Here is a 57,671-nt window from a genome sequence, read left to right on the forward strand (position 1 = left end):
TAACGCGCAACCCGGCGATGGCCGGATCGCATTCCAAACGGCCGTGACGGTAACGCGCCAGTTCGGCAAGCACCTGATCCAGCCGCCATTGGCTGACGCTCAGCACGCCGCGGGTCCAGCTGCCGCCGTTGCCGGCTGCCTGTCGTTGGCCGAATGCCACGTCGCTGAAGCTGATTTGTTCTCCGGCGTTAATCCGCCGTTTTTCCTGAGGGAACTGAGCCAGTTGGGCTTCCACGGCATGTTCAAGCACCGTCAGTTGCGTTTGACCGTCGTTTTCTCGCACCAGAAAATGGGTGCCGAGCGCGCGCATGGCACCTTGTCGGCTTTCGACCCAAAATGGCCGGGCGTCGCGACCGGTAATCAAACTGATTTCTCCGCTGTGCAGCAGGATCAGCCGTTTTTCGGCGCTGTAGCGAACATCGACTGCGCTGGCGGTATTGAGGACCAACTGGCTGCCGTCGCTGAGGACGATGGGTTTTATTTCACCGGTGGCGGTGCGGTAGTCGGCGCGCAGCTCGCGGCCCAACGGGGACTGATAGCCCAACCAACTGCCGCCGACGCCCAGCAACAGCAACAGACTTTTCAGCAGGGTGCGGCGATCCAGCGTCGACTGACGGCCGGCCTGATCGAGCGTGCGGTAGCTGAATTTGCCCGGTACGCCCTGCAGCTGGCTTTGCAGCGCTTCAACGCGTTGCCAGGCCCAGCGGTGATCATCGTTTTGTTGATGCCAGGCCTGCCACTGTTGTTGCTGGCGCTCGGTGACGTTTTCATCGCACAGCAGGGCAAACCATTGGGCGGCCATTTTCAGCGCCTGGCGCTGTTCGGGGGTAAGGGTGTGACTCATTACGGGTATTCGGTTTCCAGACTGAACAACAGGCAGTGCTCGGCGGCTTTGGCCATGTATTTTTTTACCGAGCTGATCGAGACGCCGAGGCGCAGTGCGATCTCGGCATAACCCAGCCCTTCGAGCTGCGACAGCAAAAAGGCCTGTTTGATCTTCGGCCCCAGCCCGTCGAGCATGCTGTCGATGTGTTGCAGACTTTCAAGCAGGCTGTGACGCTGTTCGGGTGAGGGGGCCAGCGCCTCTGGCATCAGCGCCAGCATATCCAGATAAGCGCGTTCCAGCGTTTTACGGCGGAAGAAATCGACCATCACCCGTTTGGCGAGGGTGACCAGAAAATCTTTGGGTTCGCGGATAGTGGCGGCGGAGTCGTTCTTCATGACACGCATGAACGTGTCCTGCGCCAGATCGTCGGCATCAAAAGCGCAACCGAGTCGACGTTGCAGCCAGCCCCGCAGCCAACCGTGGTGGGTTGCGTAGAGGCGTGTAAGCGCATCGGAGGAAGTAGGGGCTGTGGCTGACATGGGTTCCGCGCTGCCGGTCAAAAAAGATGCGCGGATGATAATTGAGAATGGTTATCGTTTCAAGTTTGGCGCCGTCCCTGGCCAGACGATCTTTCAACTTTCACTCAAGCGCCGTCCCGTCGCGGCGTCGAACAGGTGGATCGCCTCGCGGTTGGGAGCCAGCCACAGCGGCTGGCCGTTCTGTGCGTTGACCCGTCCGCTGAACTGCACGTGCAGCCGATAACCGCCCCAGGTGAGATGCAGCAGGCTGACGTCGCCGGTGATCTCCATCAGCCGCAGTTGGGCGGCAGGTTGCTCGCTGTGATCGACCAGATGAAAATCGTGCGGACGAAGCCCAAGGATCACTTTGTTGCCTGTCGCCACATGTCGCCATTTTGTGGGCAATGGTAACCAGAGTTCACCGCAGGCGACGCCAGGCCGATCGTCGCGTAGCGTGACGACGCCCTCCAACAGGTTCATCGGCGGGGAACCGATAAAACGCGCCACAAAGGTATCGGCGGGGGCGTCGTAGATCTCCAGCGGTTTGCCTTGCTGCACGATATTGCCGTCTTTCATCACCACGATTTGATCGGCCAGCGTCATGGCTTCAATCTGATCGTGGGTGACATACACCGTGGTGGTTTTGAACTGCTGATGCAGGGCTTTGATCTCGGCACGCAGCTCCATGCGCAGTTGGGCGTCGAGATTGGACAGCGGTTCGTCGAATAAAAACACCTTGGGGTTACGCACCATGGCACGGCCCATCGCCACCCGCTGGCGCTGGCCGCCGGAAAGTTCTTTGGGGTAGCGCTGCAGCAGCGGGTCGATCCCCAGAATGCGCGCCGCTTGTTGTACCTTGGTTTGCTGCTCGCTTTTGCTTACCTTCATTACCTGCATGTGAAAAGCCATGTTTTCCGCCACCGTCAGGTGCGGATAGAGCGCATAGCTCTGGAACACCATGGCGATGTCGCGGTCGGCAGGATCCAAATCGTTGATCTTCTTTTTATCCAGCAGGATTGTGCCTTCCGTCAGGCTGTCCAGCCCGGCCAGCAGGCGCAACAGCGTGGACTTACCGCAGCCTGAAGGGCCGACCAACACGGTAAAGCTGCCGTCGGGGATCTTCAGATCCAGCGGGTTCAACACCCGCTGTTTGCCGTAGTATTTAGCCACTTTTACCAGTTCTACACTTGCCATCAGACCATTTCTCCGGCGCAGGTTTTCAGGGTATTCCAGTCCAGATACTGGCGCGGCGAGCTGCTGATGGCGTGGCTGGCGGCGCGAATGCCCCAGCGCAGCGCCACTGCTGACGAGTGGCCATGCAGGCAGGCGGTCAGGAAACCGGCGTTAAAGCTGTCCCCGGCGCCAATGGTGTCGACCACCTTGATCGGATGTGCCGCCGCCTGCAATAACCGTTCGCCGCACCACATGCGCGCACCGTCCGGGCCACATTTCACCACGCAGGCGGCGTCGGCAGGCTGTTGGCGATTCAGGGTGCGAGCGGCGGTGTACAGATCTTCGCTGCCCGCCATGCCGCAGGTTTCTACTTCATTGAGCAGCAAAATATCGCAGAACGGCAGCCAGTCGGCGATTTGCGTGCGTAACGAATCGCTCCAGCCCTGTGGGGGCCAGCCGGTATCAACCGCAATGCGATAGCCGCGCTGGCGCAGGGTCTTCAGCAACGCCGGGTAATCGGCTAACAAGGTGGTGCACAGGAAGGTGCCGCACATCAAAACGGTGTCACCGCTGCCGGCCAACACCGGGATCTGATGCAGCACATCGTCCTGGCTGAGGCGGGTAATATGCCCCTGATTGCTAAAAAACGTGCGTTCATTGTCGGGGTGGGTGACGCCGAAAGTCAGCGAAGTTTCGCAGCTGTAGGTCGGCCAATACGGCGAACTGTCCGGAAACAGCTGCGCCAGCCAGGGGCTGAAATAGTCATTGCCCAGGTTGGCCACCAGCCGGTAAGGGGTTTCCAGCGCCGCCAGCGCCAGTGCGCAGTTGCCTGCTGAGCCGCCGGGGCGCAGCTCGCTGTGATCGAGCATTGCTTCGGTCCCTTGCTGTGGCCATTGCTGCAAGGTGCTCATGATCACGTCGACGTTGATATTGCCCACCACGTAAAGCGTGGGTTTGGTGTTGTTCTTCATAATGTCTCTTTTCCCTGAATAAATTAGCCCTTGCTGCCGCCGCTGGTTAAGCCGCTAACCAGGGTTTTTTGCAGCCAGAGGGCAATGAACAGCGGTGGAATGGCGGCCAGAATGCCGACGGCGGCAATCAGCCCGTCATCGGTGGCCCGCCCGGCGGTGAAACCGGCAATGGTCACCGGTAACGTCTGCGCCTGAATATTGCTGGTAAACAGCAGCGCGTAGAAAAATTCGTCCCAGGCCAGCAACCAGCCGAACAGCGCCGAGGCCCCCAATGCCGGTTTGGCCAGCGGCAGGGTAATGCGCACCAGCACTTGCCACTGGCGCAGCCCGTCCAGCCGGGCCGCCTGCTCGATGTCGATCGGCAGGGCATCAAAGTGGTTTTTCAGCATCCAGGTGAGAAACGGCAGGATCAGCGAGCAGTAGACCAGCACCAGACCGATATGGGTGTTCAACAGCGCCAACTGCTGCAGGATAAAGTACAGCGGCAGCACGAAAGCCACCGGCGGCACCATGTAGATCGCCAGGCTGGCGAACAGCCAACCGTCGCGGCCGGGATAGCGGGAAAAGCTGAACGCCGCGGGAATGGCCAGCAGTAACGAAATCAGCGTCGCGCCACAGGCTACCAGCAGGCTGTTGAACAACGCGTGCAGAAACAACGCACCGGGTTGGCCGGGTTGCAACGACAGCAGGCTGGCGTAACGCGAAAAATCCCAGTGACGCGGCAGCCATTCCAGCGGCACGCGGGTCAGATCGGCCGAAGAGCTGACGCTCATCAGAAACAGCCATAGCATGGGTGCGAGAATCGACACCGCCAGCAGCAGCGCGGCGCCGTAGCGCAAGAGCAGGCGGATCTTAGGCTTCATCGGCGAGGCTCCTTCTGCGCTGGCGGAACAGCATCAGCATGTACAGCGCAATCAGCACGCCGCACAGCAAGGTCATCAGCACGGCGTAGGCGGCACCGCTACCGGCGCGCAGATAGCTGAACGATTCCTGGTAGACAAAGAAACTCAGGGTTTTGGTACTGTCCATCGGCCCGCCGCGCGTCATCACGTAAATGATGTCGAACACTTTGAACGCGTCAATGGTACGCAGCACCAACGCCACGGCCAGCGGCGCCAGAATGGCTGGCAGGGTGATGGCGCGGAACCGTCGCCAGGCAGAAGCACCGTCCAGCCGCGCCGCCTCGTACAAATCATCCGGGATGGTTTGTAACGCCGCCAGCGTCAGCAGGGTGATCAGCGGATAGTTCTTCCAAATGTCCGCCAGCATTACCGCGTTGAGTGCCGAAGCCGGGTCTCCCAGCCAACTGCGATAGTGGTCGATCACGCCGAGCTGAGTCAGCAGCGCGTTGATACTGCCGTAATCCGGGTTGAAATTCAGTCGCCACATCGTGGCGTTGACGATGGTCGGCAACGCCCACGGCAAAATCACCAACACCCGCAGCAGATTGCGACCGTGGAATTTTTGATTCAGCAACAGCGCCACCAGCACGCCAATCACCCCTTCGAAGGCAACCGAAACCAGGGTGAAATACAGCGTACGCCCTAGCGCGGCCTGAAAGTCCGGGTCGGACAGGGCATAAAAAAAGTTATCCGCACCGACCCAGGCCGGGGCAACGCCGTCGCCGACCAGCGCCGCATCGGTAAAACTCAGCCACAGGGTGCGGCACAGCGGCCAGGCGGTGAGCAGCAGCATCATCAGCAGCATGGGTGCCAGCAGCACCCATGCCTGACGACGCTCACGTTGGGGCAAAGTGAGCATCGTCATCGCTTAACGTAACCGTGCAGCGCTTTGGGTCGCGGCATCCAGCCCGGCCTGCGGCGTGACTTTGCCCTGCAGGATTTGCTGCAGGTCCTGCTGCAATCCGTTGGACAGCCGTGAGTAATCCGCGGTTTCGGGGCGTGAAAGCATCACGTTCAACGACTGTTTGGCGGCAGCGATCAGCGGTTCCTGGCCTTTCTGCACCGCGGGATCCTCATAGGAGGATTTCCAGATCGGCAGGCTAAGCTTGGCGTACTTGTCCTGCACCGGCTGCGAGGTCATGTAACTGATGTACTGCCAGGCCTGATCGGGGTGGGCGCTGGCCTTGGCAATGCCGAGGCCCATGGAGCCATTCACCGCAGAAACCTGACCGGCCTCGGAGCCCGGCGCTGGCACGATACCGACGTCGCCGGCCACCTTGCTTTGCTTGGGATCGTTGGCCATGTTGTACATATAGGTCCAGTTCAGTGCGAAGGCTGCATCCCCGTTGGAGAAGGCTTTGCGCACGTCCTCCTCCAGATATTCGCGAGAATTCGGGTTGGTCAGCCCCTTGTCCAGTGACGCTTTCATGTAGCTGGCGGCCTGCAGCGAACCTGGGCTGGAGAAGGTAATTTTACCCTGCTGGATGAACTGGCCTTTAAAGGCCGACACCAGCGTGGTGTAGTCGCAAATCAACGCTTCGGCCTGTGACCAGCTCCACACCAGCGGGTATTTGACCACGTTTTTCTGCTTCAGAATTTCCGCCTGCTGAGCCAGTTCCTGCCAGGTTTTCGGCGGGGCGGCAATCCCGGCCTTGGCCAGCATGGCCTTGTTGTAATACAGGTATTTGGTGTCGAGGATCCACGGCATGCCCCAGCGCTTGTCTTTGTAGGTGACGGTGGTCATGGCGCCGGCAAAGATTTTGGCGCTGTCGTCGGCGCTGATGCGCGCGGTGACGTCTTGCAGCAGGCCGAACTTGGTGAACTCCGCCGGCCAGATGGCGTCGAACAGCACCACATCGTAGCCGTTGCTGCCTGCACCGCGCGCCGCGACGATTTTATCGTGCAGCGCCTCGTAAGGGACAAATTCCAGATTAACGGTGATATCCGGGTGTTGTTTGCTGAAGTCCGCGGTCATGGCGCGGATATCGTTTTCACTGTAGGCCGCCTGGGTCATAAACAACGCGCTAATTTGCGTGGGAGCGGCATAGGCGGATGAGAGACTGAGCGCCAGGGCAGACAAAGTACAGGCTGCCGTAGCGGCAAGGGTATGGCTTTTCATTGTGCGTTCTCCGGTGTTAAAAAGATTTTTAAATCAATTTGATTGCTTTATTGGAGGGCACCATACTGCAAAGACGATTTCCCTTTCTGCATAGGCAGTTATGACGACGTCCGGCACTAACCTTGAACATGCTCGCGCACACAACCGGCGCGTAGTGATAGAGGCTATCCGTCTGCACGGAGAACTGACCCGTGCCGAAATTGCCCGGCTGACCTCACTGACGCCGCAAACCGTTTCAAACATCGCAACCGAGCTGGAACAAGCCGGCATTCTCTCCTCGCACCTGCCGCGTCGTGCCGGCGGGCGAGGTCAGCCGGCCACGCCGTTGACCCTTAACCCAGACAGTGCGTATTCCATCGGCATTCATCTGGATCACCAGTCCCTGCTGATGATCGTGGTTGATCTGTCAGGCAGCGTACGTTTCCACCGGCTGATTATGGTGCAAAAGCCGCAACCTGCTGCGACCTTGAAACTGATTTGTGATGTACTGCAAGAAATGCGCCAGCAGCCGGATCTGGCCTGGGGAAAAATGCTGGGGATCGGCGTGGTGATGCCGGGGCCGTTTGGCGTGGAAGGGATTTCGTCGGTGGGGCCAACCACGCTCAACGGTTGGGAAAATATCGATGTGGTGGCTGAACTTAACGCGCAAAGCGGCCTGCCGGTGACGCTGGAGAACGATGCCACCGTCGCCGCCATCGGCGAGCGTCTGCACGGCGTAGCCAGACAGCTGAATTCGTTTATTTATTTGTATCTCGGTACCGGGCTTGGCGCGGGGATTTTCACCGATGGCCGAATTTATACCGGCCATGCGCACAATGCTGGTGAAGTTGGCCACATGATTGTGCAACCGGGCGGGCGCACCTGCTACTGCGGTAACCAGGGCTGCCTGGAGCGTTATGTCTCGCTGCAGGCGGCCTACGAGAGCTGTGGGCTGGATCCGATGAGTGCCAGGCCGCAAGACTTGCTGGCGTTGCCGCAGGCGCAGATTGACGCCTGGCTGGATTCGGCGGTGCCTGCGTTACGGCAGGCGATCAACATCGTTGAATGCATGTTCGACGCTGAAGCCGTGATTATCGGCGGCCTGATGCCGGAAAGCCTCGTGGCGCAACTGATTAAACGGTTGGCGCCGCTGCATCGCTCGGTGCGCAGCAAATACCTCGATGGCCTGCGGGTGCGGTTGGGCACCACCGGTGCGGATACCGCCGCATTGGGGGCGGCGGCACTGCCGTTGTTTGATGAATTCAACCCCCGTTATGAAGTGTTATTGAAGTCATAAAATCCCTCCTTCGATTTATATTCTTGCCCAATAATGGTGCAGGCTAATCATTAATCCAATATAAGCAAACGGTTGCTATTTTCAGGGCAACCGTTTGCTTATATTCTGCTTATTTTTTTTGGCTCGGAATATTGTTCGATGAATTTTATCTTTCTGTTTTTAAAGATAAATGCCCAATAAAAAACCGACTGGCACGCGGCTTGCTATTCTTAAATCAACATCTGCGATCGATAAAAAGACCTCCAGCGCTCTCCAGGCTGAATTGACTCAGCCGGATGCTGTGCGCTGGTCGGTAGAGAAGGAAAGCAAAATGAACGTGCCATTCACCACGGCGATCCGTGGCAATTTTTTCGACATCGCGGCCTGCGTGGATCATCCGCAGCAATTAGGTCAACAACTGCGACATATTGCTGACGGGTTAATGCTGCTCAATGAAGGCGCGATTGTCTGGTTCGGCAGCTGGCAGCAGGGCGAGTCGCTGTTGCCGCCGGGGTTTGAGGTAGACCACTACCCGGACAAGCTGATCGTGCCGGGCTTTATCGACACCCATATTCACTACCCGCAAACCGAAATGATCGGCGCCTATGGCGAGCAACTGCTGACGTGGCTGAAAAACTATACCTTCCCGACTGAAAGCCAATTCTGCTGCGAACAGCACTCAGACAAAATGTCGGCATTCTTTCTGCAGCAGCTGTTAAGCAACGGCACCACTACGGCGCTGGTGTTTGGCACCGTGCATCCTCAGTCGGTCGAAGCGCTGTTCCGCCAGGCGGCGGCGCTGAATATGCGCTTGATTGCCGGTAAGGTGATGATGGATCGCCATGCGCCGGAAGCCTTGCTGGAAAGCCCGGAACAGAGCTACCGGCAAACGCGTGCGCTGATTGAACGCTGGCACGGCAAACGGCGGCTGAGTTACGCCATTACGCCGCGCTTTGCGCCCACCAGCACCCCGGCGCTGCTTGAGCAGGTGCAGCGTCTGCGCCAGGAATTTCCGGACGCCTACCTGCACACCCATCTGAGCGAAAATCTTGATGAAGTGGCCTGGGTGAAAGAGTTATTCCCCGACAGCCGCAGCTACCTGGACGTCTACCACCAGTACGGGCTGACCGGAGAGAAAAGCGTGTTTGCCCACTGTTTGCATCTGGAAGAACAGGAGTGGGATTGCCTGTGCCAAACCCGCTCGGCGATCGCCTTTTGCCCAACCTCCAATCTGTTTCTGGGCAGCGGTTTGTTCAACCTGCAAAAGGCCTGGCAGAAGCAGGTCCGGCTGGGCATCGGTACCGACGTGGGGGCCGGAACCACCTTTAACATGCTGGAAACGCTGGGTGAGGCTTACAAGGTCGCTCAGCTGCAGCGCTATCAGCTTTCCGCCTGTGAAGCCTTCTACCACGCGACGCTGGGCGGAGCTCGAGCCCTGTCGCTCGACGACAAAATCGGCAACTTCGACGTGGGCAAAGAGGCGGATTTTGTGGTGCTGGATCCGGCCGTGTCACCGCTGCAAAAGTTGCGGCATGAAAACAGCCGCGAACTGGCGGAGCAGCTGTTTGTGCTGATGACGCTGGGTGACGATCGCAATGTTTATCGTACTTACGTCGACGGCAAAGTGGTGTACCGGCCGGCCAAGTGCCAGGAGGCGGCATGATCCAGTTTCTGCTTAATCAAACCCTGAAAAGTGAAACCGCGCTCGATCCCAACACCACGGTGCTGAACTACCTGCGGCGTGACCTTGGCCGCTGCGGCACCAAAGAGGGCTGTGCGTCCGGTGATTGCGGCGCTTGCACCGTGGTGTTGGCCGAGCCGGAAGGCGATCGGTTGCGTTATCGCAGCGTTAATGCCTGTCTGACCTTCGTCAGCGCGTTGCACGGCAAACAGTTGATCACCGTAGAGGATCTGAAACAGCAGGGGGAATTGCACGGCGTGCAGCAGGCTATGGTCGACTGCCACGGCTCACAGTGCGGTTTTTGTACACCGGGTTTCGTGATGTCGATGTTCTGCCTGCAGAAAAACACAACGTCCTATCAACGCGAACAGGCGCAGCAGGCACTGGCCGGCAACCTGTGCCGCTGTACCGGCTATCGCCCGATTTTGGCGGCGGCGCAGCAGGCGTGCGATAACCCTAAGCCAGACAGCTTCGACCACCACCAGCCACAAACGTTGCAACGGCTGCAGGCCATCCGTGCCGCAACGCCGCTAGAGGCTGAGGGCAAGCGCTGTTTGCTGCCGCAGAGCCTCGATGAGCTGGCGCAGCTCTATCAACAGCACCCGCAGGCCAAACTGCTGGCCGGCGGGACCGATCTGGCGCTCGAAATCACCCAGCGGCATCAGGATATCCCGCTGATCATCGCTATTGGCCAAATTGAGGCGCTCAGACAGGTAAGCTGGCAGGGCGATCGTCTGGTGATTGGCGCCGGCGCGGCGTTGAGCGATTTGTATCCCATATTGGCCAACTATCATCCGGCCTTTGGTGAACTGCTGGCGCGTTTTGCTTCCCAGCAGATCCGCAATCAGGGCACGCTGGGAGGCAATATTGCCAATGCCTCGCCGATTGGCGACGGTGCACCCTTGTTATTGGCGCTGGACGCGCTGCTGATCCTGCGCTGTGGTGCTACCCAGCGTGAACTGCCGTTGAACGACTTCTTCCTTGGCTACCGCCAAACCGCACTGCAACCGGGGGAATTTATTGAAAGTATCGTACTGCCTGCCAGCGCACCGGCGGACTTTCGTGCCTGGAAAGTTTCCAAACGTCTGGAAGACGATATTTCGGCGGTATGCTGCGCTTTCAATTTGACCTTTGAGCAGGGCGTTATCCGCAGTGCCCGCGTGGCGTTCGGCGGCATGGCCGCTACCCCGAAACGCGCCGTACTCTGCGAGCAGCAACTGGTGGGGCAGCCCTGGCGGCGAGAAACCCTTGAGCAAGCGGCACGGGCGTTGGCGCATGACTTTACGCCGTTGAGCGATTTCCGCGCCAGCAGCGCTTACCGTTTGCTGGTGGCGCAAAACCTGCTGCGACGCTACTTCATTGCGCTGACAGCGCCGCAACTGGCGATTGAGGTGACCGCTCATGAGTAATCGCAAAGGTACCGAACCCACTCAGGAACACCTGGCCGAACGTTTTCGCCAGTCGTTAACCAGCGGCGTAGGCCGCAGCCGTAAGCACGAGAGCGCCGACAAGCACGTCAGCGGGGAGGCGCAATACATAGACGACAGGCTTGAGTTTCCAAACCAATTGCATCTGGCGGCCAGGCTGAGCGAACGGGCGCATGCGCAGATCGAAAAGCTGGACCTGTCGGCCTGTTCCGACTTTCCCGGCGTGGTGCGGGTGATCACCTGGCAGGACGTACCGGGCGAACTGGATATTGCCCCTTTAACGCATGGCGATCCGCTGCTGGCTAAAGATAAGGTGGAATACGTCGGACAGGTCATTGCGGTCGTGGCGGCGGAAGATCCGGAGATTGCCTGGCGTGCCGCTCAGGCGATTAAAGTGACCTATCAGGATTTACCGGCACGGTTGGACGTCACTCAATCTTTACGGGAAGGTTTTTTGGTGCAGGAGGCGCATCGTCATCAACGGGGTGACGCCGACCGCGCGTTAGCGCAGGCGAAACACCGCATTCAGGGGGAACTGCATGTCGGCGGTCAGGAACACTTTTATCTGGAAACCCAGATTGCCTCGGTGATGCCGGCCGAAGACGGCGGCATGCTGGTGTATTCCTCGACCCAGAACCCGACCGAGATCCAAAAGTTGGTGGCCTCGGTGCTCAACCTGCCAATGCACAGAGTGACAATCGATACGCGGCGCATGGGCGGTGGCTTTGGCGGTAAGGAAACTCAGGCTGCCGGTCCTGCGTGTTTGTGCGCCGTGGTGGCGCATCTCACCGGAAGACCGGCCAAAATGCGCCTCAACCGCCGCGATGACATGTTGATCACCGGCAAGCGCCACCCGTTTTATATTCAATATGACGTAGGTTTCGACGACAGCGGGCTGCTGCACGGGGTGAAAATCAGCCTGGCGGGCAACTGCGGCTATTCGCTGGACCTTTCGGGCTCTATCGTCGATCGCGCCATGTTTCACGCCGATAACGCCTATTTTCTGGAAGATGTGCTGATTACCGGCCACCGCTGTAAAACGCACACCGCTTCCAATACCGCTTACCGGGGCTTTGGCGGGCCGCAGGGCATGATGGCGATTGAGCAGGTCATGGATCATATTGCACGCTACCTGGCGCTCGATCCGCTGGCGGTGCGAAAAACCAACTATTACGGCAAGGATCAACGCAACGTCACGCATTACCACCAGCCGGTGGAACAGAACCTGCTGCAGGAAATCACCGCAGAGCTGGAGCACAGTGCCGATTATCAGGCACGCCGTAAGGCTGTCCGTCAGTTCAACGCGCAAAATTCGATCCTGAAAAAAGGGCTGGCGCTGACGCCGGTGAAGTTTGGCATTTCCTTCACCGCCGGCTTCCTTAACCAGGCCGGTGCGTTGGTGCTGGTGTACACCGACGGCAGCATTCAACTTAACCACGGCGGCACCGAAATGGGCCAGGGGCTAAACACCAAAGTGGCGCAGATTGTCGCCGAAGTGTTCCAGGTGGACATCGAACGTATTCAAATCACCGCTACCGATACCGGCAAGGTGCCGAATACCTCGCCGACGGCGGCGTCATCCGGCACGGATCTCAACGGCAAGGCGGCGGAGAATGCCGCGCTGATCATTAAACAGCGGCTGATCGAGATGCTGAGCAAACAGCATCAGGTGAGTGCGGAGCAGATTATTTTCAAAAACGGTCAGGTCAAAGTGGCCGAGCGTTATTTCAGCTTTGAACAGGTGGTCGAACAGGCCTATTTCAATCAGGTTTCGCTCGCCAGCACCGGCTATTACCGCACGCCGAAAATTTTTTACGATCGCGACCAGGCTCGCGGTCATCCGTTCTATTACTTCGCCTACGGTGCGGCCTGCGCGGAGGTGGTGATCGACACCCTGACCGGCGAGTACAAACTGCTGCGCGCCGACATCCTGCACGACGTGGGCGACTCGTTGAACCCGGCAATCGACATCGGCCAGGTCGAGGGGGGCTTTGTGCAGGGCATGGGCTGGCTGACCAGCGAAGAGCTGGTGTGGGACGAACAAGGGAAGTTGCTGACTAACGGGCCTGCCAGCTACAAAATCCCGGCTATCGGCGATGTGCCTGCCGATCTGCGCGTCAGGCTGCTGGAAAACCGCAAAAATCCGGAGGATACGGTATTTCACTCCAAGGCGGTGGGCGAGCCGCCGTTTATGCTGGGCATTTCGGTCTGGTGCGCAATCAAAGACGCGGTCGCCAGCCTGGCGGATTATCAGCGGCAACCGGCCATCGACGCACCGGCCACGCCGGAACGGGTGCTGTGGGGCGTGCAGCAGATGTTACATGGTGACGTTGTCACAGATAGGGTGCAGGAGAACGGCGATGGACGAGTGGATTGAGGTACTGGCCGAGCTGCGGCGACGCGGTGAGCCTTGCGTACTGGTGACGCTGGTCGATGAACGGGGCTCTACGCCACGCAATCGCGGTAGCAAAATGCTGGTAACCGCCGAACGTGCGGTGAATACCATCGGCGGCGGCCATCTGGAGTTTCGGGCATTGGCGATTGCCCGTGAAATGCTGCAACAGGCCGCGCCGCAGTTACGGCTGGAACGTTTTCCGCTGGCGGCGCGACTGGGCCAGTGCTGCGGCGGTACCACCAGCGTGCTGTTCGAGCCGATGATCTCGCCGCGCCCGCAAATCGCTCTGTTTGGTGCCGGCCACGTTGGGCGCGCACTGGTGAATATCCTCGCCACGCTGCCGTGCCGGGTGCGTTGGGTGGACGGCCGTGCTGTGGAATTTCCGCTGGTTATTCCCGCCGGGGTACAGCAAGAAATCTGCGATGAGCCGCTGGAGATCGTCGACGCCATGCCGCCGGGCAGTTTCTTCATCGTCATGACCCACGATCATGCGCTGGACCTGGCGCTGGCGGAGCGAATTTTACGTCGCGGCGACGCAGGGTACTTTGGCCTGATCGGATCGCTGACCAAACGCAAACGCTTCGAATACAAGCTCGGCCAACGCGGTATTAGCGAAACGGCAATCGCCGCCATGCGCTGTCCCCTGGGCCTGCCAGACGTGAAGGGCAAACTGCCGGCGGAGATCGCTGTGGCGGTGGCCGGAGAGATTATTGCCTGCTATGGGCAAGGTTTACGCTGAAAAGGTTTTCATTAAACCGAAGGCCAAAAAGCCTGATGCTTAGGCCAACTCAACATTCTAATCACTTGTTTTTGCTCAAACTGCCAACTGCGCCTAAGCTAGGATGTGGCCTGGGAACTGGGGTTCCCGCGCAATTTATTCTGTGAACATGGAGGAGTTTCGATTTGATGCGTTTATCTACATTGGTGTTGGCGATCGGCATGGCGCTGAGCTCGCAGGCACAGGCAGCAGAAACTAACCCGCACGCCGACCATAGCGCGTTGCCGAGTGGTCAGGCGAAGGAGGCTAACGTGACCGGTGAAGCCAACCAGCACGACAATAAAAAGAACCAGAACCCGTTCTTCTACCAAAGTCGCCTGCCGTTCCAGGCGCCGCCGTTCAATTTGATTAAAGAAAGCGATTACGCTCCGGCGATTGATGCCGGCATCAAGCAAAAGCTGGAGGAAGTGGAGAAGATTGCCAACAACCCGGCCAAGCCTGATTTTAACAATACCTTCGTGGCGCTGGAACAGTCTGGGGCGTTGCTGTCACGTGTGATGAACGTGTTTGGTGCCATGACGTCGGCCAATACCAGCGACGCGTTGCAAAAGCTGGACGAGGAAAGTTCACCCAAGCTGGCGGCGCTGGACGACGCCATCATGCTCAACAGCAAACTGTTCGCGCGCATCAAGGCAATATATCAGCAGCGCGATGCGCTGAAGCTGGATGCGGAATCACGTCGCCTGGTGGAAGTGACTTACAAAAACTTCGAGCTGGCGGGGGCCAATCTGTCCGATGCCGATAAAACCAAGCTGAAGGCGCTGAACCAGGAAGCGGCGACGCTGAGCACCCAGTTCTCCAACAAGCTGTTGGCGGCGACCAAAGACGGTGCGCTGGCTATCGCCGACAAAGGCAAACTGGACGGGCTGTCTGAAAGCGAACTGGCCGCTGCCGCTCAGGCCGCCGGTGAGCGTAAACTCGACAAGCAATGGTTGCTGGTATTGCAAAACACCACCCAGCAGCCGGATTTGCAAAGCCTGAAAAATCGAGACACCCGCAAGGTGCTGTTTGACGCTTCGTGGAACCGGGCAGAAAAGGGTGACGGCAACGACACTCGCCAGACGATTGCCCGCCTGGCCAAAGTCCGTGCCGAACAGGCCAAACTCTTGGGCTTCCCGAACTATGCGGCCTGGAAGCTGCAAAACCAGATGGCCAAAACGCCGGATGCGGCGCTGAGCTTTATGCGTAATATCGTCCCGGCAGCCACTGCGCGTGCCGAACGCGAAGCCAAAGACATTCAGGCGGTGATCGACCAGCAGAAAGGCGATTTCAAGGTTGCCGCCTGGGATTGGCAGTTCTATGCCGAACAGGTGCGCAAGGCGAAGTACGATCTGGATGAATCGCAGATCAAACCTTACTTCGAATTGGATAACGTGCTGAACAACGGCGTGTTCTATGCCGCCAACCTGCTGTACGGCATCAACTTCAAAGAACGTAAGGATATCCCGGTTTACCAGTCGGATGTACGCGTGTATGAGGTGTTCGATAAAGACGGCAAATCGATGGCGCTGTTCTATACCGACTTCTTTAAACGCGACAACAAGGGCGGCGGCGCCTGGATGAGCAACTTCGTCGAACAGTCGAAGTTGAAAGGCACCAAACCGGTGATTTACAACGTCGCCAACTTCACCAAACCGGCAGCAGGCCAGCCGGCGCTGCTGTCTTACGACGACGTGATCACCATGTTCCACGAGTTTGGTCATGCGTTGCACGGTATGTTTGCCGATCAGGAATACCCAAGCCTTTCCGGTACCAATACCGCTCGTGATTTTGTCGAATTCCCATCGCAGTTCAACGAGCACTGGGCCAGCGATCCTAAAGTCTTTGCGCATTACGCCAAACACTACAAAACCGGTGAAGCCATGCCGCAGGAACTGGTCGATAAAATCAAAAAAGCCGACAAGTTCAACAAGGGCTACGACATGACCGAGCTGCTGTCTGCGGCACTGTTGGACATGCACTGGCATATGCTGAGCGCCGATCAGCCGCAGCAGGACGTGGATAAATTCGAAGCCGAATCGCTGATGAAGGACAAGATCGATCTCAGCTATGTGCCGCCCCGCTATCGCTCAAGCTACTTCAAACATATCTGGGGTAACGGCTATGCCGCCGGTTATTACGCCTATCTGTGGACTGAAATGCTGGCGGATGATGCCTTCCAGTGGTTCAGCGAGCACGGCGGCCTGACGGCAGAGAACGGCCAGCGTTTCCGCGACATGGTTCTTTCGCGTGGTAACAGTCAGGATCTGGAGAAGTTGTACGTCGAGTGGCGCGGTAAAGAACCGAGCATCGAGCCGATGTTGATCAACCGCGGTCTTAAAGACGAATAACAGTTCGCGGCATAACCCGAAACTCCCAGAAGGGCGCAAGTTTCTTGCGTCCTTTTTTTCGTGGGGACATAGCCGAAACGATGGTTTATCATGCGCCGGATATTTTTGGCCCGTGAGCAATGAAGATAAATATTCCTCTAAAACGGTTTGTCGCTCTCGCTACGCCTTTACTGCTCTGCGCCTGTGGCACGCTTTCGCGCATGCCGACGGATGCCTCGGCGCTGGACAGTCAGCGTCTGGCGTGCAGCGGAGATCTGAAGGCTGAAGTCGACAGCCTGGCGCAGCCCATGATCGAAGAACGTCAAACGCCCGGATTGGTGGTGGGGATCCTGACGGCAGATGGGCAAGCGAAGACCTTTGGCTATGGCGTAACGGATACGCGTTATCGCTACCCGGTGAACGGTAAGACTTTGTTTGCCGTAGGCTCGGTCAGCAAGGGCTTTATTGCAGAAGTGACGGTGGTGCTGGTCAACAAAGGGATACTGCATTGGAATGATACGCTGGCGACGCTGCTGCCTGCCGGAACACCGCTCAGTGCCGACGCGAAGAAGATCACTTTGCTGCAGCTGGTAACTCACACCTCGGGCTTGCCGCGCCAGATGATGACGCCGGACATGCTGGGCGCTTTTGTCCGCTATTTATTCACCGGTGATAATTTTTATCACTCGCTCGATACCCCCGAATTTCTCGATTATCTGGCGACGTTTAACGCGCCAGGTACCGAAGAACCTCGCTATTCCAACCTAGGCTACGCACTGTTGGATTACATCTTGCAACGGCGAACCGGCAAAACGGTCGACACTCTGACCACCGAAAATATCCTCCAGCCCTTGGGGCTGACCCACACCAGCTATGCTGCGCAGAATTTGCCTGGCTATGCTCAACGTGCCATTGGCCATGCCGGCGATCAGCCGAAATTTATTCGGCGTGGGCAGCCGGTGCCTGACTGGCAGTTTTCTTCCTATATGATGGGGGCGGCTGGGCTCTATACCGATGCCGACGATCTGCTGCGCTATGCGCGAGCGCATTTTGAACCTACGGGGTCGGCGGCGCTGGATCAGGCGCTGAAGGATTCATTGACGGTACATTTTGCTCGCAGTAAAGAGGCGGCAGCCATCGCCTGGGTTGCGGATGACATAGGCGCACAGCAGATTACCTATCAGGTAGGATTTATCGGCGGCTATTCCAGCTATATCGGCCTGGACTTGCGCCACAGGACGGCGGTGGTGGTACTGCAAAACAGCTTCAACTGGAGCAACAATATCGGTCATCGCTTGCTGCAACGCATGGGCGAGGCGGCGGACAGGCATTGCACCTTCCAATAAGTTGGACTCCGAGAACGGAGCAACGGTTAACTACCTTGGCCAGCCACCGCCATCGCGCCGGCAATAAGGGCACATGATATGACAGAGCAGCTATTGCGGTTGCAGGAAAGCAATAAGCCGCTGCGCCGGTAGCGGTAATTCGGCCAACTGACGCACCACAATCGACAGCTGGCGTGTTGCCCAGGCATCGTCAAGCGCGATAATCCTGACTGGCATGCCCGGCGATTGCCGGGCAATCTCCTCCGGTACCACGGCGATACCGGCTCCACGCGATACCATCCGACATACCACTTCAAAGCTTCCTGCCCGGGCGCGTAAACGCATTGGGCAGCCGCTGCGTACGGCGTGTTGCGCCAAATGTTTTTGCAGCGCGCTGTCGTCGCTCAAGCCAATAAAGTCATATGCCAGCGTTTCGCTAAAACTGACGCTGGCGCGGCCGGCTAACGGATGATCGACCGGTAGCGCCAGCACCAGGCGATCCTGGCGGAAGGGATAGTTTTCCAGCCCGCGCAGGTCGGCGTGGTTGGCGACAATGCCGATATCCGCCGTCTGATCGAGGATCGACTGGCAGATCGCCGTGCTGGGCAATTCTTCCAACGCAATGTCCGTCTGTGGGTTAAGCAGCAGATAGTCGGCCAGCAACTCCGGGAGAAAAGCGCTGGCAGCGACGGTATTGGCCAGAATACGCAAATGGCAGGCGTTGCCTGGGGAAAACTCTGCCATATCCCCCCGTAGCCGTTCGCTTTGCTGTAACAACAGACGAGCATGGCCCAGCAAGCGTTCACCGGCCTGGGTGGTTTGTACTCCCCGGGCACCCCGGGCCAAAAGCTGAACGCCGGCCTGTTGTTCCAGCCCGCGAATGCGGGCACTGGCCGATGCCAGCGACAGGCAGGCACGATCGGCCCCGGCGGTGATACTGCCCGCCTCTGTCACGGCGATAAACAGCCGCAGGTCGGTAAAATCGAAATGCATCGGCTTCTCCTACGTATTTGCCTCAGGCTGGCTCAGCGAATGCCGCATTGTGCGGCAGGCAAGGGCTGCGGACAATCCATGCACTAAGGGATAATGAGGAAGGATAGACCTATGACGTTGACGCTACCCGAAATTTTAGCCCTGTTGGGCATCTTTATGCTGGCGGGCACGGTAAAGGGAGTGATTGGACTGGGGCTGCCGACGGTTTCTATGGGGTTACTCAGCCTGCTGATGCCCCCGGCACAGGCCGCGGCGCTGTTGTTGGTGCCGTCGCTGGTGACCAACTTCTGGCAGCTGTTCACCGGGCCGGACGTCCGTGCACTTTGCCGCAGATTGTGGCCGATGATGGTCTGTGTCGCCGTGGGGACAATGCTGACCACGGGCACTTTGACCGCCGGTCATCATCGGTTGGCACCGATAGCGTTGGGAGCCTGTCTGGTCGTTTACGCGCTGTTGGGTTTTAGCCGTTTTCAGTGGCAGCTATCATCGACGGCTGAACGCCGGTTGGGCCCTCTGTGCGGTGTGCTTACCGGGCTGATTACCGGGGCTACCGGGGTATTCGTGATCCCGGCGGTTCCTTATTTAAACGCATTGGGATTGGCGCGTGACGATCTGGTGCAGGCGTTGGGACTGTCATTCACCGTTTCGACGTTGGCATTAGCCGCCGGACTGGCGTGGCAACAGGCATTGCCGGGGGCGTTGCTAGGCACCTCATTATTGGCATTGCTTCCTGCGCTGGTGGGGATGTGGTTGGGCGGCGTGCTGCGCGGGCATTGTCGCCCTGCGGTATTTCGTCGCTGTTTCTTTGTGGGGCTGTTGGCTTTGGGAATTGAAATATTGTGGAATGGCGTTAATTAAATCCGAATAAATAATATTTTATGCGATTGAAAAATGGTCGGTATATATTGGCGATGTAATTAAGTGTTTCGAGTAATTTATTCTTTTTAGTTCGCTTTTTTCTATCGGCGGAAATGGTTTTATATATTGACATGTCGGCGGTGTGTATTTATATCTATATCTCCTTTTTGCTCTTCAGAGAGGGAGTGTGAAAACATTTCTGGCAGCATTTATTATGGTCGCTCTTTCTGTCGGGCTATCTAGTAATTTGTTTTTTATTGTGGGGCTTAGCCAATATAGCGGTATATTTAGATTTGATATCCCTTGTGAAAGGGCTAAGTGGATGATTTATTTCCTTGTGCTGCTAGGGATAATGACTTTTATGAGGTTAATATATACTTCGGTGCGAAGATTCTTGCGTAAATGGAAGCGTCGTGGTCAGTAAGATAATTATCGACCCAAGATCCCGATAAAGGTGTAACCCCCATGTCAGAACGTTCTCCCCAGATTTATCGTGAGGGTTATTTTGCTGCGCAGGTCAACAAAGCTGAGGGTGAGGTGATTATTCCTGCCAGCCTTAGTCTGACCGCCTATGCCTGGGCCAGCATCTTGCTGGTGTTGGCTATCGGGCTATTTCTGATCCTGGGTGAATATACCCGTAAAGCGCGTTTGGACGGAGTGGTGATGCCATCCAGCGGCTTGATCAAGGTGGTTGCCCGCAGCGCCGGACAGGTTACAGAACGTTTGGTGAAGGAGGGGGCGACAGTCAAAGCCGGCCAGGCACTTTATCGGCTCAGCGGCGAATATTTCAATGGTCAGGGTATCGCGACGCTGGCGTCGGTTTCCGACTCGTTAAAACGTCAATATCACATGCTGGAGCGCCAACGCGCACAGGAACTGGCAACCCGGATTTTACAGCAGGCCGGTGTGCGCCAGCGCATGACGCAACTGAAGGATGAACTGGCCAGCGCAGAAGCGGCAATGGTGCAGGTGAAGCAACAGGCGGAATTATCGCATTCGCTGATGGCGCGCTACCGCAAGTTGATTGGCAAAGGTTACGTTTCCGAACTTGAGTTTCAGCAGCAGAAAATGACGTTATCGACGGCGCGGGAAAAAGTAGAAATACAGCGTCAGGTGCAGCTGCGGTTAAAGCGCGAGCTTGCCGCGGCGGCCTCGGAACTGCGGACGCTGGCACAACAGCAGCAAGGGCGTGACGCCGAACTTGAACGACAGTTGCAGGGCATCAGGCAACAGGAAATAGAACTGGTTGCCCAGCGTGACCACACGCTCACTGCGCCGGTGAATGGCCACATCGCCGTGGTGCTGGCCCGGGCGGGGCAGACGGTCAAGCAAAACGATCCTTTGCTGATGATGGTCGCTGACGGTGCCGAGCTGCAGGTTGAACTCTTCGCGCCCAGCAAAGCGGTGGGTTTTATCAAACCTCACCAACGGGTCGGGTTGCGCTTTGCCTCCTTCCCCTATGAAAAGTTTGGCGTGCAGTATGGCGCCACCCGTGCCATCACCGATGCCAGCCTGAGCGCCAATGACGTCATGCAGCAAAATCCGATGACCTGGAAGGAAAACGAAGGGCATTACCGCGTCATCGTGGCGCTGGAAAAAAACACCATCACTGCCTATGGCCGCCAGGAACCATTGCGCGTCGGGATGACCGTCTCCGCAGACGTGGAGTTGGATCGCCGCCGCCTTTACGAGTGGCTGCTGGAACCGTTATGGAGTCTGCAAGGAAGAATATAAACATGGACGTTACACAAGGGCTTAACTGGGGCTGGCGAAAGCGCCTGCCGCTGATACGCCAAACGGAGTCCGCGGAATGCGGCGTGGCGTGCCTGGCGATGATTGCCGGTTGGTATGGGCATCGCATAGATCTGCCTGCGCTGCGTGCGCAGTGTAAAGTTTCGCAGCTCGGCATGACCTTCTCGCAGCTGATTGCCTGCGCCGAACGGCTGCACCTGAGCGGCAGAGCGGTGCAGTTGGAGCTTGAAGAGCTGCACCTGCTTTCGCTGCCCTGCATTTTGTACTGGGACATGAATCATTTTACCGTGCTCAAGCGGGTGCGAGGGCAAACTCTGGAGTTGCATGATCCTGCTCGCGGCCTGGTGCAAATGAGTTTGCAGGAGGCCAATCGTCACTTTACCGGCGTGGCGATGGAACTGACGCCAACCCATCAGTTTGTGGTCGAAGATCGGCGAAAAAAGATCCGCCTGAGGGAGCTGATCGGCAAAACCCAGGGGCTGAAGGCGGCATTGGCCCGGATCTTCTGTTTCGCGCTGGCGCTGGAAGTGTTTGCGCTGCTCGGCCCATTAATCAACCAACTGGTGATTGATGAGGTGCTGGTGGCGTTGGACGCCAGCTTATTGACGTTGATCGTCATTGCCATGCTGCTGATGGCCGCCACCCAGACGCTGCTGGAGCTGGCCCGCCAGTGGGCGACGCTCACCATGGCGGTCAACTTCAATATGCAGTGGACGGCGAATGTTTTTCACCACCTGTTGCGGCTGCCTATCAACTGGTTCGAATCGCGCAACATGGGCGACATCAGCGCGAAATTTGATGCCGTCGACACCATTCAGGACACCCTGACCACCACATTGCTTGAAGCCTTTTTGGATGTGCTTTTGGTCCTTGGTACCTTGACCATGATGTTGTTCTACAGCGTGAAGTTGACCCTGGTCGCTTTGGCCGCCGCGATGGTTTATGGGCTGCTGCGCCTGTTCTGGTTCAGTACGTTGCGTAAAGCGGCGGATGATACCTGGGTTGCCGGCACCCAGGAATCCAGCCATTTTCTAGAAAGCCTGCGCGGCGTGCTGAGCCTGCGGGTCAACGGAGCGCTCACGCCGCGGGAGACGGTTTGGCGTAACCTCAATGTCGCGCGGCGCAATGCCCAACTGCGCGAAAGCAAGCTGATGATGGTTTACGGCATTATGCAAACCGTCATTGGCAGCCTGGTAGGGGCGGCGGTGCTGTGGCTGGGGGCCGGGGCGGTGTTGGCCGGGCAGTTTTCAGTCGGCATGCTGGTGGCCTACATGTCTTTTCAAGGCCGGTTTTCCGCCAGTATCAGCGGCCTGATCGACAAGGCCGTTGCCTACAAAATGCTGGATGTTTACAACCAACGGCTGGCGGATATCGTGCTGACGGCGCGTGAAGACGCAGCGGCGCAGGCGGAGGGCAACTCAACGCTGTTATTGTCCGCCAGCGCCTGGCCCCGAGATCGGCCCGCGCTGAGTTTGGAGCAGGTCAGTTTTCACTATGCCGGCACCGAATCTGAAATCCTGTCGCAGGTCTCGCTGGACATTATGCCCGGAGAGGTCGTGGCGCTGGTGGGGGCATCCGGCAGCGGTAAAACCACGCTGGCCAAACTGGTGTTGGGGCTGTATTCGCCCACGGCCGGCGTGATACGTACGCTGGGCATTGAGCATCGACAGGGGGATTATTCGCAGGTACGTCAGCATATCGGCGTAGTCTTGCAGGAAGATCAGCTGTTTCGCGGTTCTATCGCCGAGAACCTGACATTTTTCACGCCGCGGGTTGATCAGGAAAAGCTCGTTGAATGCGCGCGGCTGGCGCAGTTGGAGCAGGATATCGCCAACCTGCCGATGGGCTACCAGACGTTAATCGGTGAAATGGGAGGCACCCTGTCAGCCGGACAAAAACAGCGCTTGCTGTTGGCGCGGGCGCTTTACAAAAAACCACGGCTGTTGATCCTGGATGAGGCTACCAGCCATTTGGACGTGAATAATGAAATGTTGATTAGCCATACCCTGCGCCAGCTAGGCCTGCCTATTTTGCTGATTGCCCATCGCCCGGAAACCATTGCCTCGGCGGATCGGGTGGTCGAACTGGCAGCGGGTCGTCTTCACCGGCGCAAAGGGTGAATTGCCCCTCTTCGACTCGAAAAGGGGGGCGGATCAGGCCAGCGGCCCGCCCAGAATCGTTTCTTTCATGCCTGAAAGAATGCGTTCACCGGTTTCGGTTTTCAGCTCTTCGTACCAACTGCGGGTGACTTCCATCTCTTTACCGTGCGTAACATCGCAGCGTTTGCGCGCCTTCAGCACCAAATCCTTCACCCGATAGCTGCGTTTTTCCTGATAGCGCAGCAGCGCATCCTCAATGCCCAGCGAATTGGTCTGCAAGGCAATCGCCAACACCACCGCGTCTTCCATTGCTGCGCAACCGCCCTGGCCGATGTCCGGTGTGGTGCTGTGTCCGGCATCGCCCAGTAAGGCTACGCGTCCCCTTACCAGCCGCTCGAAAGGTTCGATATCGTGGATCTCAATGCGATTGACGCTGTCGGCATCGATTGCGGCAATCAGTTTTTGCACCGGGTCGGCCCAGCCGGCAAAGTAACGTTGCAGATCGGCTCGTGCGGTGCTGCGATCTTCCGCCAGTCCGGTCGGCAAGGGCACGTCGAAGAAAAAGTAGAAGCGGTTACCGGAGACCGGCATCAGCGACACGCGCTTACCTTCACCGACAAAGGTGGTCCATTGGTCGGCCGGCGCGATGGACTCATCAATGGTGACCAGCCCGTTCCAGTTGACGTATCCGGCATAGCGCCGATCCACCCCATGGCCCAGCACATAGGGCCGAATAGCGGAATGGGTGCCGTCGGCGGCGATCAGAAAATCTCCGCTGGCCTGGCTGCCGTCTTCAAACCAGGCGGTGACGCCCTGCGAGGTTTCTTCAATACCGCTGACGCGTTTACCGAAGCGCACCCGGTCGCGGCCGTAGGTTTCCAGCAACATGGCCTGCAGCTCGGCACGTGCCACCGGGTAAGGGCGTTCGCCGACGCTGGTGATTAACGGATCCAGACTAAAACGCGTCAGCGTTTGTCCATGCAGGTATTCCTGATAGGCCATGAAATGCATCGGACCCCCGAGCGCACGCAGTTGTTCTTTCATCCCCAGATAGTTGAGGCATTTGACGCCGTTAGGCCAGATGGAGATTGCCGCGCCAACCGGTTTGATCTCCTTGACCGCTTCAAAGACCTCGGTCTCGATCCCGCAACGCTGCAATGCGATGGCGGTACACAGCCCGCCAATACCACCGCCAATGATGATTGCTTTCATGTTTTTCTCCTCCATCGCCACGATGGGGAGAAGCAATTTCCGTACCAGTCCGCCGATCTGCTGCCGCCAATGCGGTCGTAGCACCATCAGGCGCGTTTCTGATGCAATTTGGTGCAATCCATGGGCCATGACGGAGCAGGGTTCCGAGGACTATTGAGATCTCGCAGAGCACGAATCAGCAACGGAAAACGGCGACTGAATGTTAAACAGACAGAATAATAGACTACGCTAACTATTAGCCCGTCGCGTCAGTGCAGGCAGACGGCGCAGATAAAAAGAACGATATCGCCGCATTGATTAAGGTTGATCGGCATTTTGGAGCGATGAGCAATGAAACTACCCCAAGTCCCGCTTACCCGGCGGCGGTTTATCGTCGGCGCCAGTGCACTGGTGATCGGCGCCTATCTGCCGTCCACTGGCGCACTGGCTCGTACAACGACCACCAAGGCGCCAGAAAACACCGCTTATGAAGCCAATGCTTTCGTGCAAATCGACGAAAATGGCATTGTCACCGTCCTCAGTAAACACACCGAAGTGGGTCAGGGGGTTTATACCGGTATGGCAACGCTGGTTGCCGAAGAGCTGGATGCCGACTGGTCGCAGGTGCGGGTGGTTGCCGCACCGGTGGATACCAACGTTTATAAGAATCTGGCATTCGGTTTTCAGGGCACCGGCGGCTCCAGCTCGGTGGCCAACGCCTACGAGCAGATGCGCCGGATGGGCGCGATGGCGCGCGCCATGCTGGTTCAGGCCGCCGCCCAAAGCTGGAAAACCTCAGCGGAAGAAATTACCGTGCAGGCGGGCAAGATCCGCCATGCCGCCAGTGGTCGCGAAGCGGGGTTTGGTGAGTTTGCCGCGTTGGCCAGCCAACTGCCGCCACCCGATCCTGCCAGCCTGACCCTGAAAGATCCGAGCCATTTCACCCTGATCGGTAAGGTCAGTGGCTTGCACCGCGTAGACTCGTTGGCGAAGACCAACGGCTCGGCGCAGTTCACTCAGGATATTCATGAGCCGGACATGCTGACCGTCACTATCAAAAAACCGCCGCGTTTTGGCGGCAAGGTGGCTTCGTTCGACGCCAGCCGGGCGCTGAAGGTGCCGGGCGTGGTGGATGTGAAACAGACCGACACCGGCGTGGCGGTATATGCCAAAAATACCTGGGCGGCGATCCAGGGCCGTGAAAAATTACAGGTGGAGTGGGACGACTCGCAGGCGGAGCGGCGCGACACCGAGCAGATTTTTGCCGAGTTCCGTCAGGTGGCGCAAAAGCCCGGCGTAGTGGCGAAAAGCCAGGGCAAGCCGGACGAGATTTTCGATAAGGCAGATAAGGTGGTCGAAGCGGAATACACCTTCCCTTATGTGGCCCATGCGCCGATGGAGCCGCTGGATGGCTATCTGTTTTGGGATGGCGAGAGCGTCAAGGCGCGCTATGGCTGCCAAATCCAAACCCTCGACCATAAACAGCTGTGCGATCTGTTCCAACTGCCGCCGGAAAAAGTGCAAATCGACACGATTTTGGCCGGCGGCAGCTTTGGCCGTCGCATCGATCTGGGCAACCCGAAACTCGGGCCCGACCTGGCAGCGGATATGGCCGCCGCGGCCAAAGCCATTGGTCCCGGTCACGGGGTAAAGGTGGTATGGACGCGTGAAGATGATATTCGCAACGGCTGGTATCGGCCGATGATCCTTCACCGGCTACGCGGGGCGATCCGCGACGGTAAAGTCGTGGGCTGGAGCGATACCGTCGTCGGTCACTCCTGGACGCTTAACAGCGCGATGACGGCGCTGGTGGTTAACGGTCTCGATCAGATGATGGTCGAAGGTGCCAGCGAAGTGCCGTACACCTTCGAAAACTTCCTCTGCGACGCGCACATCGTCGCGGGTAAAGTGCCTACCACCTCATTAAGATCGGTCGCCAGTACCCATACCGGTCACGCCGTCGAAAGTTTTATCGATCAACTGCTGCAGGAGACCGGGCAGGATCCGGTCGAGGGGCGTCTGGCATTGATGGGAGATGCGCCGCGTGAGGCCGGCGTGTTGCGGGCGGTGGCCAAAGCCGCCAACTGGCAGGGCGCCAAGGTGATTGATGGGCGAGCACGCGGTGTAGGCGTCGCCAAGGCGTTTAATACTCGGGTGGCGCAGATAGCCGAGGTGTCTATCGGCGAAGGCGGCATTCCGCGCGTGCACAAGGTGTGGTGCGCGGTGGATTGTGGTGTGGCGGTCAATCCGGATGTGATCCGCGCGCAGATTGAGGGCGGCATAGGTTATGGCCTGAGTATGGCGCTGTACGGCAACATAACGCTGAAAGACGGGGTGATTGAGCAGTCCAACTTCAATAATTTCCGCCCGCTGCGCATCGACGAAATGCCGGAGATAGAGGTGATTATCGTGCCTTCAACCGAAGCGCCTACCGGCGTTGGCGAGTTGGGGGTGCCGACCATCGCCCCGGCAGTCGGCAATGCCCTGGCACTGCTGGGGAGACCCCGCAGCTCACTTAGCCTGCCTTTACACCGTCCCAACCGTGACGCCAGCGTCTGAGCAAGGAGAACAGCATGATAACTTTAACCGTAAACGACCAACCGCTGACGTTTGATGGCGATCCCCATATGCCGCTGCTGTGGTTCTTGCGTGATGAGGCCGGATTGACCGGCACCAAATTCGGCTGCGGCATCGCGATGTGCGGTGCCTGTACCGTCCACCTGGATGGGGTGCCGGTGCGTTCTTGCATGACGCCGGTCTCCGCCGCCGAAGGCAAAAAAATCACCACCATCGAAGCGATCGGCGAAACGCCGGCGGGCAAAGCGGTGCAGGCGGCCTGGGTTAATCTGGACGTGGTGCAATGCGGCTACTGCCAGTCCGGTCAGATCATGAGTGCCAGTGCACTGCTGGCCCAGAGTAAAAATCCGAGCGATGCGGATATCGATGCGGCAATGAGCGGCAACGTCTGTCGCTGCGCCACCTATGTGCGCATTCGCGCTGCCATCCACCAGGCCGCCAAGGCGTTGGATTAAGGGAGAAACTCATGAGCAACGCCCTGAGATGGCTATTATGGTTGATCGTGGCAATCGTGGTGCTGGCCGGCGGTTATGCGATCTATACGCTGCTGCGGCCGGTCGGCCCGGAACCTGCGGCGCCGATCTCCGGCGCTCCCGCCGGGATCAGCGATAAATTGGCGCGTGGCGAATATCTGGCGCGGGCGGCCGACTGCGTGGCCTGCCACACTGCGCCCGGCGGTAAACCTTTCGCCGGCGGTTTTGCCTTTAAACTGCCTTTCGGCACCATTTACGGCACCAATATTACCGCCGATCCTGATACCGGCATCGGTAATTGGAGTGACGATCAGTTTGTGCGTGCGGTACGTGAAGGCGTTGGGCCGCAGGGTAATCTTTACCCGGCAATGCCGTACACCTCATACACGGCCATGAGTCGTGACGACGTGTTGGCGATCAAAGAGTATCTGTTCAGCCTGCCGCCGGTGAAGCAGGCCAATCCGGAAAATGGGCTGTCGTTCCCGTTTAACCAGCGCTGGGGCATGAAGTTTTGGAACCTGGCGTTCTTCAACGAAAAACGCTTCGAGCCGAACCTGAATCAGGATGAGCAATGGAACCGAGGCGCATATCTGGCTACCGCTCTGGGACACTGCAGCGAATGTCACACGCCGCGCAATTTGGGCTTTGGCATTAATCAGAGTAAAAACCTCAGCGGTGAGGTGATCCAGGGGTGGTTTGCGGCCAACATTACTCCCGACCCGCAGACCGGCATCGGTGCCTGGAGCGAACAGCAACTGTCGCAGTATCTGGCGACCGGCCATGCGGAAGGGCGCAGCAGTGCCGCCGGTCCGATGGCAGAGGCGGTGGAAAACAGCTTGCAGTACCTGACGCCAGAGGATAATCAGGCGCTGGTGAAATACCTGCGCAATATCGAGCCTATCGCTACGGACAGTGCCAGCGCGGTCAATCTGCAGCCGAAGGGGGCAACGTCATCCAGCGCGATATTGCCGGGCGGGCAGGAAGACTCATTGGGACGCCGACTGTTCGCCGGAGACTGCAGCGGTTGCCACCAGTGGAACGGGACAGGGCGCCAAAGCAAATATGCTTCCTTGGTCGGCAGCACGGCGGTTAACGATCCGCAGGGCCGTAGCGTAGTGCAGGCGATCCTCAAGGGTACGCGCATCAGCATCGGCGAACAGCATGAGTTCATGCCGGACTTCGGTGCTCAATACTCGGACGAGGAAGTGGCGGCGGTGGCGAACTATGTTGTCGGCCAATTTGGCGAAAAACAGGGCAAGGTAACGGCCAAACAGGTCGCTGAACAACGCAAACAGTAAGAGGCGGCGAGGGGGGCTGCCCCCTCGCTACCTGTCATTTTCTGCGCCGGGACATCACCAGCTTGTCTTTGGGGCGATCCAGCCAGTCGGCAACCTCGTTATTGAAGTTATCCGCCAACAGATAGGCCGGGGTTTTCGCCAACCAGTCAGACAGCGAAATGTCCTGATAGATGCCATTATCCAACACGATTAATACCTTAAGATCGTCATCTCCCCTATTTTCGATATAGTGACCAAAACCCTGTGGAACATAGCCAACGTCGGTAGGAGAATATTCTTCGGTCTGCACATGGCCGTGCGAACTGAACACCGTCATGCGCCCCTTGCCGGAAATATAGTATTGCCACTCATTGGCATTGGGGTGCCAGTGTAATTCCCGCACCGCCCCAGGCTTAACGATTTCTATAATTCCGGTCATGGTAGTGGAAATAGGGAATTCTTTTGAAGAGACCAAGTGCACGCTGCCGGCATCATTTTCGAAGAAAGGTTTTTGCTTCATTAATTCATAGCGATGAGCCAAAGGTGCATTATTTAAACCGCCGTCGTGGGCTGGTAAGGGCAGTCCGGGCGGGATGGCGCCGCCGACAATATAAGCCTCACCTTGTTTTGCCTTGGAAAATACCGCCGCCGGCATATTCACGCTTTTTTCCAACACTTCTTTGGGCATATGGGCTACCCAGTCGGTAATACTGAAGGTGCCGAACTCGGAAAAGTGACCATTATCAAAGGTCAGGATAAAATGCGCGCCCTCCGCCAGTGCCTGAATCGAGTGGCCGTAACCCTTGGGGAAATACCAGACGTCACCGGGGCCGAAATCCGCCACCTCACATTTTCCTTCAGGATCAATGATGGTGATGCGGGCGTGCCCCTCCAGCATAAATGCCCATTCGGCAGCGATGGCGTGCCAATGAAGTTCACGTACGCCACCGGGCTCCAGCGTCATATCCACCCCGGCAACGCCTTCGGAAATCGGAAACTGTTCGACGGTGGCTTCTCTGGCCCAGCCGTTGGGCAAGCTGCGTTTTTTACTGTGGCTAAAGATGTATTTATAAAGACTTTGCGCATCGGCAGCGGGTTGAAGGCTGCTGGGGGGAACAATATTTCGGTGTTCGTCGGCGCTGGCAGATTTAATCATAGCGCCCATAACTCCGGCCGCTGCCGCGCTGACCGCGGAAACTTTCAATATATCACGACGCGATAACATAGGACTTCCTCCAAATAAATATGACCCACAGCGCGAACGGCCGATTGGGTTTATTGTATTGTTTTATTGGGTGCAGGTGGTTTATTGCTGTAGTACAAGTGTTCGGCAACGGTTAAAGCATAGTGGGTTAAAAGTAGGAAGCTGCGAATAATATATTAATTTATGTTACTAATTGAGTGTGGCTGTAATTATTAAATCTGATTTAAAATAGTCATAGGCCGGTATCAAATTAATGCCATCAATTATTAAATAAAGGGTAAACGAAGCCGGTTTAGTTAAAGTGGATAAAGTGTTTCAGGTGTTATTTTATGCGGTTGAGTAAATAGGCATCAGCAAAAAAGCCTCTCAAGGCTCTGCGGGCAACGTTGAAGCGCGTTTTCGATAAAGGGTGATGTTAATCACAAAGCGCAACCAAGACGGTTGCCGAAAAATGGTAACTATGGCGATACTTTTGCCGCGATCTTAGCGATCGCCAGACATTTTTATTACGGCGTGTTACTGCTCAGGCAGGCAAGACCAAAATAGGAATGCACCTCTCCTTGTGATGAGGCGCATTTTGATTTTGGTCTTTTTTTTTGCTTTTTACCGGGGATATTCGATGGATTACAAACAGTTGGGTCTGGATATTTTGGTGCAGGTCGGGGGCAAGAGCAACGTCAGCAAACTGACGCACTGTGCCACCCGTTTGCGCATGGAGTTTAACGATGACAGCAAGGTACAAGCGAAAGCGATCGAGGCCTTGCCTGGGGTGATCAGCGTGGTGGAGCGTGGTGGTCAGTTTCAGATCGTGGTCGGCAACAACGTGCAGCAAACCTTCCGTGCGATGCAAAAAGAAATTGGCGATCTCAGTGGCCGTCAGAGCGAGAAAAACTCACCGGTTCGGGGAGGGGTGATTTCACAGATTATCAGCGTTATTTCAACCACTTTCACGCCGGTGATCCCCGCTATCACCGGTGCGGGGATGATTAAGGCGCTGCTGGCGATCCTCAAACTGACCGGGGTGATAGATGCCGCCAGTCCGACCTACCATCTGCTGGACACCATTGCCGATGCGGCCTTTTTCTTCCTGCCGGTGCTGCTGGCCTACGGCGCGGCAATTAAATTCGAATGTAACCCGATCCTGGCAATGACCATTGCCGGCGCCTTATTGCACCCCAATTTGGCGCAAATGCTGGCGGCGGGCACGGTGATTGATTTCGTCGGGATACCGGTGCGCCTGGCGGATTACGCCGGCTCCGTGTTACCGATCATTTTCACCGTCTGGCTAATGTCCTATATCGAGCGTTTTGCCGAGAAAGTGTCGCCGACGATGATCAAGTTCTTCACCAAGCCTATGATTATCCTGTTGGTGACCGCCCCATTGGCGTTGGTGGTGGTGGGGCCGTTCGGCATCTTCCTCAACGATCTGGTGGCTGCCGGTGCTGCTATCGTCGACGGTAAAGCCAGTTGGCTGATCCCTATGCTGATGGGCGGCCTCCAGCCGTTCCTGGTGATCACCGGTACGGCCTGGGCTATGACGCCGATCGCTACCGGTCAACTGAGTAAAAATGGTTTCGAAATGATTAACGGCCCAGGCATGTTGGCTTCCAACATTGCACAGGGCGCTGCGACGCTGTGCGTGGCTTTTCGCACCAAAAACAAAAATCTGCGCCAGCTGGCGTCCTCTGCGGGTTTCACCGCGCTGCTGGGCATCACTGAGCCTTCGTTGTACGGCGTGACGCTCAAACTGCGTAAACCGCTGATTGCAGCAATGATCGGCGGCGGCTGTGCCGGTATTTACGCCGGGCTGAGTGGGTTGGTGCGCTATGCCTTCGTTTCTCCCGGATTGGCGGCGCTGCCGGCGTTTATCGGCGAAAACCCAATGAACATTGTCCATGCGCTGATCACCTGCGCCATTGCCATTGTGGTGACTTTTGCACTGACCTGGATCCTGGGGTTCGACGATCCGGTTGAAGAAACGGGATCCGGGGTTTCGGAGGCCGTCGGTGGCGGCGAACAGCAAATTTTTAGTCCGCTCAAGGGGCAACTGGTGGCATTGGAACAGGTTAACGACGACGTGTTCTCACAGAGTCTCTTGGGCCAGGGCATCGCGATACGGCCTCAGGAAGGGGTTTTGCGTGCACCGCTGGCGGGGGAAGTCGTGACTTTCCTGCCTTCCATGCATGCGGTCGGTATCAAGGGGGACAACGGCGTCGAACTGCTGGTGCATATTGGCATCGATACCGTCAATCTGGCGGGGCAATATTTCACTTCGGATCTTAAAATTGGCGATCGCGTCCAGGTGGGAGATGAACTGGTGCGCTTTGATCTGCAAGCGATCGTCGGGCTGGGTTACGACATCACCACGCCGGTACTGGTGGTTAACAGCGAAGCTTTTCCTCAGCTGAATTGCCGCCAACCGGGGGCCGTGGATTTTGGGCAGCCCATCATCACCCTTAATAATGCACAGCAGGAGCAGGCATGATTTACCAACGACTGAACGATTTCCCCGCAGATTTTCTGTGGGGGGCTTCCACCTCTGCCTATCAGGTGGAGGGGGCCTGGAACGAAGACGGCAAAAGTCCATCGACTGTCGATATGCTTGATCATCCGGCAGAAACCGCTGATTTTAAGGTCGCCAGCGATCACTATCATCGCTTCCGGGAAGATGTGCAGCTGTTTGCCGAACTGGGGTTAAAGGCCTACCGTTTCTCGATTGCCTGGACGCGAGTACTGCCGCAGGGAACCGGCGAGGTCAATGCCGCAGGGCTGGATTTTTACCGCCAGTTGATTGATGAACTGCTGAGCCATGGTATAGAACCTGTCGTAACGCTCTATCACTTTGATCTGCCTTATGTGCTTGAGCAACAGGGCGGTTGGTCGAACCGCGCCACCATCGATGCCTTTGTCGATTATGCCGAAGTGTTGTTTGACGCTTTTGGTGACCGGGTAAAATATTGGCTGACCATCAACGAGCAGAACACCATGATCCTGCATCCGGGCGCCATTGGCACGCCGAAGGGCGGTGAGCTGCCGTCCAGGCGAGTGCTGTATCAGCAAAGCCACCATATGTTGGTGGCTCAGGCCCGGGTGATGGCGTTGTGTCATCAGCGCTGCCCGGCCGGGAAGATCGGCCCGGCGATTAATACCACCTCGATGTATCAGGAAACCTGCAATCCGCTGGATGCCATTGCCGCTCATAACTGGGAAACGCTGCGCTGCTGGAGCTTCCTCGACGTGGCCGTGCATGGTCGTTATAACCCGCTGGCCTGGCGTTACCTGTTGGATCGTCAGTTGGCGCCACGGACTGAACCCGGTGACGCGACGCTGTTGCTGCAGGGCAAACCGGACTTCGTGGCGATAAATTATTACTCGACCGCCACCATTGCCGCCAGCCGAGGCGATGCGTCGGACATCAGTGCACGGGCTGGCGATCAGCAAATCATGCTGGGGGAACCGGGGGTCTACCGCGCGGCGGAGAATCCGTTTGTCGGCAAAACCCGCTACGGCTGGGTGATCGATCCGGTCGGATTACGGCTGACGCTGCGCAAAACCGCGGAACGTTACCATTTACCGATATTAATTACTGAAAACGGCATTGGCGCCCCGGACCAGCTGCAGGCCGATGATACAATCAACGACGATTACCGCATCGAGTTTATGCGTCAGCACGTCGAACAGATGCAGTTGGCCATCAACGATGGCGTCGAACTGATCGGCTATTGCCCCTGGGCGGCAATAGACGTGGTCAGCACCCATCAGGGCTATGCCAAGCGCTACGGGTTTATCTATGTAAACCGGGGTGAGCAGGATCTGAAGGATCTGCGGCGGATCAAAAAGCGCAGTTTTGACTGGTACCAGCGGCTGATTGTCTCCAATGGCCGGCAACGATAATAAAAACAGAGGGTGTGGCCGCGACGATGAAAGTCATTAAGGTACTCAATAATAGCCTGGTGCTATCGGCGGATGACGATAACCATGAAGCTATCGTGATGGGCAAGGGTATTGGCTTTAACAGCAAAGTGGGTGACGTTCTCGACCCGGCCGCGATAGAGAAAGTGTATGTGGTGCAGAACAGTCAAAAGGGTCGCGATTACCTGCGGCTGATCGAAACCACGCCGGAAGAGCACATCGAGATTGTGCAGATGATCCTGGCGGAGGCCAACCGGCAACTTAACGGGCGGATTAACGAACAGATTTTCTTTACGCTGGCAGACCATATCAGTTTCGCCATTGAGCGCTATCACAAAGGGATCGCGATCCAGAACCGCCTGCTGTTCGAGGTGAAGCGTTTTTACCCGCAGGAGTTCGCGGTGGCGACCCAGGCACTGGCACACATTAACCGGCGGCTGAACATTACGCTACCGGAAGAGGAAGCGGGCAACATTGCTTTTCATCTGGTTAATGGTCAAACCGACGTGCAGAACATGGAACATACGCTGCTGTCGGTGAAGATGCTGAAAGACATTTTCAATATCATCAAATACCATTTTCGCATCACGATCGACACCGACTCTCTCAACTACTCGCGTTTTTTAGTGCATATGCAGTTTTTCATACAGCGAATGGTGGAAGGGCAACAAATGGCGTCGAAAGACGACTTTATCTTCGCGCAGGTGACCAGGGAGTACCCCGATGCCTATCGCGGCGCGCTGCTGATCCGCGACTATGTGAAGAATCTGCTGCAAATGGAAATGTCGAACGATGAACTGCTGTATCTGGTGATCCACCTGACGCGTATTGCCGAGCGGTCAGATTAGCCGGGCGACTGCTCGCTGACGGCTTCGGCCACCAGATCGCGAAAGCGTTGGATGATGGCCGAAGTCCGGTTGCTGCGCAGCGCCAGATAAAGCGGCGCGCTGAGCTGAGCCTGTTCGGCAATGGTTCGGTAAACGATGCCGTCGCCGCCTAATCTTCGCATCGAAGCCGGTACGATCGACAAGCCCAACCCGGCGGCCACCAGACTTAGCGTGGCGGGCAGGCGCGGGGCTTCCTGAATAACGCGAGGGCTGAACCCGGCGCGGTGGCAGGCAGCCAGAATGGCGTCATACAAACCCTGACCCGCCGGCCGGCGGTAGAGAATAAAAGCTTCTTGAATCAGCGCCGTCAGCGGCAGCGGTTGATCGTCATGGGTGGCCAGCGGGTGACCGATGGGCAGGGCGATCAGCATCGGCTCGCGCAGCACCGGCGCAATTGTCAAACCAGGAATACCGCCAACCGGCGAACGGACAAAGGCCACGTCGAGCCGCTCATCCACCAGGGCATCCAACAGTTCACCGCTGCCGGCCTCTTCCAACTGAGTGGTAATGCCAGGCAGGATCTCACGGTAGCGGCGCAGCAGATTGGGCACGAAGGGATGCAATGCGGCCGAGCTGGTAAAACCGATGGCGATATGACCTTGTTCGCCCCGTGCGGCGCGGTGTACCGCTTCGGTCAGATGTTCTGCCCGCGTCAGTAGCGCCCGCGCTTCATTGAACAACACGCTGCCGGCCTCGGTAACGCGTACGCCGCGGGGCAGACGTTGCAGCAGTTTTACCCCCAATTCCTCTTCCAGCCCCTGTAACAGGCGGGTCAACGGCGGTTGTTGAATAAACAGTCGTTCGGCGGCGCGGGTGATATTGCCTTCCTCTACCACAGTAACGAAAGCCCTCAGGCGGCGAAGTTCGATCATTGACATACCCTGTAGGTATCCTTGTTGCTTCAGAAATGCATTAGACATCATGGCATGGCGACGCGCATCATACCAGCCATCAAAATAAGCGATGTGGAACGAACAATGTCCGAATCTGATGCGGTAAAAAATCACCCGCTGGCAACACCGCCGGCTAACGGCGAGTTGTTTTTGGGCTTTCTAATGCTGGGGTTGATTGGCTTTGGCGGGGTGTTGCCCCTGGCGCGAAATATGCTGGTAGAAGATCGTCGTTGGCTCAGTGGCCAGCAGTTTACCGAGCTGCTGGGGCTGTGCCAGTTTCTGCCGGGCGGCAACGTGATTAACCTTTCGGTCGCGGTTGGCATGGAGTTTCGTGGCCTGCGGGGCGCCTTTTGCGCACTGCTGGGGCTGATCAGCGCACCGACGGCCATCGTGGTCGGTTTGGGTATGGTTTATGCCCGCTTCCAAAATGACGCCCACGTGCAACACGTGTTTGCCGGGCTGGCGGCGGCGGCGGCCGGTTTGCTGCTGTCTACCGGGGTAAAAATGCTGTTGCCACTGCGCGGTAAATGGCTGGCGTTGGGCATTGTGGCGCTGTGTCTGATCGCCATCGCCTGGCTGCGCCTGCCCTTGCTGCCGACCATGCTGACATTGGCGCCGTTGAGCATCTTGCTGATGTGGTGGAGGGATCGCTCATGATGGCCGTATTGATCTCGCTGGCGATCATATTCACCGAGCTGTCACTGCTGGCGTTTGGCGGCGGCATGACCATTCTGCCGGAAATGCAGCGTCAGGTGGTGGAGGTTCACCAATGGATGAGTGCGCAGGAGTTCAGCGCGCTGTTCGCCATGGCGCAGGCCGCACCGGGGCCGAACATGATGATTGTGCCGCTGGTGGGGTGGCACGTGGCCGGTTGGGCCGGGCTGTTGGTGTCTTCCGTCGCCAAGTTCGGTCCTTCGTCGATGGTTACCCTGTTGGTGATGGGCGTCTGGCGACGCTTCAAGGATAAGCCATGGCGGCGTAGGGTGCAGAGCGGTTTGGTGCCGGTGACCGTCGGCCTGGTGGCGGCCAGTGGCGTGCTGATTGCCGAAGCTTCCGCACCGAATTGGCCGTTGGCGATGATTATCCTGCTGGCAACGGTGCTGAGTATGAGCAAACGCATTCACCCATTATGGGTGTTGGCGGGCGGGGCGATACTGGGGCTGTTGGTGGCGTAATCGATATTGGCGGCAGGGGTTGCTGCCGCCAGAGTGAGTTACTGGCGCGGCGTCAGAGAAAAGCGGGGCTTGCCGTTATGGTTCATCACTTCATAGCGTTTGGGGGCCGTCAGCGCCAGAAACGCTACCATGCTGCCATCGGCATTGGTCAGCGTCATGCCGTCCGGCGTCGGGCGCCAGGCCACTGGCAGTTCGGTGAGCGACAAGGGTTGCAGACACTGCTCTGAAGCGGTGAAACGGTAGGCATTAGTCCCCTCAATCAGTTCATCGCTTAATTCAACGTGGCAGGCTGGGGCTTTGCCTTCGGCATCGTTCAACTGCCAGTGCCCCTTCAGCGCAGAGGGGGCCAGCAGGGGCAGTGAACTGGCAAAGGTAGTGCTGCTTAACATAAGGCTCATAACAACTCCTGTCAGGGCAACGCGCCTGAGTGCGCGCAAAGAGAGAAATCTCGACATCGGCCACTCCTTACTGAAATCCGTTAATACCATAGCACGATCCTTGTTGCTGGGTGAGCCAAGGATAAGCGATTTTAATACTCGTTTATTCTGAATCAATGAATAACCCGCAGTATAAATGACGAGCAATTAAAGCCAGTAGTCTTCTTTTTATTGTGGTCTATATTTTTCAATCAATTGTTTTTAATTGTTTTAATGATTTTATTTGATTTGGAATGCCTGCTTATTATTGCACTGTTGTATGGTTGCGCCGTCAGACTAATTCCCTATGCTGGGTTGCGGAACTGGAATGTTCCCATTAGTTATTTTGATTGAATGCCTCACCAATTGAGTAAATTCCTATTGTGTAAAGGAGAATGCGATGAACCGCAATCACAATGAAATTTTGCAAGATGACGAAGCGTTTACCGGCCTGGCGGCCACATCCCCTCATGATCCCAACTATCAATTCTACTATCACCAAACCGGCAGCATCTATAACGGACTGGGCTATGGCGCTTATCTGACGTTGGATAATGCCAATCTCTACAGCAACCAGCGAGGCACCGGCCCGCTTACCACCTGGGGCAAGACCCGTGAAAACTACAGCTCCGAGCGCGCAGCCGATCAGCTGACTCGCAGTGGGTATACGCACAACGGCGACAACGTTTTCCATCAGCCGGCAGATCTGACCTTTTCCTTCCTGACCCAGGAAGCGCTGGATGTTATCGGCAGAACCGGAACGGGTAACAACGCCAATAAAGGGCTGGAGCCGTTGACCGAAGCGGCTAAAAGCCAGGCGTTAAAATCGATGCAAGCCTGGGCAGACGTGGCAAATGTCACCTTTACCGAAGCGCAGTCCACGGATCTGAACCACCGGGCGGATATCACCTTCGCTTATTACACCCAGAAAGCCGATGGTAGCGCAGCGGATGACAATGCCTTTGGTTACTATCCAGCCACCTCTAATCCTGCGGATGATAACAGCTACGCCGGTACGGTCTGGTTTAACAAAGGTTTTCTTACTCATCAAGCGCCGGTGCCAGGGGATTTCAGCAGCCAGACCTTCACCCATGAAATTGGCCATGCGTTGGGGTTGCTGCACCCTGGCGATTATGACGCTTCCGACGACAGGGATCCCACTTATATCGATGACGCCGTGTATTATCAGGATTCGGTTCAATACTCGATAATGAGCTACTTCAGCGGCAATAACACCGGCTCCGATACCAAAGGGGTCAACGGTTATGGCCCGATGATCGACGACATCGCCGCGATGCAGAAACTGTACGGTGCCAATATGGAGACGCGCACCGGGGATTCGGTTTACGGCTTTAATTCCAATACCGGGCGCGACTTCTTGACCGCAACGGCAGATAACGGCAAGCCGGTGAACTTTGCGGTGTGGGACGCTGGCGGTAATGACACGCTGGATTTTTCCGGCTACAGCCAGCAGCAGCTGATTAATCTTAATGACGGCGCATTTTCCAGCGTGGGCGGTGGCACGCAGAACGTGGCGATTGCCAATAATGCGGTGATCGAGAACGCCATTGGCGGCAGCGGTCGCGACGTGATCATCGGCAACGAACAGGCCAACCTGCTGGCCGGCAATGCCGGTTCGGACATGCTGTATGGCGGGTTGGGGGCGGACCACCTGTGGGGCGGCAAAGACGCCAATAACTTCGCCGACTATTTCGTTTACCTCAATGCCAATGAGTCCACCACTACGGCATTCGATGTGATCGAGGATTTCGAGCACGGGATTGACAAGATCGACCTCTCGGGGCTGCGTTTCAACAACAGCCTGAGTGAACTGCGGTTGATCGACAGTGCCGATAGTTTCAGCGGCCAGAAAGGCGAGTTTAAACTTAACTTCGATACCTTTAACGGCACGACGGATTTACTGCTGAATACCCATAACGACAGCTATGCGGCGGACTTCAAAATCCACGTTGTCGGCCAGGTGGAACAAAGCGATATTCTGTTTGCCTGAGTGCCACGCTTGATAAGGGCCTTACGGCCCTTTTACTAAAGCGCCATCCCCGGCCTTTAAGGGTTAAGAGCCTTGATCAGCGCCTGATTGAACCGTTCGGGCTCCTCCATTTGTGGCGCATGACCCAGGCCAGGGAATTCGATCAGGGTGGCGTGCGGGATCATTTTCGCCACCTGTTTGCCCAGCAGATTATAGTGACCGAGCCTGGCCTTGACCGCAGGTGGAGCGATGTCGCTGCCGATGGCGGTGGTGTCGGCGGTGCCGATCATCAAAGTGGTCGGCGTTTGCAGATCCTTAAACTCGTAGTACACCGGCTGGGTAAAAATCATGTCGTAAATCAGCGCCGAATTCCAGGCCACCAGGCGATGACCAGGCCCGTTGTTCAACCCGGCCAGCATATCGACCCAGCGGTCATATTCCGGCTTCCAGCGGCCAGCATAATAGGTCTGCAGTTCGTATTGTCGAATACCGGCGGCGGAGGTTTTCAATTCACGCTCGAACCACTGATCGACGCTGCGCCACGGCACGCCTTTGGCTTTCCAGTCTTCCAGCCCAATCGGATTGACCATCACCAGCCGCTCCACCGCCTGCGGGTACATCAGACTGTAGCGGGTTGCCAGCATGCCGCCGGTAGAATGGCCGACGATCACCGCTTTACCGATTTTCAGGTTATTTAACAGCGCGTGGGTATTGTTCGCCAACTGCTGAAAGCTGTATTGGTAGTGCTGCGGTTTGGTGGAGCTGCAAAAGCCGATTTGATCGGGCGCGATCACCCGATAACCCGCCTTGCTCAGTGCCTTGATGGTCTCCTGCCAGGTGGCTGCGCAGAAGTTTTTGCCGTGCATCAGCACCGCAGTACGGCCGTTGGCGTCGCCCTCTGGCGGAACATCCATATAGCCCATACTTAACTGCTGCCCCTGCGAGGGGAAGCTGAATTGTTGCAGTGGGTAAGGGTAGTGAAAGCCCTGCAGTTCCTGACCGTATTTTGGCGTTTCGGCAGTCACGCTGGCAGAAAAGGCGGCCAGAGCAGCGGCTAGCGCCACTCGACGGGTCAATCTCAGCATCCTGATGTCCTTATGAAATCGGCAAGAGTCTGAGTATAGCCGTAAAGGTCATGCCTCCCCGATGAAAAGGAGGCATGAAACGCTAGGCACTGCGCAACTGCTGTTGGCGTTCAAGCTGTTTGTTGAAGTGCGCGGGGGCCCAATCCGCCTGCAGCGCCTGCATCAGCAACTGTTGCTGGGTCTGCGGAGCCAGTCCGGCCAGCGGCGGATCGCTGTCCAGATTGGTGGGGAAAGAGTAGCCGTCTGCCGCCGCCGCGACGGTCGCCGCCAACTCCGCACCCAGCAGCTCTCCTGCTTGATAGCGCCGCAGTAACGCCGGATAGATCTGCTGCAGCAGATGCAAGCGGTTCACGGTTTCCATCGGCTTGCCGAATGCCGATGAGACCTGCAACAGATTGGCAATGCGCACATGGTCGCGGGTGACATTGTTGCCCGCAGCATGGAACAGCGCCGGGTTAAAGAACAGTGCGTCTCCCAGCTCCAGCGGCAGCTGTACGGCATGTTGCTGGAAATAGTCGATAAAATCCGGACGTCGCCAGGCCAGGTAGCCGCCAGGATACTGTTGCGAGAACGGCAGTAATTGAGTTGGGCCGGACTCCAGCGGCATTGCAGAATGCGCTACAGCACCTTGCAACGTCAGATACTGCGATAGCAGTTGCAACGGCAACGGAAAACGTTGTACGTCCTGATTTTCCTGAAAGCCCAGATGGTAGTCACGGTGCGGTTGCTGCGCCTTTCCCCCAGGACGCACTACGTTGACCTGCGCCGTCATTTGATACCAGGGGCCGAGCCAGGCTTCGCTGACCAACGCCAGTACAGGGTTGGCGTAGTAGTCAATAAAGGCGTCGGGATCGTGCTGGGCGGCCTTTTGCAGCGAATTCCAGATGCGGCCGTTATTGCCGGCGGCAGAAAAGTGATCGCCCGCGTTCCCTCTGGCGGCTTCTTCCTGGAAAATGGCCTCGAAAACCCGGTTATGGCGCTCTATGATGCTCTTGTCGGGATAGGTGTTTTTAATCACCAGCACGCCGGGGCCGGCGGATAGCGCCCGGTGCAGTTCGCTCAGCACCGCAGTTTTATCGGTTTGCGCACGCTCAATCAGCGTGCCAGCATGATAAATCAGCACGTTTTTTTGCGCGTCGGCCGCCAGTGGATATTCATTCAATGTGAGCGACTGCTCACATGTCTGGCCAAAGTCATCAACCGAAAGCCGGTCAGGCTGTAAAAAAAGAGTTTCAGTCATGATGTGCTCCCGAGTTCAGGCTCAGCGGGTGGTCCGGTTTGGGTGAACCGCCGTCGCCGCAGCCAATCACCCCCTGATCGAAGTCGACAACCGCGCCGGTCATCATTCCCGACTCCTCAGACAGTAAGAACGCCACCGCACGCGCCACTTCCCGTGGTTTCAACAAACGCCCAAACGGCTGTTGCCGTTCCGCCTGTGCTAACCAATTCTCATCGGCGTCGTGATACTGGCGCTGAATTTCATGCTCATGTGGCGTGTCCATCCAACCGATATTCAGGCCGTTTACCCGGATGCGGTTGCGCATGGCGCTAAAGGCGACGTTTTTGGTCAGGGTGATCAGTGCGCCTTTTGAGGCGGCATAAGGAGCGAGAAACGACTGACCGCCGTGCGCGGTAATGGTAATGATGTTAACGATGGAGCCAGCGACCTGATGCTTGATCATCACTTTGATGGCTTCCTGCATCAGGAAGAAGGGCGCGCGAATATTGACGGCGAAAATCGCGTCAAACAGCTCTGGCGTGGTATCGATTATGGTACCGCGGTCGGACATGCCGGCGCAGTTAACCAACCCATGCAGGGTACCGAAAGCGTTTTCCGCTTCGGCAATGACGTCGTGGCAGGCTGCCGGGTCGGCAATGTCAGCGGTGACGAATCGGGCATCGCAGCCGGTAGCGCGCAACTTCTCTGCCTGGGCGGCACCCGCTTTCTGATTGCGGCCGCAAAGCATCAGCCCGGCGGCCCCGCGCTCGGCCAGCAGTTGTGCCACCGCAGCGCCCAGCCCCTGGGTTGCCCCCGTCACCACGTAATAGTTTCCGGAAAACATTGTGTTTACATTCTCATGCATTGCGTCAGCCTCAGATAATTTTTGATATTAAAAATCAATGGTTTGTTTTTATCTTCATCTTGCTATTGCTAACCCTAGCATCTACATTTTGTTAACAAAACCTCACTGAAACCTCAAAAAGACCTCAATTTGGCGGCGGTATGAAATTCTCTATCAAACAAATTGCTGCGCAGGCGGGTGTCAGCAAGGCAACGGTCGATCGCGCGCTGCATCAGCGCGGCAAGGTGCATCAACAAACGCTGCGGCGCATTGAACAGGCGCTGCAGGATTTGGAGAATCAGCAGCGCAGCGGGCTTGCCAGCGGCCGTACGCTGCCGATCGACGTGGTGATGCACACGCCGCAGCGTTTCAGTCAGTTGGTTACAGATGCACTGTGTAGCCAGTTAAGTGCCTTCGTGCCGTTTCGCATTACGCTGCGCTTTCATATTTTTGAACAGATCGGCACCGCTGAACTGCAGCAGGTGCTGGAGCGTTGCCGTAGTCAGGGCTCCTATGGGTTGATCCTGAAGGTGAGCGATGAGCAATTGCTCAATGACCGCGTCGGTTTGTTACAGCAGCAGGGCATACCGGTGGTGACCATAGTGACCGATCTGCCGCAAAGTCGGCGCATCAGCTATATCGGCATGGATAACCGAGCGGCGGGCCGTACGGCAGCTTATCTGATGGCTCGCTGGTTGCCGCCGCAGCCACAGCGGGTGGCCGTGGTGATCAGCAGCCAGGGTTTTCGCGGCGAAGAAGAAAGAGAGGGGGGATTCCGTCAATGGCTGCGGGAAAGGGCACCGCACCTTAGCGTGGTGGACATTAGCGGTGGTCTGGGGGTCCATGCACCGACGCTGGCGCGGGTAACGGAAATGTTGCGCAGCCATCCGGATATTCACGCGGTGTACAGCGTTGGAGGGGGGAATTCTGCGATTGTCGAAGCGTTCAACCGGCAACAGCGGCCGCTGGCGGCGTTTATCGGCCACGATTTGGATCAGGAAAATCGCCAACTGCTGGCACAAGAGAGGATTGATGCGGTAATCGACCACGATTTGCAACGGGACGCGCGCAATGCCTTCCAGGCCATTTTGCAATACCACGGGTTTGTTCCCGGCAATATCGTCACGCACGCCTTTTCAAGGATAAGCGTGGTGACGCCGTTTAATCTCGGGAGGGTCGAAGACCCTTTCGCCGGCGCTTAATGCAGGAATTGTAGCCACCGGCGAACCGGTGGCAAGGGCGTGCGTAACAAGGTAATTACACCCAACCTTTGGCGCGAAATTCATGCAGCGTTTTAGCGACAAACGTCATTTCCTGCGGGGTGCCCAGCGAGATACGACACCAGGCATCAGCCGGTGGGAAAGCGCGGCCAATCAATATGCCGGCTTCCTTCATATGTTGCTGATACTCTTTTAGCGGCACGCCGAGCTGGTGAAACACGAAGTTTCCCTCTGAGGGGAGATAGGGGATGTTCAGTGCCTTCAGCGCATCCAGCAGGATTTGGCGTGACGTATCGTTGCTTTTTTTGCTATAGGCAATAAATGCCCGATCGTCCAGCGAGGCCAGGGCGGCATCGACGCCGCAGAAATTGATTTTCTCGCCGGCAACGTGGTTCGCCAGGCGGGCGATAATCGCCGGTTGCGCTACTGCATAACCAACGCGCATGCCAGCCATGGCGAAAATTTTCGAAAAGGTTTTCAGCAGGATAATGTTATCCGCGCCTTGCTTAAACAACGGGCCGACCGAACGAAAGCGTGGATCGTTGACGAATTCGGCATAGGCCTCGTCGACAATAAACAGGGTATTTGGCGGTTTGGTGGCGATCCAGGGTTCGATCAAATCTGCCGGAGTGATAGTGGCGGTGGGGTTATTCGGGTTGACCAGATACACCAGCGAGGGGCCATCGTAGTTTGCTACCGCTTGTTTTAGCCCGTTGATGTCGAACTGCCATCCGTCGAGCATCGGCACTTTGGTGATTTTCATGCCGGCAATTTTGGCGAAATGCTCGCCGTCACCATAGGTCAGTTCAGGGATCACCAGTTGGGTATCGAGCGTGGCGTAAGCCTCTACCGCCGCGCGTATCCCTTCGGAGGAACCGGCAGTCAGGAGAATGGCCGTATCCGGCACCTGATATTGACTGGCCAATTTGTTGCGCAAGGCGATAATTTCATCTTTGGCATAACGGTTGGCTTTCACTACAGCATCCCGCGCGGCGGCCTGTGCTTTGGGCGACATGCCAAGAGGGTTTTCGTTAAAGTTGATGCGGATTGGATGATCTGCCGTGGGCGTGACGAAAGGCGCTTCTCCAGGTGCCATGTCCGCCAATGCGCTGCGGTTCAGTCCCACCAGCGCAATACCGCCGGCCAGGGCCCCAGAGAGCTTCAGTAACTGCCTACGTTTCACGTTTAAGGTATCGCTTTCTTGCATGTGTTTGTTCTCCTTGTTGATTAAGCTGCGCAGAGAACAAGGCAGAAAACATGCCAACTTTTAATTCATTGATTTTATTTAATTAAAATAAATCGGTGCATTATAGTGCACCGTTGTAGGTCGGGTTACTGCACCATAATGCCCTTTGGGTTATGCCACCGGGCGCCGCCATAACCCAGCAAACCGGCCCGGTTTGGCAAACATCACCAGATTGCCAAGCAGGATCAGGCATAGGCCAATCACCGCATTGGTGTGCCACTGATAGCCTTCATACAGGGTTGAAATGGTCAGTGCCACCAGGGGAAACAGCAGGGTGCTGTAGGCTGCCGCCCCGGCGCCGATGCGGCCCAGCAGGCTGAAATAGGCCGCAAAGGCAATCACCGACCCGAAGATCGCCAGATACAGCAACGAGCCGATATAGCGGCTGCTGAACTCAATCTGGAATGACGCACCCTGGGCCAAAGCAATCAGCGCCATCAGGATTGCGCCGTAGCTCATGGCGTAGGTATTGGTGGAAAGAATGTCCAGCCCGCGCCGCTGGTGGCGGGAGCTGATCATATTCCCCAAAGAGAAGCCGTAGGTGCCAAGGGCGCTCAACCCGATGCCTTTCAACAGGTCCGGCGCCATTTGCGTCGCCATCAAATCTTGCCAGAACAGGGCGACAATTCCGGTCAGGCCCAGCACCGCTGCCGGCAGCAGGTTGGGGCTGGGGCGCTGACGAAAGAAAATAATGCCGTTAACGGCATTGAACAGCACCGCCATCGAGAAAATCACCGATTCCAGCCCGCTGCTGATGTAGGCTGCGGCATGGTAAAAACAGTAAAAGTTAAAGCCGAAAACGCAGCAGCCTTGCATGACGCAAAACAGATGGTCGCGGGGGGCGATACGACGCAGGCGCCGTGCCAACAGGAGAATGACCAACATCAACGCGGCGGAAACCACGAAACGGTAACTGATGGAAACGGGAATGGCCACCGGGCCTTCCTGTTGCAGGGTAATGGCAATCCAGGTGGTGCCCCAAATCAGCACCACGGCAAGGTACAACAGCACGTTCATAATTAACTCCGGCAAAATGGATAGGTTCAGTATCCGCCGCTGTATGCCACCGCGCTTTCAGCGCTTTGCGAGCAATTGCATATTCTTGCGCTTTTTTTGGCAAAAGCGCGTGCTGATGGCTGGTGTGGCAGTGCGCCACTCTCTACACTGGAAAGATTGAGCAAAGCGGGGTCGGTAATGTCCAGATACAAGGCGTTTGAAACGCTGCGGGAACATAAAGCGCAGTTGCACGACAGTGTGCGATTAAGCTGCGGGGTGGAACTGGCCGCCTGGTCCAACCGTGACGACCGCATTACTCAGGAAAGCGCGGAGCACCATACTCTGAGCCTGTATGTCGCTGACGGTTACGAGTGCTATCAAAAAGTGCCCGGAGGGTGGAGAAACGGCGGCGGCCCTGATCGTTTCTGCATTATGCCGCGCCAGTATGAATCGACCTGGGACGTACGCAGCGATCTGTCTTTCGTCCACCTTTACTGCACCGACAAGCACCTGCGCCAGGTGGCGGAACAAATCTGGGACCGCAGCCCGGCGTCGATAAATCTGGTGCCTAACGCGTTTGCCGAAGACCCGCAAATCACCTTGCTGTATCGCCAGTTTCTACTCAGTTGCAACTGGCAGGAACGGGCCAATCAGCTGTCCATCAGCAGCGCCACCACGTTGCTGATGACCTGTCTGGTTCAGCGCTACAGCGAACTGCAATGGACGCTGCCGCAGGTACGCGGTGGCCTGGCACCCGCCGTTGCCAAACGGGTGAAGGAGTATATCGAGCAGCATCTGGATCTGCCGCTGGTATTGGCCGATTTGGCCGCGCAGGCGGGGCTGAGCGAGTTTCACTTCGCCCGCATGTTCAAACATGACACCGGCCTGGCACCGCATCAGTTTGTGATGCGCGCACGGCTACAGCAGGCGGAGCAATTGCTGCGCCACAGCCAACTGCCGCTGACGCAGATAGCGCTGGAGTGCGGTTTCAGCTCCGCCAGTCATTTCAGCAATCGCTTCAAAGTGGCCTATGGATGTTCCCCAACGCAGCGGCGTCAGGGACGTTAACTTCAACAGGAGAGAACATGGAACAGCAGTTCGCAGGACTTGGCGTGTTGTTTGTCGCCGGATTTGGGCCCATTACCCAACAAACAGAGCACAGCAAGGCATTTTACGTCGATGCCCTGGGGTTGCCGTTAAAGCCGATGGAAGGCAATGCCGATTATCTGCTGAGCGAGCACGGCGCGCTGGAAGGCGTGAAGCACTTTGCTCTCTGGCCGCTGGCGCAGGCCGCGCAGTCGTGTTTCGGCAGCGATCGATGGCCGGCGGACCTGCCGGTGCCGCAGGCCTGGATGGAGTTTGATGTTGCCGACATGGCAGTGGCTACCCAGGGGCTGATTGACCGTGGCTATCGACTGCTGGTGGCCAATCGCCAAGAGCCGTGGGGCCAGAGCGTGACCCGGTTGCTCAGCCCAGAAGGGCTGTTGATTGGCGTCACCTTTACCCCCTGGTTGCGCGATTAATTGCCGCTTGCTGAATACCCTCTCCGCAGGAGGGGGTAAATATTTTTAGAAGACTTTATTATTAGCTTATTCAAATTTTCAATTAATAAGCTCATTGTTCTCGAACTGTTCTTAGATTAACTATGGTTATTCCTGTCATTAAGATAAAAGTGATGTCTATCACTCGTTATTTCCTTTCTTTATTAACTTAGCAAACTCATGGTTGCTGAAACTCTATAATTAAATAGAGACAATTCTTATATTCCCCTCTTCACGGTAAAATAATAATGATTCTCGTTTTCAACCAAGGAAAGGGAGAAGGAACTATGGGTAAATTAACAAGGGTGGGGATGGCGGCGTTAATATCCCTGGGAATGACGATGATATTGCCTACGGCAATGGCGGAGAATATCAATATGCCAAATAAGGAGACAGCGGCTCAGCGAATTCATTCGCAGTTTATTGCCGTCGGAAAAACCGTGCAGGTCACTTTCGGCGACTTTGCTTTCAAGCTGGATTTTACCGACGACAAAACCATGACCTTTACGGGGATTGGCGCGGCCTCACAGGGCGTGACCGACACCGTGCAATATACCGCGGTTGAGATCCGCACCGGGGTTTATATGGTCTACTGGAGCGAACCCAAATCCGGCGACAATGTCACCCATGTCGAGGATTTCCAGCGGGGTGAGGTCTATACCAATATCGCCAGTAAGGATGGGACCTTCACCCATCTGAAAGGGCAATTGAAAATCATAGGTCATTCAGGAAAATAAAGGAGCCACAATGAAAAAGGTATTTATCCCTTTGGTTATCGTCGGCAGCATGCTGGCCAATTACCCTGCATTGGCGGTTAAAAATAGCGAGCCACATAAAGTCGCTGGAAATAAAAACATTCATGATCAAAATAAATTAAAGGTGGTGGAAGATCTGTACGCCGGCTTCTTTAATAAGCATGATATCAGCGTGGCGCAGCGGCTGATTGTGGAAAACTACAAGCAGCATAATCCGTTCGTTGGCGATGGCATCAAACCCTTCCTGGATTTCTTCAGCCAGAATTTTAAAGATAACCCGCAGTTCAGCGCGAAAATATACCGCAGTGCCGTGAGCGGCGACCTGGTGTATGTCCACGTGTTGTATAAAAACAATCCGCAAGACCGCGGTACCGCCAGCGTGGATATTTATCGAGTGAACAATCAGGGCAAGATCACCGAGCACTGGGACGTCAATCAGGAAGTGCCGGAGACATCGGCCAACGACAACACCATGTTCTAACGCGACAGGGCCGCTCTGGCGGCCCTGTCACTCATTCAGCCCTTCAGTAACGAAAAACACTACGCGCAGCCCCAAATAATCCGCCATCAACCCACCGGGATCCCGGATTTTTCAGGTGAAAAAGTGATGTCTGGTTTTCAACGGCATTACATTTGATTTAAGCTTACTGCACTTAACTGATTTTATTATTGATTTTTCGTAAGGGATTAGAACGATGCCTCTACCGGAACGTATGAGACCGACTAAAGTTAGTAACAAAAAAATCAAAGAGCTGGTAATTGAAGTTGAACAGATACTTTCGAAAATTGATGAGGGCGTAAGTGAAGATGATGCAGTATTAAACACGATGATGGCTGAGTGGAACAACCAGGTAACATGCCCATATGAATTTTCAGATTTCAGGGATTTCTCATCATGGACTAGTGCAAAGGAGTTCACCCATATGGCTTTCAACTTGGAAAGGTTTTATGAGGATTTCACCTGGGATGAACTGGTTCAAACTATTACCTGTGTCTGTGACGTAAAAGCTAAGGAATCCGAACAAAATTTTGCTCTTTCATTGCTTGAGGAAAATTTTCATGGCAATCCATCCGATCTTATTTTTTGGCCAAATCATTGGTTTCAAAATCCAGATATGCTGCATGTCGAGCTGACATTTGAGGAAATTGCGGGGTATCTAATGGCCCGTTCAGGAAGGAAGTTAGCTGATGCTCCTGAAATCAAGCTGAAGTATCCAATTCCAATGAACGACTCTCAATAATTTTCGACATCCAAATTGCCCCCTAACTACACCCCCCTGGCGAGTTATTTCCGCTGGCGCAAGTTTGCCGATTGCCATCGGCCAGGTTGTCATGGTGCTATAGCAGCCAATCAGACTTGTTCAGGAGAAGTGGCTAATGACGTTTACGCTGCGAGAGATGGGGGCGGCCGATGTAGCGCCCGCGCATGTGCTGTCGCAAAAAATACGCTGGCCTCATCGGCTGGAAGATTGGCAGCAGGCGTGGTCATTGGGGGACGGAGTGATCGCTGAATCCGCCGGAGAGGTGGTTGGCTGTGCGTTGCGCTGGCGTTGGGGCGAGCAGCGCGCCACCTTGGGGTTGGTGATTGTCGCCGAGCAACATCGTGGGCAAGGCATCGCCAGAGCCATGCTGAAGCGGTTGATAGCCCCTTTGGCCGACTATCAGCTTCATCTGGTGGCGACCGATCAGGGCAAGCCGCTGTATCGGCAATTGGGGTTTATCGAGCAGGGATTGCTGGCGCAGCACCAATGCCGGGAGATGCCGGCACGCCGTAGCGCGCCTTTGCCTCCGGGGTTAACTTTGCGTCCGGCATTGCCGCAGGATCTTGCCACCCTGGTTGCGCTGGATTTCGCCGCCAGCGGCCTGAGCCGCCAACCCCTGTTGGCCGCAATATTGGCAAACGCCGAACAGGCACTGGTGTTGGAACAGCAGGGGATTATCGTCGGATTTGCCTTCCGCCGTCGTTTTGGTCACGGCTACATGATTGGCCCAGTGGTGGCGCCTGAGCTAACAGGGGCTATTGCCATGGTTGATGCCTTATGCCTGTCTTGCCAGGGGGAGTTTGTGCGAGTGGATACTCCTCAGGCCAGCGGCCTCAGCCCTTGGCTGGCCGGGCGCGGTTTACCCTGCGTCGATACGCCGACCATCATGGTGCGCGGTGTGCCCCATAGACCGGATTGCGATGTTGCACAGACATTTTCATTGGTTTCGCAAGCCTGGTCATAAAATTGAAATTAAGGGTTCAGGGTGGTGCATCGTGCGATGCATTGCCCAAATGTTGTGCAATAGTTATCAACTGATGACTATGTTGTAACCGCAGGTTTTTGTCGTTCCTGCGTCGCCGTACGCCGCCGCGCGTGAAATTTCCCTCAGCAATCCGCAATTGGCACAGGCCATGCATTGTCATCATCTCGCTTTGTTATCTGAGTAACAAAGTGGGGTTTGGTGACAACTCAACAACAGCGGGCGAACTATGGCTGAGCATCCAGATGTGATTGCACAAATAGAAGCGTCATTTGCGGTGCAAACCCCCACCGGGAAACGCATTGCCGGATATCTGCTGGCCAATTTGGCGCAGGTGCCGTTTGAGACCGCTGACAGCATAGCTCGCAGTGCTGCTACCAGCGGCATTTCGGTCGGGCGCTACCTGCGCAGTCTGGGTTACCGCAACCTTGAGGACTTAAAGCGCACCTTGCGCGAGCAGGGTACGGCTTTGCATCAACCCTGGGGCGTGACCGACCGTCTGGGGGCTTACCGCCGTCGGCGCGAACAGCCGCAACCGCAAAAATTACGTCAGTCATTAACGCTGGAACTGGAAGCGATCGAACACGTTTACCAATTGGCCGGCGGCGAAGCCTTTGCGCAAGTCAGCCGCCAGCTGGCGCAGGCGGAAGCGGTGTTTGTCATGGGCATTCAGTCGACGCGCGGCATCGCCAATGCCTTTTACAGCCATCTGGAATATCTGCGGCCCAAGGTCTATTACGCGGACGGGTTGTCCGGCACCTATGTGGAGTCGCTAAATTCGGAATTCAGTGCTCCGTACCTGGTGCTGACGGACACGCGCGCTTATTCGACCATCGCACAAAAATACTGTCAGGCGGCCTGTGCGCGTGGGCTGCGGCTGGCGCTGATTACCGATATTTACTGTCCCTGGGCTCGGGATTACCCGATCGACCTGCTGCAGGTAAAAACCGACACCGGTCAGTTTTGGGACTCGCTGGCACCGCTCAGTTGCCTGTTCAACCTGCTGCTGTCTTCGGTGCTGGAACAGGGCGGCGCAGCGGTCGAGCAACGGCTGGCCAGCAACCGAATTCTGCAAAAAGAGCTGGGGCAATTTGAATCTTAACCGCATGGGAAAACGCAATGAGTGACAACGTAACATTAACCGATCTGGCCGAAGTCTTCCCAGATCTGCCTATTGAGTTGAAATATGCCGGCGCCGACAACCTGACGGGCCGGCCGATTTACCGCGAAAGCCGCTGCCTGCTCCATCCCGATGCGGTGCAGGGGCTGACGCGTTGCCTGCTGGCGGCACGGCTGGCCGGTTTTTCCCTGCTGGTGTTCGATGCTTACCGGCCGCAGCAGGCGCAGGCGCTGCTGTGGCAAGCCTGTCCGGATCCGCAGTATGTCACCAGCACCCAGACCGGTTCGCACCACAGCCGGGGGGTCGCGATCGACGTGACGCTGCTGGACGCCGCGGGGGCCGCGTTGAATATGGGCACCGGCTTTGATGAGATGAGCGAAAAATCACATCCGTTTTACCCCGACTTCCCTCCGGAGGTGCAGCGCAACCGGCTACTGCTGAATGCGGTGATGGCCGCCGGAGGTTTTCGCGGGATCGCCAGCGAATGGTGGCACTTTGAGCTGCCCAACGCCGGGGATTATCCGCTGCTGGCCGATCGCTTCGGCTGTTTTTCTTACGATTAAAACAACACACATTCAACGCATCAGGAGCTTTGTTTATGAATCAGATCAAATACGCCGCTCTGGCGGCTGCAGTGACGTTGGGCCTGACGGCAGTCGGGTCGGTACAGGCGGCGGTGCCCAAGGACATGCTGGTGATTGGCAAAGCGGCGGACCCGCAAACGCTGGATCCGGCGGTAACTATCGATAACAACGACTGGACGGTGACTTACCCAGCCTACCAGCGACTGGTGCAGTACAAGACCGAAGGCGGAAAAGGGTCGACCCAGGTAGAGGGGGAACTGGCCGACAGCTGGACAAGTTCAGACGACCAACTGGTCTGGACCTTTAAGCTAAAACCCGGCAACAAGTTTGATGACGGTTCGGACGTGAACGCCGATGCAGTCAAATGGTCGTTTGAACGTCTGATGAAGATTGGTCAGGGGCCATCAGAGGCCTTCCCCAAAGACCTGCAGGTCACGGTGGTGGATCCGTTGACGGTGCGTTTCACGCTGAAAACGCCGTTTGCGCCGTTCCTGTACACCCTGGCCAATGACGGCGCCGGTATCGTTAACCCGGCGATTGCCAAGGCGAATCCGGCGGACGAGGGCAAGGCCTGGTTGGCGAACCATAGCGCCGGCTCTGGGGCGTACAAACTGGATCGCTGGCAGAAGGGCCAGCAGTTGGTGCTGGTGCCGAACCCGCATTACAGCGGCGCCAAACCGGCGTTTAAACGCGTCACGGTGAAAATCATCGGCGAAAGCGCCACCCGCCGTCTGCAACTGACCCGAGGCGACCTGGATATTGCCGAATCGCTGCCGATTGACCAGCTCACGGCGCTGAAAAGTGAAAACAAGGTTGCGGTCAACGAGTATCCGTCGCTGCGGGTAACCTACTTGTACCTCAACAACGGCAAAGCGCCGCTTAACCAGGTGGATCTGCGTCGCGCCATTTCTTACGCCGTGGATTATCAGGGCATGGTGAAGGGCATTCTCGGGGGGAACGGCAAACAGATGCGCGGCCCGATCCCGGAGGGCATGTGGGGCTATGACGCCAATGCCCAGCAGTACAGCCAGGATGCGGACAAGGCCAAGGCGGCGTTGGCGGCGGTGAAAGACAAGCCGGCCTCACTGAACTTCCTGTATTCGATCAGCGATCCTAACTGGGAGGCGATTGCGCTGTCGGTGCAGGCCAGCCTGGCGACGGTCGGCCTCAACGTCAAACTGGAGAAGTTGGCCAACGCCACCATGCGGGATCGCATCGGTCAGGGCAATTACGATATCGCCATTGGCAACTGGAGCCCGGATTTCGCCGACCCCTATATGTTCATGAACTACTGGTTTGAATCCGACAAGAAAGGGCTGCCGGGCAACCGGTCGTTCTACAGCGATCCGCAGGTGGATGCCCTGTTGAAGAAAGCGGTATCGGTGTCCGATCAGCAGGTTCGCACCGCCGATTATCAGGCGGCGCAGAAAATCGTCATCGACCAGGCGGCCTACGTTTACCTGTTCCAGAAAAACTATCAGGTGGCGATGAACAAAGAGGTGAAGGGCTTTGTGTATAACCCGATGCTGGAGCAGGTGTTCAACGTTGGGCAGATGAGCAAGTAATTTTTTTCGGGCAGCCGTTTGGCTGCCCCTGCACCATGGGAAACCGCTATGAACGTTTGGAGCCTTATCCGTCAGCGCTGCTGGGGGTTGGTGCTGGTGATGTTCGGGGTGTGCGTGATCACCTTTACCATCTCGCACCTGATCCCCGGCGATCCGGCGCGCTTGCTGGCCGGCGACCGCGCCAGCGAGGAAATCGTCCAGCATATTCGCCAACAGCTGGGGCTGGACCAGCCGCTGTATGTGCAATTTGGCCGCTATGTGCTGGATTTGCTGCATGGCGATTTGGGGACTTCCATTCGCACCGGACGGCCGGTACTGGAAGATCTGCGCGCCTTCTTTCCCGCCACGCTGGAGCTGGCTTTTTGCGCATTGCTGCTGGCGATCGCGTTTGGCGTCCCGCTTGGGGTGGTGTCGGCGGTTTATCGCAATAAATGGCCCGATCATCTGGTGCGGCTGTTGTCGGTGACCGGCATTTCCACCCCGGCGTTCTGGCTGGGGTTGGGGGTGATTATCCTGTTCTACGGTCAACTGAATCTGTTGCCCGGCGGCGGCAGGTTGGACGACTGGCTGGATCCACCCACCCACATCACCGGGTTTTACCTGCTGGACTCCTTGCTGACCGGTAACGGCGAGGCATTCTGGAACAGCCTGCAGCACCTGATCCTGCCGGCGCTGACGTTAGCCTTTGTTCATCTTGGGGTAGTGGCGCGCCAAATCCGCTCGGCGATGCTCGAACAGTTGGGGGAAGACTATATCCGCACCGCCCGCGCTAATGGCCTTTCGCACTGGCGAGTGGTGCTTGGACACGCCTTGCCCAATGCGCTGATCCCCTCGGTAACGGTATTGGGACTGGCACTGGGGGACTTGCTCTATGGTGCGGTGCTGACCGAAACGGTATTCGCCTGGCCGGGCATGGGCGCTTACGTGGTGGATTCCATTCAGGCGCTGGATTTTCCGGCGGTGATGGGGTTTGCCGTGGTGGTCTCTTTTGCCTATGTGATGGTTAATTTGATCGTCGATCTGCTCTACCTGTGGATCGACCCAAGAATGGGGCGCGAGGGATAATGACCATGACTCAAACCGAACAACCGCCGCTGGCGGAGCCCGTATTGCGCTATGTCAGCCTGCGCCGCGCCTGGTACCGGGTCCGACGGAGTCCGCTGACGCTGCTGGGGGCCGCCATCATGATCGCCGTGCTGTTCCTGATGCTGTTCTCGCCGTGGCTGGTGCCGCATAACCCGGATGCCATTGACCTTACCGCGCGTCTGTTACCGCCTTCTGCCGAACACTGGTTCGGCACGGACGAGGTGGGCCGCGATCTCTTTAGCCGGGTCCTGGTCGGCAGCCGTCAATCGGTGGCCGCCGGGCTGGCGGTGGTGGTATTGGCAGGGGGCATTGGCTCGCTGCTCGGCTGTTTCTCCGGCGTGATGGGCGGAACGATCGATGCGTTAATCATGCGCTGCATGGATATCATGCTGTCCGTGCCGTCACTGGTGCTTACCATGGCGCTGGCAGCGGCGTTGGGCCCCAGTTTGTTCAACGCCATGTTGGCGATTGCCGTGGTACGCATTCCTTTCTACGTGCGGCTGGCGCGCGGACAGACGTTAACGCTGCGTCATCAGGCTTATATGCAGGCGGCGCGCACCTTTGGCGCTTCACGCTGGCATCTGATTGGCTGGCACGTGCTGCGCAATGTGATGCCGCCGTTGGTGGTGCAGGCGTCGCTGGATATCGGTACCGCGATCCTGATGGCGGCGACGCTGGGCTTCATCGGGCTGGGTGCCCAGCAACCGACCGCCGAATGGGGCGCTATGGTGGCCAATGGCCGTAACTATGTGCTCGACCAATGGTGGTATTCGGCCTTCCCCGGTACGGCGATCCTGATCACCGCCACCGGTTTCAACCTGTTCGGCGACGGTCTGCGCGACCTGCTGGATCCTAAAACCCGGGGGCGCTGATGAGTGAAACCACCGTTTTATCAATCGATGAATTGCAATTGGAGTTCCCGGTTTACGGCGGCAGCGTCAAGGCGCTCAATCGCGTCTCGCTGCAGGTTAAGGCGGGCGAAATCGTCGGCGTGGTGGGCGAGTCCGGCTCCGGCAAGTCGGTCACTGCGATGATGACGTTACGGCTGCTGGCGGAAGAGGGTTACAGCGTGACCGGCGGTTCGCTGGAGATGCTCGGCACCGACGTGCTCAACGCCAGCGAGCGGCAAATGCGCCAGCTGCGTGGTGCACGGGTGTCGATGATTTTTCAGGAACCCATGAGCGCGCTCAATCCGACGCGCAAGATCGGCCGCCAGATGTGTGAGGTGATCCGCCTGCACCAGCGACTTTCCGCCTCGGCGGCTCGTGACAAGGCGATTCAGCTGTTACAGGAAATGCAGATTGCCGATGCACAGCGGGTGATGGAGCGCTATCCGTTTGAGCTGTCCGGCGGCATGCGTCAACGGGTGCTGATTGCCATGGCATTTTCCTGCGAACCGGAACTGATCATTGCCGACGAACCCACCACTGCGCTGGACGTCACGGTCCAGCGGCAGGTGTTGCGGTTGCTGCAGCAGAAGGCGCGAGCCAGCGGCACGGCGGTGCTGTTTATCACTCATGATATGGCGGTGGTGTCGCAACTTTGCGACCGGGTGTATGTAATGTATGCAGGACACGTGATTGAGAGTGGCACGACCGCCAATGTGATTGAGCATCCCAGTCATCCGTACTCCATTGGGTTATTGCTGGCGGCGCCGGAGCGTGCCGAACCGCGCAGTCTGCTGCAGGCGATCCCCGGTACGGTGCCCAACCTGAGCGCGTTACCGCCAGGCTGCGCTTTCAGTAACCGTTGCCGCCATGCTGATGCTCAGTGTCGGCATACGCCGAAGCTTACGCCATTGGTGTCGGAGCCGACCCAAAGGGTGGCCTGTTGGCATCCGCAGTCTGTCGATTTGGAGGTGCAAAATGAACGTTGAGGCACTGCTGGAACTGCGCGACGTGCGACTACGTTTCCCCGCCAGCTATAACTGGCGCGGTAAGCCACGAGAGTATGTTCATGCGCTCAATGGGCTGGATCTGAACATTATGCGCGGCGAAACCTTGGGCATCGTCGGTGAATCAGGGTGCGGTAAAAGTACCCTGGCGCAGTTGCTGATGGGGTTGTTGAAGCCCAGCAGTGGCGAGCTGCTGCGGGCGCGCAATGCCGGTTCCTGGTTTGGCAGCGGCATGCAAATGGTGTTTCAGGATCCGCAGTCATCGCTCGATCCACGCCTGCCGGTGTGGCGGATTATCACCGAGCCGGTATACGTGCAACAACACAACAGCGTGGCGGAAAGACGGGTGCAGGCGGCGGAGCTGGCTCAACAGGTGGGGCTGCGGCCGGAGGCGATTGACCGGTTGCCGCACGAATTTTCCGGCGGGCAGCGGCAGCGTATTTCCATCGCCCGCGCACTGTCGTCGCAGCCGGACATCATCGTGCTGGACGAGCCCACCTCGGCGCTGGATATCTCGGTGCAGGCGCAGATCCTCAATCTTTTGGTGGAGCTGCAACGCCAGCGCAACCTGACTTATGTGCTGATCTCGCATAACGTCTCGGTGATCCAGCACATGAGCGATCGGGTTGCGGTGATGTATCTGGGGCAGATTGTCGAACTGGGGCCGACCGCACAGGTGTTGCGTCAGCCGCAGCATCCTTACACCCGCTTGCTGCTGGATTCGGTGCCCCGTACCGGCCGCTCGCTGGGCGACAGCGCGATTGAAGACCGCAAAGGCGAATTACCGGGCAACCGTCAGTTGCCGCAGGGCTGCTTTTTTCGCGAACGTTGCCCTTACGCCGGCGAGGGGTGCCAGCGACCGCAAAGTTTGAGGGTCAATTTGGGCGGCACGGCGG

General features: G+C 57.0%; 50 protein-coding genes (2 of these 50 cut by a window edge). 33 read left to right on the forward strand and 17 right to left on the reverse strand.

Annotated features, from left to right (window positions below):
* The 7 genes from fecR to LQ945_RS00305 form a co-directional block, all read right to left on the reverse strand.
* On the reverse strand, positions 1–844 hold the 5' portion of the coding sequence (fecR, locus tag LQ945_RS00275; protein WP_044550853.1) for a ferric citrate uptake sigma factor regulator FecR. 113 nt of this gene lie to the left of the window's left edge; only the first 844 of its 957 coding nucleotides appear in the window; its start codon is at positions 842–844; its stop codon lies off the left edge, out of view.
* Positions 844–1,365, reverse strand: coding sequence for a ferric citrate uptake sigma factor FecI (fecI, locus tag LQ945_RS00280; protein WP_044550856.1), 522 nt, complete (start codon positions 1,363–1,365; stop codon positions 844–846). The genes fecR and fecI overlap by 1 nt, the downstream gene beginning before the upstream one ends.
* 93 nt (positions 1,366–1,458) lie before the next feature.
* Positions 1,459–2,538 (reverse strand): ABC transporter ATP-binding protein, encoded by a 1,080-nt coding sequence (locus LQ945_RS00285; RefSeq protein ID WP_044550859.1) that lies wholly within the window; start codon positions 2,536–2,538, stop codon positions 1,459–1,461.
* The gene (locus tag LQ945_RS00290) at positions 2,538–3,491 is read right to left on the reverse strand and encodes a carbohydrate kinase family protein (protein WP_081835846.1); all 954 of its coding nucleotides are present in this window, start codon (positions 3,489–3,491) and stop codon (positions 2,538–2,540) included. The genes LQ945_RS00285 and LQ945_RS00290 overlap by 1 nt, the downstream gene beginning before the upstream one ends.
* A 20-nt stretch (positions 3,492–3,511) precedes the next feature.
* Positions 3,512–4,351, reverse strand: a complete 840-nt coding sequence (locus tag LQ945_RS00295; protein WP_044550866.1) for a carbohydrate ABC transporter permease — start codon at positions 4,349–4,351, stop codon at positions 3,512–3,514.
* Positions 4,341–5,249 carry a carbohydrate ABC transporter permease gene (locus LQ945_RS00300; RefSeq protein ID WP_044550869.1) on the reverse strand — a complete coding sequence of 303 codons (909 nt, stop codon included), beginning with the start codon at positions 5,247–5,249 and terminating at the stop codon, positions 4,341–4,343. The genes LQ945_RS00295 and LQ945_RS00300 overlap by 11 nt, the downstream gene beginning before the upstream one ends.
* A gap of 9 nt (positions 5,250–5,258) precedes the next feature.
* On the reverse strand, positions 5,259–6,509 hold the full coding sequence (locus LQ945_RS00305; RefSeq protein ID WP_044550872.1) for an extracellular solute-binding protein: 1,251 nt from the start codon (positions 6,507–6,509) through the stop codon (positions 5,259–5,261).
* Between the two features lie 100 nt (positions 6,510–6,609).
* On the opposite strand from LQ945_RS00305, the gene LQ945_RS00310 reads away from it, so the two are divergent.
* The 7 genes from LQ945_RS00310 to LQ945_RS00340 all read left to right on the forward strand — a co-directional run bounded on the left by LQ945_RS00310 (position 6,610) and on the right by LQ945_RS00340 (position 17,700).
* Positions 6,610–7,785 (forward strand): ROK family transcriptional regulator, encoded by a 1,176-nt coding sequence (locus LQ945_RS00310; RefSeq protein WP_044550875.1) that lies wholly within the window; start codon positions 6,610–6,612, stop codon positions 7,783–7,785.
* 310 nt (positions 7,786–8,095) lie between these two features.
* On the forward strand, positions 8,096–9,427 hold the full coding sequence (gene guaD / locus LQ945_RS00315) for a guanine deaminase (protein ID WP_044550878.1): 1,332 nt from the start codon (positions 8,096–8,098) through the stop codon (positions 9,425–9,427).
* Positions 9,424–10,854, forward strand: a complete 1,431-nt coding sequence (xdhA, locus tag LQ945_RS00320; RefSeq protein WP_044550881.1) for a xanthine dehydrogenase small subunit — start codon at positions 9,424–9,426, stop codon at positions 10,852–10,854. The genes guaD and xdhA overlap by 4 nt, the downstream gene beginning before the upstream one ends.
* Positions 10,847–13,249: a xanthine dehydrogenase molybdopterin binding subunit gene (gene xdhB / locus LQ945_RS00325; RefSeq protein WP_044550883.1), complete on the forward strand. Its 2,403-nt coding sequence runs from the start codon at positions 10,847–10,849 to the stop codon at positions 13,247–13,249. Before xdhA ends, xdhB begins: the two co-directional genes overlap by 8 nt.
* Positions 13,233–14,006, forward strand: coding sequence for a xanthine dehydrogenase accessory protein XdhC (xdhC, locus tag LQ945_RS00330; RefSeq protein ID WP_044550885.1), 774 nt, complete (start codon positions 13,233–13,235; stop codon positions 14,004–14,006). Before xdhB ends, xdhC begins: the two co-directional genes overlap by 17 nt.
* A gap of 167 nt (positions 14,007–14,173) precedes the next feature.
* A complete protein-coding gene (gene dcp / locus LQ945_RS00335) occupies positions 14,174–16,375 on the forward strand; it encodes a peptidyl-dipeptidase Dcp (RefSeq protein WP_044550888.1) in 2,202 nt (733 codons plus the stop codon).
* Positions 16,376–16,494: 119 nt separating this feature from the next.
* Positions 16,495–17,700 (forward strand): serine hydrolase domain-containing protein, encoded by a 1,206-nt coding sequence (locus LQ945_RS00340; protein ID WP_270102002.1) that lies wholly within the window; start codon positions 16,495–16,497, stop codon positions 17,698–17,700.
* A gap of 90 nt (positions 17,701–17,790) precedes the next feature.
* Here the strand turns inward: LQ945_RS00340 and LQ945_RS00345 are convergent, their stop codons facing one another.
* The gene (locus LQ945_RS00345; protein ID WP_270102003.1) at positions 17,791–18,672 is read right to left on the reverse strand and encodes a LysR substrate-binding domain-containing protein; all 882 of its coding nucleotides are present in this window, start codon (positions 18,670–18,672) and stop codon (positions 17,791–17,793) included.
* A 111-nt stretch (positions 18,673–18,783) separates the two neighbouring features.
* Between LQ945_RS00345 and LQ945_RS00350 the strand changes: the two genes are divergently transcribed.
* The 3 genes from LQ945_RS00350 (at position 18,784) to LQ945_RS00360 (ending at position 23,402) form a co-directional block, all read left to right on the forward strand.
* The gene (locus LQ945_RS00350; protein WP_270102004.1) at positions 18,784–19,530 is read left to right on the forward strand and encodes a sulfite exporter TauE/SafE family protein; all 747 of its coding nucleotides are present in this window, start codon (positions 18,784–18,786) and stop codon (positions 19,528–19,530) included.
* Positions 19,531–19,995: 465 nt separating this feature from the next.
* Positions 19,996–21,264 (forward strand): HlyD family secretion protein, encoded by a 1,269-nt coding sequence (locus LQ945_RS00355; RefSeq protein ID WP_044550899.1) that lies wholly within the window; start codon positions 19,996–19,998, stop codon positions 21,262–21,264.
* A 2-nt stretch (positions 21,265–21,266) separates the two neighbouring features.
* Entirely contained in the window at positions 21,267–23,402 is a 2,136-nt protein-coding gene (locus tag LQ945_RS00360) for a peptidase domain-containing ABC transporter (RefSeq protein ID WP_044550901.1), read from the forward strand.
* Between the two features lie 33 nt (positions 23,403–23,435).
* On the opposite strand, the gene hpxO is transcribed toward LQ945_RS00360, so the two are convergent.
* Positions 23,436–24,593 (reverse strand): FAD-dependent urate hydroxylase HpxO, encoded by a 1,158-nt coding sequence (gene hpxO / locus LQ945_RS00365; RefSeq protein ID WP_044550904.1) that lies wholly within the window; start codon positions 24,591–24,593, stop codon positions 23,436–23,438.
* 330 nt (positions 24,594–24,923) lie between these two features.
* Between hpxO and LQ945_RS00370 the strand changes: the two genes are divergently transcribed.
* The 3 genes from LQ945_RS00370 to LQ945_RS00380 are packed head-to-tail and all read left to right on the forward strand — an operon-like array spanning position 24,924 to position 28,920.
* Entirely contained in the window at positions 24,924–27,131 is a 2,208-nt protein-coding gene (locus LQ945_RS00370; RefSeq protein ID WP_044550907.1) for a xanthine dehydrogenase family protein molybdopterin-binding subunit, read from the forward strand.
* Between the two features lie 14 nt (positions 27,132–27,145).
* Entirely contained in the window at positions 27,146–27,604 is a 459-nt protein-coding gene (locus LQ945_RS00375) for a (2Fe-2S)-binding protein (protein ID WP_020826797.1), read from the forward strand.
* Between the two features lie 11 nt (positions 27,605–27,615).
* Positions 27,616–28,920: a c-type cytochrome gene (locus tag LQ945_RS00380; protein WP_044550911.1), complete on the forward strand. Its 1,305-nt coding sequence runs from the start codon at positions 27,616–27,618 to the stop codon at positions 28,918–28,920.
* A gap of 34 nt (positions 28,921–28,954) precedes the next feature.
* Here the strand turns inward: LQ945_RS00380 and LQ945_RS00385 are convergent, their stop codons facing one another.
* Positions 28,955–30,124 (reverse strand): cupin domain-containing protein, encoded by a 1,170-nt coding sequence (locus LQ945_RS00385; RefSeq protein WP_044550913.1) that lies wholly within the window; start codon positions 30,122–30,124, stop codon positions 28,955–28,957.
* Between the two features lie 598 nt (positions 30,125–30,722).
* Here LQ945_RS00385 and LQ945_RS00390 point away from each other — a divergent pair.
* From LQ945_RS00390 to licT, 3 genes are read left to right on the forward strand one after another with little or no spacing between them, the layout of a single operon-like run.
* Positions 30,723–32,588, forward strand: a complete 1,866-nt coding sequence (locus LQ945_RS00390; protein WP_270102005.1) for a beta-glucoside-specific PTS transporter subunit IIABC — start codon at positions 30,723–30,725, stop codon at positions 32,586–32,588.
* The gene (locus LQ945_RS00395; protein ID WP_270102006.1) at positions 32,585–33,997 is read left to right on the forward strand and encodes a glycoside hydrolase family 1 protein; all 1,413 of its coding nucleotides are present in this window, start codon (positions 32,585–32,587) and stop codon (positions 33,995–33,997) included. Before LQ945_RS00390 ends, LQ945_RS00395 begins: the two co-directional genes overlap by 4 nt.
* Positions 33,998–34,023: 26 nt before the next feature.
* A complete protein-coding gene (gene licT / locus LQ945_RS00400) occupies positions 34,024–34,863 on the forward strand; it encodes a BglG family transcription antiterminator LicT (protein WP_044550919.1) in 840 nt (279 codons plus the stop codon).
* Here the strand turns inward: licT and LQ945_RS00405 are convergent.
* A complete protein-coding gene (locus LQ945_RS00405; RefSeq protein WP_270102007.1) occupies positions 34,860–35,780 on the reverse strand; it encodes a LysR family transcriptional regulator in 921 nt (306 codons plus the stop codon). The genes licT and LQ945_RS00405 overlap by 4 nt on opposite strands.
* A gap of 99 nt (positions 35,781–35,879) precedes the next feature.
* On the opposite strand from LQ945_RS00405, the gene LQ945_RS00410 reads away from it, so the two are divergent.
* Both LQ945_RS00410 and LQ945_RS00415 read left to right on the forward strand, forming a co-directional pair.
* Entirely contained in the window at positions 35,880–36,452 is a 573-nt protein-coding gene (locus LQ945_RS00410; RefSeq protein WP_270102008.1) for a chromate transporter, read from the forward strand.
* Positions 36,449–36,970 (forward strand): chromate transporter, encoded by a 522-nt coding sequence (locus tag LQ945_RS00415; RefSeq protein ID WP_044550930.1) that lies wholly within the window; start codon positions 36,449–36,451, stop codon positions 36,968–36,970. The genes LQ945_RS00410 and LQ945_RS00415 overlap by 4 nt, the downstream gene beginning before the upstream one ends.
* Positions 36,971–37,008: 38 nt before the next feature.
* Here the strand turns inward: LQ945_RS00415 and LQ945_RS00420 are convergent, their stop codons facing one another.
* Positions 37,009–37,368, reverse strand: a complete 360-nt coding sequence (locus LQ945_RS00420; protein ID WP_044550933.1) for an AprI/Inh family metalloprotease inhibitor — start codon at positions 37,366–37,368, stop codon at positions 37,009–37,011.
* A 418-nt stretch (positions 37,369–37,786) separates the two neighbouring features.
* On the opposite strand from LQ945_RS00420, the gene LQ945_RS00425 reads away from it, so the two are divergent.
* Positions 37,787–39,397: a serralysin family metalloprotease gene (locus tag LQ945_RS00425; RefSeq protein ID WP_270102009.1), complete on the forward strand. Its 1,611-nt coding sequence runs from the start codon at positions 37,787–37,789 to the stop codon at positions 39,395–39,397.
* 56 nt (positions 39,398–39,453) lie between these two features.
* Here the strand turns inward: LQ945_RS00425 and LQ945_RS00430 are convergent, their stop codons facing one another.
* The 3 genes from LQ945_RS00430 to LQ945_RS00440 all read right to left on the reverse strand — a co-directional run bounded on the left by LQ945_RS00430 (position 39,454) and on the right by LQ945_RS00440 (position 42,524).
* Positions 39,454–40,461, reverse strand: coding sequence for an alpha/beta fold hydrolase (locus LQ945_RS00430; protein ID WP_270102010.1), 1,008 nt, complete (start codon positions 40,459–40,461; stop codon positions 39,454–39,456).
* A gap of 82 nt (positions 40,462–40,543) precedes the next feature.
* The gene (locus LQ945_RS00435; RefSeq protein ID WP_270102011.1) at positions 40,544–41,701 is read right to left on the reverse strand and encodes a phytanoyl-CoA dioxygenase family protein; all 1,158 of its coding nucleotides are present in this window, start codon (positions 41,699–41,701) and stop codon (positions 40,544–40,546) included.
* The gene (locus LQ945_RS00440; protein ID WP_270102012.1) at positions 41,694–42,524 is read right to left on the reverse strand and encodes an SDR family oxidoreductase; all 831 of its coding nucleotides are present in this window, start codon (positions 42,522–42,524) and stop codon (positions 41,694–41,696) included. The genes LQ945_RS00435 and LQ945_RS00440 overlap by 8 nt, the downstream gene beginning before the upstream one ends.
* A gap of 161 nt (positions 42,525–42,685) precedes the next feature.
* Between LQ945_RS00440 and LQ945_RS00445 the strand changes: the two genes are divergently transcribed.
* Entirely contained in the window at positions 42,686–43,726 is a 1,041-nt protein-coding gene (locus LQ945_RS00445) for a LacI family DNA-binding transcriptional regulator (RefSeq protein WP_270102013.1), read from the forward strand.
* Positions 43,727–43,781: 55 nt separating this feature from the next.
* Here the strand turns inward: LQ945_RS00445 and LQ945_RS00450 are convergent, their stop codons facing one another.
* A complete protein-coding gene (locus tag LQ945_RS00450) occupies positions 43,782–44,951 on the reverse strand; it encodes a pyridoxal phosphate-dependent aminotransferase (protein WP_270102014.1) in 1,170 nt (389 codons plus the stop codon).
* A 150-nt stretch (positions 44,952–45,101) separates the two neighbouring features.
* Entirely contained in the window at positions 45,102–46,007 is a 906-nt protein-coding gene (locus LQ945_RS00455; protein ID WP_269934577.1) for a DMT family transporter, read from the reverse strand.
* 177 nt (positions 46,008–46,184) lie between these two features.
* Here LQ945_RS00455 and LQ945_RS00460 point away from each other — a divergent pair, with 177 nt between their 5' ends.
* The 13 genes from LQ945_RS00460 to LQ945_RS00520 form a co-directional block, all read left to right on the forward strand.
* Positions 46,185–47,054, forward strand: coding sequence for a helix-turn-helix domain-containing protein (locus LQ945_RS00460; protein ID WP_044550953.1), 870 nt, complete (start codon positions 46,185–46,187; stop codon positions 47,052–47,054).
* 17 nt (positions 47,055–47,071) lie between these two features.
* A complete protein-coding gene (locus LQ945_RS00465) occupies positions 47,072–47,509 on the forward strand; it encodes a glyoxalase/bleomycin resistance/dioxygenase family protein (RefSeq protein WP_044550955.1) in 438 nt (145 codons plus the stop codon).
* Between the two features lie 305 nt (positions 47,510–47,814).
* Positions 47,815–48,264, forward strand: coding sequence for a MoaF-related domain-containing protein (locus LQ945_RS00470; protein ID WP_044552924.1), 450 nt, complete (start codon positions 47,815–47,817; stop codon positions 48,262–48,264).
* 10 nt (positions 48,265–48,274) lie between these two features.
* Positions 48,275–48,763 carry an ester cyclase gene (locus tag LQ945_RS00475; protein WP_270102015.1) on the forward strand — a complete coding sequence of 163 codons (489 nt, stop codon included), beginning with the start codon at positions 48,275–48,277 and terminating at the stop codon, positions 48,761–48,763.
* 214 nt (positions 48,764–48,977) lie between these two features.
* Entirely contained in the window at positions 48,978–49,523 is a 546-nt protein-coding gene (locus LQ945_RS00480) for a hypothetical protein (protein WP_270102016.1), read from the forward strand.
* Between the two features lie 136 nt (positions 49,524–49,659).
* Complete coding sequence (locus LQ945_RS00485; RefSeq protein ID WP_270102017.1) at positions 49,660–50,508, forward strand: GNAT family N-acetyltransferase; 849 nt, start codon at positions 49,660–49,662, stop codon at positions 50,506–50,508.
* 247 nt (positions 50,509–50,755) lie between these two features.
* Positions 50,756–51,628, forward strand: coding sequence for a MurR/RpiR family transcriptional regulator (locus LQ945_RS00490; RefSeq protein ID WP_044550974.1), 873 nt, complete (start codon positions 50,756–50,758; stop codon positions 51,626–51,628).
* Between the two features lie 17 nt (positions 51,629–51,645).
* Positions 51,646–52,209, forward strand: a complete 564-nt coding sequence (gene ddpX / locus LQ945_RS00495) for a D-alanyl-D-alanine dipeptidase (protein WP_270102018.1) — start codon at positions 51,646–51,648, stop codon at positions 52,207–52,209.
* Between the two features lie 35 nt (positions 52,210–52,244).
* Entirely contained in the window at positions 52,245–53,795 is a 1,551-nt protein-coding gene (locus LQ945_RS00500; RefSeq protein ID WP_270102019.1) for an ABC transporter substrate-binding protein, read from the forward strand.
* Between the two features lie 48 nt (positions 53,796–53,843).
* Positions 53,844–54,860, forward strand: coding sequence for an ABC transporter permease (locus tag LQ945_RS00505; protein ID WP_044550981.1), 1,017 nt, complete (start codon positions 53,844–53,846; stop codon positions 54,858–54,860).
* Positions 54,861–54,865: 5 nt separating this feature from the next.
* A complete protein-coding gene (ddpC, locus tag LQ945_RS00510) occupies positions 54,866–55,753 on the forward strand; it encodes a D,D-dipeptide ABC transporter permease (RefSeq protein WP_044552926.1) in 888 nt (295 codons plus the stop codon).
* Positions 55,753–56,757, forward strand: coding sequence for an ABC transporter ATP-binding protein (locus LQ945_RS00515; protein ID WP_270102021.1), 1,005 nt, complete (start codon positions 55,753–55,755; stop codon positions 56,755–56,757). Before ddpC ends, LQ945_RS00515 begins: the two co-directional genes overlap by 1 nt.
* A protein-coding gene (locus tag LQ945_RS00520) for an oligopeptide/dipeptide ABC transporter ATP-binding protein (protein WP_270102022.1) crosses the window boundary here: on the forward strand, positions 56,747–57,671 show its 5' portion. The gene runs 23 nt beyond the window's last position; 925 of the gene's 948 nt are visible here — the first part of the coding sequence; the start codon lies at positions 56,747–56,749; its stop codon lies off the right edge, out of view. Before LQ945_RS00515 ends, LQ945_RS00520 begins: the two co-directional genes overlap by 11 nt.

Origin of the sequence: Serratia liquefaciens (assembly GCF_027594825.1) — a bacterium.
GTDB classification, from domain to species: Bacteria; Pseudomonadota; Gammaproteobacteria; order Enterobacterales; family Enterobacteriaceae; genus Serratia; species Serratia liquefaciens_A.

Bases quoted from the DNA above. Each gene is read 5' to 3' on its own strand.
- LQ945_RS00505 (WP_044550981.1), top strand. From the start codon at position 53,844: ATGAACGTTTGGAGCCTTATCCGTCAGCGCTGCTGGGGGTTGGTGCTG.
- LQ945_RS00410 (WP_270102008.1), top strand. From the start codon at position 35,880: ATGTCCGAATCTGATGCGGTAAAAAATCACCCGCTGGCAACACCGCCG.
- LQ945_RS00360 (WP_044550901.1), top strand. From the start codon at position 21,267: ATGGACGTTACACAAGGGCTTAACTGGGGCTGGCGAAAGCGCCTGCCG.
- xdhB (WP_044550883.1), top strand. From the start codon at position 10,847: ATGAGTAATCGCAAAGGTACCGAACCCACTCAGGAACACCTGGCCGAA.
- LQ945_RS00295 (WP_044550866.1), bottom strand. From the start codon at position 4,351: ATGAAGCCTAAGATCCGCCTGCTCTTGCGCTACGGCGCCGCGCTGCTG.
- LQ945_RS00380 (WP_044550911.1), top strand. From the start codon at position 27,616: ATGAGCAACGCCCTGAGATGGCTATTATGGTTGATCGTGGCAATCGTG.
- LQ945_RS00460 (WP_044550953.1), top strand. From the start codon at position 46,185: ATGTCCAGATACAAGGCGTTTGAAACGCTGCGGGAACATAAAGCGCAG.
- fecI (WP_044550856.1), bottom strand. From the start codon at position 1,365: ATGTCAGCCACAGCCCCTACTTCCTCCGATGCGCTTACACGCCTCTAC.
- LQ945_RS00485 (WP_270102017.1), top strand. From the start codon at position 49,660: ATGACGTTTACGCTGCGAGAGATGGGGGCGGCCGATGTAGCGCCCGCG.
- LQ945_RS00350 (WP_270102004.1), top strand. From the start codon at position 18,784: ATGACGTTGACGCTACCCGAAATTTTAGCCCTGTTGGGCATCTTTATG.
- LQ945_RS00375 (WP_020826797.1), top strand. From the start codon at position 27,146: ATGATAACTTTAACCGTAAACGACCAACCGCTGACGTTTGATGGCGAT.
- ddpC (WP_044552926.1), top strand. From the start codon at position 54,866: ATGACTCAAACCGAACAACCGCCGCTGGCGGAGCCCGTATTGCGCTAT.
- LQ945_RS00305 (WP_044550872.1), bottom strand. From the start codon at position 6,509: ATGAAAAGCCATACCCTTGCCGCTACGGCAGCCTGTACTTTGTCTGCC.
- LQ945_RS00345 (WP_270102003.1), bottom strand. From the start codon at position 18,672: ATGCATTTCGATTTTACCGACCTGCGGCTGTTTATCGCCGTGACAGAG.
- xdhC (WP_044550885.1), top strand. From the start codon at position 13,233: ATGGACGAGTGGATTGAGGTACTGGCCGAGCTGCGGCGACGCGGTGAG.
- LQ945_RS00405 (WP_270102007.1), bottom strand. From the start codon at position 35,780: ATGTCAATGATCGAACTTCGCCGCCTGAGGGCTTTCGTTACTGTGGTA.
- LQ945_RS00430 (WP_270102010.1), bottom strand. From the start codon at position 40,461: ATGCTGAGATTGACCCGTCGAGTGGCGCTAGCCGCTGCTCTGGCCGCC.
- LQ945_RS00435 (WP_270102011.1), bottom strand. From the start codon at position 41,701: ATGACTGAAACTCTTTTTTTACAGCCTGACCGGCTTTCGGTTGATGAC.
- LQ945_RS00445 (WP_270102013.1), top strand. From the start codon at position 42,686: ATGAAATTCTCTATCAAACAAATTGCTGCGCAGGCGGGTGTCAGCAAG.
- guaD (WP_044550878.1), top strand. From the start codon at position 8,096: ATGAACGTGCCATTCACCACGGCGATCCGTGGCAATTTTTTCGACATC.
- LQ945_RS00515 (WP_270102021.1), top strand. From the start codon at position 55,753: ATGAGTGAAACCACCGTTTTATCAATCGATGAATTGCAATTGGAGTTC.
- LQ945_RS00300 (WP_044550869.1), bottom strand. From the start codon at position 5,249: ATGCTCACTTTGCCCCAACGTGAGCGTCGTCAGGCATGGGTGCTGCTG.
- LQ945_RS00310 (WP_044550875.1), top strand. From the start codon at position 6,610: ATGACGACGTCCGGCACTAACCTTGAACATGCTCGCGCACACAACCGG.
- LQ945_RS00475 (WP_270102015.1), top strand. From the start codon at position 48,275: ATGAAAAAGGTATTTATCCCTTTGGTTATCGTCGGCAGCATGCTGGCC.
- LQ945_RS00385 (WP_044550913.1), bottom strand. From the start codon at position 30,124: ATGTTATCGCGTCGTGATATATTGAAAGTTTCCGCGGTCAGCGCGGCA.
- LQ945_RS00390 (WP_270102005.1), top strand. From the start codon at position 30,723: ATGGATTACAAACAGTTGGGTCTGGATATTTTGGTGCAGGTCGGGGGC.
- LQ945_RS00450 (WP_270102014.1), bottom strand. From the start codon at position 44,951: ATGCAAGAAAGCGATACCTTAAACGTGAAACGTAGGCAGTTACTGAAG.
- LQ945_RS00490 (WP_044550974.1), top strand. From the start codon at position 50,756: ATGGCTGAGCATCCAGATGTGATTGCACAAATAGAAGCGTCATTTGCG.
- LQ945_RS00500 (WP_270102019.1), top strand. From the start codon at position 52,245: ATGAATCAGATCAAATACGCCGCTCTGGCGGCTGCAGTGACGTTGGGC.
- LQ945_RS00425 (WP_270102009.1), top strand. From the start codon at position 37,787: ATGAACCGCAATCACAATGAAATTTTGCAAGATGACGAAGCGTTTACC.
- LQ945_RS00285 (WP_044550859.1), bottom strand. From the start codon at position 2,538: ATGGCAAGTGTAGAACTGGTAAAAGTGGCTAAATACTACGGCAAACAG.
- LQ945_RS00465 (WP_044550955.1), top strand. From the start codon at position 47,072: ATGGAACAGCAGTTCGCAGGACTTGGCGTGTTGTTTGTCGCCGGATTT.
- ddpX (WP_270102018.1), top strand. From the start codon at position 51,646: ATGAGTGACAACGTAACATTAACCGATCTGGCCGAAGTCTTCCCAGAT.
- LQ945_RS00440 (WP_270102012.1), bottom strand. From the start codon at position 42,524: ATGTTTTCCGGAAACTATTACGTGGTGACGGGGGCAACCCAGGGGCTG.
- LQ945_RS00370 (WP_044550907.1), top strand. From the start codon at position 24,924: ATGAAACTACCCCAAGTCCCGCTTACCCGGCGGCGGTTTATCGTCGGC.
- LQ945_RS00480 (WP_270102016.1), top strand. From the start codon at position 48,978: ATGCCTCTACCGGAACGTATGAGACCGACTAAAGTTAGTAACAAAAAA.
- LQ945_RS00455 (WP_269934577.1), bottom strand. From the start codon at position 46,007: ATGAACGTGCTGTTGTACCTTGCCGTGGTGCTGATTTGGGGCACCACC.
- dcp (WP_044550888.1), top strand. From the start codon at position 14,174: ATGCGTTTATCTACATTGGTGTTGGCGATCGGCATGGCGCTGAGCTCG.
- LQ945_RS00340 (WP_270102002.1), top strand. From the start codon at position 16,495: ATGAAGATAAATATTCCTCTAAAACGGTTTGTCGCTCTCGCTACGCCT.
- hpxO (WP_044550904.1), bottom strand. From the start codon at position 24,593: ATGAAAGCAATCATCATTGGCGGTGGTATTGGCGGGCTGTGTACCGCC.
- licT (WP_044550919.1), top strand. From the start codon at position 34,024: ATGAAAGTCATTAAGGTACTCAATAATAGCCTGGTGCTATCGGCGGAT.
- LQ945_RS00470 (WP_044552924.1), top strand. From the start codon at position 47,815: ATGGGTAAATTAACAAGGGTGGGGATGGCGGCGTTAATATCCCTGGGA.
- LQ945_RS00395 (WP_270102006.1), top strand. From the start codon at position 32,585: ATGATTTACCAACGACTGAACGATTTCCCCGCAGATTTTCTGTGGGGG.
- LQ945_RS00355 (WP_044550899.1), top strand. From the start codon at position 19,996: ATGTCAGAACGTTCTCCCCAGATTTATCGTGAGGGTTATTTTGCTGCG.
- LQ945_RS00420 (WP_044550933.1), bottom strand. From the start codon at position 37,368: ATGAGCCTTATGTTAAGCAGCACTACCTTTGCCAGTTCACTGCCCCTG.
- LQ945_RS00415 (WP_044550930.1), top strand. From the start codon at position 36,449: ATGATGGCCGTATTGATCTCGCTGGCGATCATATTCACCGAGCTGTCA.
- xdhA (WP_044550881.1), top strand. From the start codon at position 9,424: ATGATCCAGTTTCTGCTTAATCAAACCCTGAAAAGTGAAACCGCGCTC.